Raw genomic sequence first — 52,956 nt, 5'->3', positions numbered from 1 at the left:
CGGGGCCCCGTCGTTTATCGGCCATCCGACCGTGAAGGTCACGGAGAGGTCTCGTCCTGGGTGCTGACTACACCTCATCGATGTGGCTAACATCACCGGGGCGTGCGGCGATGATGCCGCGGCTGATGGAGGTGCGACGTGCTGCCAGAACGGGGACGAGACGGCCGTGTCACCAGGGGTGCCCGCATCCTGGGCACCCGCACCGCGTGGACGCCCGTCGGCGACGGCGAGTTCTTCTGCCCGGGCTGCGGCGGGGACCGCAACTACCAGAGGCTCACCGGCCAGCGCCGCTTCACCGTGCTCGGCGTGCCCGTCCTGCCGCGCGGCGAGACCGGCCCGGTCGTCGAGTGCGCGGCCTGCCGCCGGCACTTCGGCGCAGACGCCCTCGACCACCCCACCACCGTCCGCTTCTCGGCGATGCTCCGCGACGCCGTCCACACCGTCGCCCTCGCGGTGCTGTCCGCGGGCGGCGGCTGCGCCCGACCCGCCCTCGAGACGGCGGCGGGAGCGGTCCGCGCGGCCGGCTTCGCCGACTGCACGGAGGAACAGCTCGCCGCCCTCGTCGACGCGCTGGCCGCCGACACCGGCCGCAGCCACGGCGAGCCGTACACACCCGGGCTCGCCATAGAGCTCCACGAGGCCCTCGACCCGCTCACCCCCCACCTCGCACCGGTCGGCCGCGAATCGATCCTGCTGCAGGGCGCCCGCATCGCCCTCGCGGACGGCCCGTACACCCCGGCCGAACGCGAGGTCCTCGCGACGGTGGGCGCGGCCCTGACGATCTGCGCGGACGACGTGACCCGCCTCCTGGCGGCGGCCCGCACGCCGTCCTGATACTCCCCGGGGAGTAGGGCGGCGGCCCGGCCGCCCCCGGGAGTACCCCCGAAGTCGCCCCCGGGCGCGACGATCGGCCCCTCCTTCGCCGGAAGTCTGGAGAACGCAAGCCGGACAGCCGCGCCGAAAGGAGGTCCCGTTCCATGGGGGCCGGAGATTTCATCAGAGCCGGACGGACCAAGGGAGGGCGCAGGGTCGTCCCCTGGGTGGTGCTCGTGCTGTGGGCGGGCGTGCTCGCGCTCGCCTCGCCGTTCGCCGCCCGGCTCGCCGACGTGGTGGCGGTGTGGGGCGCGGCGCTCGGACTCGGCGGGCTGGTGTTCGGGCCGGTGCTCGGCTTCGAGGGCACGGATCCCGGGCTAGGTCTGCTGTCCTTCGTCTTCCTGGTCGCCCTAGGCGTCGACTACGGCATCTTCCTGATGCACCGGATGCGGGAGGAGTCGCTGCGCGGCGCCGAACCCGACGCGGCGGCGCTGACCGCGCTGCGCAGCACCGGCGGGGTCAGCGCCTCCGCCGGGCTCGTCCTCGCCGCGACCTTCGCCGTCCTGACGAACATGGGACTCGTGCAACTCGTCGAGCTGGGCTTCGTGATCGCGGTGGGCGTGCTCCTGGACACCTTCCTCGTCCGGACCTACCTGGTGACCAGCGCGAGCGTCGCGCTGGGGCGGACGGTGTGGTGGCCGGGCCCGCTGTCCCGGGCGCCGGAACCCGAAGTTGCCGAACGTGAACGGCAGTTCGCCTGACCGCCCGGGCGCCCCTCTTGACCGGAAGGGCGCCCGGGTGCCGCAGGATGGTCCCGTGCAGGCAACCACGACACCGGCGCGCGCCCGGCGGGGCGAGCGGATCATGACGGTGATCAACCGCGATCCCCGCACCGCGCCGCACCGCACCCGAACCGACGCGCTGCTGGCCGCGGCCACCGCCCTGTTCGCCACGGCCATCGCCCTCGGCGGCGCCGACGGCGGCGGGAACAGCGGTCCCCCCGCGCTCGGCTGGACGCTGCTGCTCGCCGGCCACGTGCCCCTCGTATGGCGCCGCCGCTCCCCGCTGACGGCCCTGCTCGCGGTGGTGGCCTGCATCGTGCCGTACCACACCCTCGACTACGACCACGCCGCGCCCATCGCCGGGACCATGGTGGCGCTCTACACGGTCGCGGCGAGCGGCACGGCACGCCGCACGCTGCTCACCGGCGTCGCCGTCCTCGGCGTGACGCTGGTCGCCAACGCCCTCACCAACCCCGACGGCGTGCTGGAGGTGCTGCGGATCTCCGGCTGGGTCATCGCCGTCCTGTTCTGCGGCATGAGCGCCCGCTTCTACCGCCAGTACGTCGCCGCCATCGTGGAGCGCGCCGAGCGAGCGGAGCGCACCCGGGACGAGGAGGCCCGCCGCCGGGTCGCCGAGGAACGCCTGCGCATCGCCCGTGACCTGCACGATCTGCTGGCGCACACCATCACCCTGGTCGGCGTGCAGACCTCCGTCGCCGCCCACGTCCTGACCGCGGACCCCGAGCGCCTCGACCGCGCGGCCGTGGCCAAGGCCCTCGACGACATCGCCGAGACCTGTCGCAGTGCGCGCGCCGAGATCCGTACGACGCTGGAGGTGCTGCGCGAGAACGGCGCCCCCGAGGCGCGCGGACCGCTCCCCGGCCTGCACGGCCTGGCCGACCTCGTGGAGACGGCGCGGGCGGCCGGGGCGGAGGTCGACCTCTCGGTGACGGTGACGACGCCCGGGACGCCGCCGTCGGTCGGCGCGGCCGTCTACCGGATCGTCCAGGAGGCGCTCACCAACGCGGTCCGGCACGGCGGACGGTACGGTGCGCCGGTGGGGGTGCGGGTACGGGTGTACGAGGCAGAGGGCGCGGTGCGTGTCGAGATCACCGACGACGGGGCGGGCGACGCCGGCACGACGGTCGCCGGCACGACGGGAGTCGGTCCAGCGGGCGTCGCTACAGCGGGCGTCGGCGCGGCGGCCGCCGACGTCCGGGGCGCCGCGCCGGGCGCCGGGGGGCGGGCGGTCCCGGGCGGGGACGCGCGCGTCGGCAGGCCCCGGTCCGCGACAGACGCGCCGGGCTTCGGTCTCGTCGGCATGCGCGAACGCGCCCGCAGTGTGGGCGGCACGCTGACCGCGGGGCCGCGGGACGACGGGAGGGGCTTCGCGGTGAGAGCCGTGCTGCCGACGGAGGAGAGCCGATGAGCGCCAGCCGGACGATCCGGGTGCTGCTGGCCGACGACCAGACCCTGGTCCGGGCCGCGTTCGCGATGCTCGTCGAGTCCGCGCCGGACATGGAGGTCGTCGGGCAGGCCGGCACCGGCCGGGAGGCGCTGGCGGCGGCCCGCGGCGAGCGGCCCGACCTCGTCGTCATGGACGTCCGCATGCCCGATCTCGACGGCATCGAGGCGACCCGGCTGATCGCCGCCGACGAGGACCTGACCGGGGTCCGGGTGCTGGTCCTGACCACCTACGACACGGACGCGAACATCGTCGAGGCGCTCCGCGCGGGCGCTTCGGGCTTCCTGGTGAAGGACACCCGGCCCGCCGAACTCCTGGACGCCATCCGCACGGTCGCCGCCGGCGAGGCCCTGCTGTCGCCGGGGCCGACGGCCCGGCTGATCGCCCGGTTCCTGCGCAGCCCCTCCGGGCCGCCAGCGGTCGGCGGCCCGGAGGGCCTCTCCGAACGGGAGCGCGAGGTGCTCGCCCTCGTCGCCCGCGGGCTGACCAACGCCGAGATCGGCGAGACGCTGGGCCTCAGCCCGCTCACCGCCAAGACCCACGTCAGCCGGATCATGGGCAAGCTCGGCGCCCGGGACCGGGCCCAACTGGTCATCGTCGCCTACGAGTCGGGACTGGTGACGCCCGGCAGCCCATGACCGCGCCCGGGCGGAACGCGACCCTAGGGCAGCGTCCGCTGGTACGTGCGGTCCGTGTCGGAGTCGTAGACGAGCTTGCCCGCGCCGTCGTACCCCTTCACGTGCGGGGCCAGCGTGACCTGCCGGTCCAGCATCCCCGCGGCCACGAACCAGCCGTGGTCGAGCGTGGCGGCGACCGGGCCCGCGTCGCCGTAGGAGACGGTCACCTTGGCCACCGACGGCTCGACGACGCCGATGGCGGCCCAGCGGAACGGCAGCTTCCAGTGCCCCTTGTCGAGGAACGACTGCTGGTACAGCACACCGCCGTTGACATCGGGCACGACCACGCCCGCGTCCGGCGAGTTCGCCTCGCTCGAGCTGACGCTGATGCCGGAGGCCACGCCGTCCTCGATGTCGCACACCACCCGGAAGCCGGCCGGCTGCTCCTTCACGCCGACGACGTGGAAACCGTCGCCGGGTGCGTTGGAGTCGCCCGTGCTCTTCGCGGCGAGGATGATCCGGTAGTCCTGGGCCTTGCCCAGCCGGGCCTTCGTGCCGCCCTCGGCCTTCAGGCACGTCGCCAGCCCGTCCGCCGCCTGCGCGAAGGTGATCCCGTCCAGCAGCTGACCGTCCGTGGCCGGCCGCGCGGGCCCGGAGGCGTCGCCGCCGGTCGCCGTGCCCGTCGTCGTGCCCGGGTTCGCGTCCGTGCCGCCCGGGACGCTCGCCGACGGCTGCGGCGCCGCCGTGTCGGAGCGCTGCCCCCCGTGCCCGCCGGCCACGGCGTACGCCCCCGCCGGCACGACGGCCAGCGCCGCCAGCACCGCTCCGGTCAGCGCCACGCGCCGCCGCCGCTCGGTCAGTCCCCGCTGCCGGATCGCCGGATACGGCGCGGGGGAGGGGCTGATGGTGTACGCGTCCTCCGCGAGCAACTCACGCATCCGCGCCTCGAACCCGAAGTCCTCTTGCCCGCCTGTCTCGTTCACTGCTGTCTCCCTGCCCCCGACCGTCCGCCGGCGTGCGGCCCGCGGACAGTCCCGGATACGTTCGCAACTTCGCCAGGCCCTTCGACGCCTGGCTCTTGACCGTGCCGGTCGAGCAGCCGAGCACCTCGGCCACCTCCGCCTCGGAGAGGTCCTCCCAGTACCGGAGCACCACCACCGCCCGCTGCCTGGGCGGCAGTTGGGCGAGTCCCGCGAGCAGCGAGCCGCGCTCCTCCACCCGGCCCGCGCTCTCGTCTAGCCCCGCCCGGTCCGGGGGCGCCGCGGTCAGCGCCTCGGTGACCCGCCGTTTGCGGAACCGGTCGCTGTTGCACGTGACCAGCATCCGCCGCACGTACGCCTCCGGGCTGTCGCTGCGCGATATCCGCCGCCACGACCGGTACGCCTTGGCCAGCGCGGTCTGCGTCAGGTCCTCCGCGTGATGGACGTCCCCGGTGAGCAGATACGCGGTTCGCACGAGCCGGGACCACCGCGCTCTGACGAACTCGTGGAACCGGTCCTCTTGTTCGGCCTGCATCAAGCACCCTCCTCGACCCCCAGACCACCGGTGGGCCGGAATCGGTTGCCCGGTTCCGGCGAACACGTTGGAATGGAGTGATGGACAAGGACGCATGGGCCTGGAGTGAGGACGCCCCCGGAGTGCTCGCGCTGCCCTCCGGCCGGCTGATCCGCGGCCGCGGCCTGCGCCGCCCGCTCGATGAGTCGGCGCCCGTCCCGGCCTACGGCCTCTACCTGCTCGGCCGGCGTCCCGTGGCGCCGCCCTGGGAGTGCCGCTGGCTCCGGTGGCCCGACTTCCGCCTCCCCGCCGACCGAGGGGACGCCCGCGCGGCCCTCGCCGAGGCGTGGCGCCGGGCAGCCGACGAGCGCGTGGAGATCGCCTGCGCCGGCGGCCGCGGCCGCACCGGCACCGCCCTCGCCTGCCTGGCCGTCCTGGACGGCGTCCCCCCGCAGACGGCGGTCGACTTCGTCCGCCGCCACTACGACCGCCACGCGGTGGAGACGCCGTGGCAGAGGGCATATGTGCGACGGTTCGGCGGCTCCGGCGAACCGCAGGTCCGCGGCTAGACTGACAGCTCCTCGGGACCGGGTCTACAAGGTCCGCCGGGGGCCCGTCGAGGAGGCGAGGATGCCGGCACCCGCGGTAGTGATCGGCGCCGGAGTGGTGGGTCTCACCACGGCGGTCAGCCTCGCGGAGGCGGGACGGGACGTGCGGGTGGACGCCGAACTGCTTCCCGGCGACACGACCTCGGCTGCCGCGGGCGCCTCGTGGGATCCGTTCCTGGCCGAACCGGCCGATCTGGTGGAGCGCTGGAGCAAAAAAACCCTGCGCGTTCTGTTGAAACTAGGAGCCGACGACGGCACGGGGGTCCGTCTCGTCGAAGGCACGCATGAGTCCCGCATTCCGCGGGACGTGCCGACCTGGGCCCCCTGGGTCGACGCCGAACCGTGCGATCCGAAGGATCTGCGCCCAGGTTACGTGGAGGGCTGGCGCTACCGTGCTCCCGTCGTCGACATGCCCAGGTACCTGAGCTATCTCGCCGACCGGCTGGCCCAAGCCGGCGGGCGGCTGCGACAGCACCGCTACGCCTCGCTCGAAGAGGCGTCGTCGGAAGCGTCCGTCATCGTGAACTGCACGGGAACAGGCGCGCGAACCCTGGTCATGGACTCGTCCGTGGAGGCGGTGCGCGGCCAGCTCGTCGTGGTTGAGAATCCCGGCATCACGACGTTCTTCTGTGACGACACCCCAGAAGCCGAAGAACTCACGTACCTCTACCCGCAGTCCGACGTGGTGGTCCTGGGCGGTACCTCGGACCGGGGGAACTGGGATCTCCGTCCCGATGCCACCGCCGCGGCGGACATCGTCCGGCGGTGTGCAGCGGTCGAGCCTTCCCTCGCCGCCGCCCGGGTGGTGGGTCACCGAGTCGGTCTCAGGCCGGTCAGACCCCGGGTGCGGCTGGAGACGGAGCGCCGCGACGGCACGTTGATCCTGCACAACTACGGTCACGGAGGCGCCGGGCTGACCCTGTCCTGGGGATGTGCCCGCGAGGCCGCCGATCTGCTGCGCGTCGCCGAGTAGGCGACCGGGGCACTCACTCCCTGACCTGCCACTGACGGCGGCCCGCCGTCCCCGCCTCGGGACCTCGCCGGTAGAGATAAAGCCAGGTCCGGCCGGAGAGGGCACAGGCCAGCGCGGCGGTCCAGGGCCAACTGGTGGCACCCGTCGCGACGACCCCCGCGCCGATGAGGGGCGAGGCCGCCGTGAACGCCATGAGGACCACTTCCACGAAACTCTTGCGGAAGCGGTGGGCGATGGAGAACTCCGACCGCTCGTACCACGCGATACCGATGCTCAGCAGGGCGGCCAGAACCATGGTCGTCCTGGGATCGCCGCTTGCCTGTGCATAGGTGACGGGGAGAGAGATGAGAAACGGCAGCACACCGCCGAACTCGGAGAGCACGTTGCCGTATTTCATGATCCTCCCGAACGTGTTCGAGTGGATCCGCGCGAGTTCCCCCGAGGCGCTGGCGTACACGATCAGGGACAACACGGTGCTGAAGGTGGCGCCTATGAGGAGGAGGCGCACATCGTCCGGGAACCGTGTAGAGGTGAAGGCGAAGCCCAAGAGGAACGTGATGGCCGCGAGTATCGCCCCGGAGAACGCTATGCCCGCCGCTGCCTCGCCGGACTGAAGGGTTGCAGGGTCGTCCTGCTCGAAACGCGTGATCTCCAGCGCGGGTTCACCCCGCAGGGACACCAGCGCGGTCACGGCCTGATCCTGCGACGCGAGGGATTCGATCAGTTGCGTCTGCGCGCTGAGGGGGACCAGATAGCGCGTGTCGGGGTCTATGTACTCGACACGTCTCTTGTGCTGGTAGTGCAGGCAGACTCCGCCGGGATGCCGACTGGTGTGCATCACACGGGTGCCGATGAAGCCGCTCTTCAGCAGGAGCCCCGACAGCGGGACGTTCGCGATCTCGATCACGGCCGACACCAAGGGGGCCGGACCGACGCCGTCGGAGATGTGCCGGGACAACTCGTCCAGGAGACGCAGAGCGATTCCCCGCCGGCGGAGACCGTCATGGACGGCAACCGCCGATAGGCGCACATGTCCGGGAGAAGGCATTTCCGCGGCGACGCATCCGACGACCGCGCCCTCGGACTCGGCGACCCGGACCAGCCTCCCGGCGATCGACTCGGCCAGCAGGGCAGACGACGGCCCCTCGTCGGTGTCGCACGTCGCCGCCAGCAGTCGCGTGAGCTTTGGCAGGTCGTCTGCGCGCGCTTCCCGGGTGGACCATGCGTTCATACCGATCGAGCCCCCTCGGCTGTGTCCGCCGACGCAAGCGGGCCCACCGCCCCTGTGCTTCCCCCGGCCTGCTCCCCAAACCGTTCGATCGTACAGATCTGTTACCGGGCCGTCCCCTCCGAGCCGCCGGGAGCCCGGCCCGCCCCCGGTGCTCGGGCACGGCTTCCGGCGGGCGTAGGCGAGAATGGGGGCATGAGTCTGTTCCGTGATGACGGGATCGTGCTGCGCACCCAGAAGCTGGGTGAGGCGGATCGCATCATCACGCTGCTCACGCGCGGGCACGGGCGGGTGCGGGCGGTGGCCCGGGGGGTGCGGCGGACGAAGTCGAAGTTCGGGGCGAGGCTCGAGCCGTTCTCCCACGTCGACGTGCAGTTCTTCGCTCGGGGCAGCAGCGAGCTGGTCGGACGCGGACTGCCGCTGTGCACGCAGAGCGAGATCATCGCCCCCTACGGCGGCGGCATCGTGACCGACTATGCCCGGTACACCGCCGGGACGGCCATGCTGGAGACCGCCGAGCGGTTCACCGACCACGAGGGCGAGCCGGCCGTGCAGCAGTACCTGCTGCTCGTGGGCGCGCTGCGGACGCTGGCCCGCGGCGAGCACGCCCCGCATCTCGTGCTGGACGCGTTCCTGCTGCGGTCGCTGGCCGTGAACGGGTACGCCCCCAGCTTCGGCGACTGCGCCAGGTGCGGGATGCCGGGGCCCAACCGGTTCTTCTCGGTCGCCGCCGGCGGCTCCGTCTGCGCGGACTGCCGGGTGGCCGGCAGCGTCGTACCCTCGCCGCAGACCCTGGTCCTCCTGGGCGCGCTGCTCACGGGAGACTGGGAGACGGCCGACGCGTGCGAGCCGCGGCACGTCCGGGAGGGCAGCGGGTTGGTGTCCGCCTATCTGCACTGGCACCTGGAGCGCGGACTGCGCTCCCTTCGGTACGTCGAGAAGTAAGCGTCGAGAAGTAAGCGAAGCGAACGTCTAAGGAGACAAGAGGCACATGGTCGTACGCGGGTTCCTGGGGCGGCAGCGTCGGGAGTACAGGACTCCGGAGCCGCACCCGTCCGGCGCTCGGCCGCCGAAGCTCCCCGGTGAGCTGGTCCCCGAGCATGTGGCGATCGTCATGGACGGCAACGGGCGCTGGGCCAAGGAGCGCGGGCTGCCGCGCACCGAGGGGCACAAGGTCGGCGCCGAGCAGGTCCTCGACGTGCTGCAGGGCGCGGTCGAGATGGGTGTGCGCAACATCTCGCTGTACGCCTTCTCCACCGAGAACTGGAAGCGCTCGCCCGACGAGGTCCGCTTCCTGATGAACTTCAACCGCGACTTCATCCGCAAGACCCGCGACACCCTCGACGAGCTCGGCATCCGGGTGCGCTGGGTGGGCCGGATGCCCAAGCTGTGGAAGTCGGTCGCCAAGGAGCTCCAGGTCGCGCAGGAGCAGACCAAGGACAACGACCGGCTCACCCTGTACTTCTGCATGAACTACGGCGGCCGCGCCGAGATCGCCGACGCGGCGCAGGCGCTCGCGGAGGACGTGAAGGCGGGCCGGCTGGACCCGTCCAAGGTCACCGAGAAGACCCTCGCGAAGTACCTGTACTACCCGGACATGCCGGACGTCGACCTGTTCCTGCGGCCGAGCGGCGAGCAGCGCACCTCCAACTACCTGCTCTGGCAGAGCGCGTACGCGGAGCTGGTCTTCCAGGACGTCCTGTGGCCCGACTTCGACCGCCGCGACCTGTGGCGGGCCTGCGTCGAGTTCGCCTCCCGCGACCGCCGTTTCGGCGGCGCCACCCCGAACGAGGTCCTGCTGTCCCTGGAGGGCGAGCAGCAGGGCTAGGGCCCTGGAGCCCTGGGCCAGGTCAGGCCTTCCCCGCGCGTCACCGGAGTCGGGCGCGCGGGGGTCGTGGGGCGTTCGCGGGGCGTCCGGCGTCCACGGCGGCCGTCCCGGCGGAGTCCGACGGGTCAGCCGCCGGAGGCGCCCGCGCAGTCCGCGCAGGTGCCGAAGATCTCCACGGTGTGGGCCACGCTGACATAGCCGTGCTCTGCCGCGATCGCCTCGGCCCACTTCTCGACCGCCGGGCCCTCCACCTCCACGGCTTTGCCGCAGAGGCGGCAGACGAGGTGGTGGTGGTGCTCGCCGGTGGAGCAGCGGCGGTACACCGACTCGCCGTCCGACGTGCGCAGGACGTCGACCTCGCCGGCGTCGGCGAGGGACTGGAGGGTGCGGTACACCGTGGTCAGGCCCACCGAGTCGCCCTTGTGCTTGAGCATGTCGTGCAGTTCCTGAGCGCTGCGGAACTCCTCGACCTCGTCGAGCGCGGCCGCCACCGCGGCACGCTGCCGGGTGGAGCGGCCCCTCACAGGCGGTCCAGCGGTCGTCACCGTCGTCTCCTCACGTCTGCGGCTTGCCGGGCCATTGTGCCAGCCGCGGCTGTGCGCAGTCAGACGCCGACCCCGTCCCCCGCGTCCCTCGTGGCCGGAATCGTGCACTCGGCGGGGTCGCCGGCGGGTCCCTGCGCGGCCAGGGCACGGGCGCGGCGGCGGGCCAGCGGGGCGGCCAGCACGCTCAGCGCGATGAACGCGGCGATGGTCAGCAGGACGATCGTCGCACCGGGCGGAACGTCCTGGTAGTAGGAGGTGACCGTGCCGCCGAGGGTCACCGTCACACCGATCGCGACGGCGATCGCGAAGGTGGCGGCGAAGCTGCGGCTGAGCTGCTGGGCGGCGGCCACGGGGACCACCATCAGCGCGCTGACCAGCAGCAGGCCCACCACCCGCATGGCGACGGTCACGGTCACCGCCGCGGTGACGGCCGTCAGCAGGTTCAGCGCCCGCACGGGCAGGCCCGTCACGCGGGCGAACTCCTCGTCCTGGCTGACGGCGAAGAGCTGGCGGCGCAGGCCCAGGGTGACCGCGACGACGAAGGCAGCCAGCAGGCAGATCGCGGTGACGTCCGACTCGGAGACGGTCGACAGCGACCCGAAGAGGTACGACGTCAGGTTGGCGTTGGAGCCGCCGGGCGCGAGGTTGATGAACATCACGCCGCCGGCCATGCCGCCGTAGAAGAGCATGGCGAGGGCGATGTCGCCGCGGGTCCTGCCGTACCAGCGGATCAGTTCCATCGCCACCGCGCCCAGCACGGAGACAGCGGTCGCCATCCACACCGGGGAGGCGTTGAGGAGGAAGCCGAGGCCGACGCCGGTCATCGCGACGTGGCCGATGCCGTCGCCCATGAGGGCCTGGCGGCGCTGGACGAGGTAGACGCCGACCGCGGGCGCGGTGATGCCGACGAGGACGGCGGCGAGCAGGGCCCGCTGCATGAAGGCGTAGTCGAGGATGTCCATCAGCTCAGCAGTCCCGTGCGGATCGGTTCGACGCCCGCGGGCGCGTGCGGGTGTACGTGGTCGTGGCCGGGGAGGGCGTGCTGCCCGACGGCCGGGGTGGGCGGACCGTCGTGCAGGACGCAGCCGTCGCGCAGGACGACCGCCCGGTCGATGAGGGGCTCCAGCGGGCCCAGCTCGTGCAGCACGAGCAGGACGGTCCTGCCCTGCGCGACCTGCTCCTTCAGGGTGCCGGCCAGGACCTCCTGACTGGCGAGGTCGACGCCGGCCATCGGCTCGTCCATGATCAGCAGCTCCGGTTCGGCGGCGAGCGCGCGGGCGATGAGCACGCGCTGGTGCTGGCCGCCGGAGAGGGCGTCCACGTTGTCCTTGGCGCGGTCGGCCATGCCGACGAGGTCCAGGGCCCGGCGGACGGCCGCGTGGTCGGCCTTGCGGAAGACGCCGAAGCGGGTGCGGGAGAGCCGGCCCGAGGAGACGACCTCCGTCACCGTCGCCGGGACGCCGCCCGCGGCGGTGGTGCGCTGCGGCACGTAACCGATCCGCGACCAGTCACGGAACCGGCGGTGCGCGGTGCCGAACAGCTCGATCTCGCCCGCGTCGATCGCCACCTGGCCGATGACGCTGCGCACGGCCGTCGACTTCCCGGAGCCGTTCGCGCCGAGCAGGGCGACGACCTCACCGCGCCGCACGGTGAGATCGACGCCCCGCAGCACGGGGCGCGAGCCCAGCTGGGCGCGGACTGCGCGCATCGCGATCACGGGCTCGGCCTTCGCGTCCATGACGCCCTCCGTAGAGATCACTTGGTTCCCAGGGCCGTCTGCAGCGCCTTGAGGTTCGCCTGCTGGACCGAGAAGTAGTCCTTGCCGCGGGACTTGTCCGTGATGCCCTCGATCGGGTCGAGGACGTCCGTCTTCAGTCCGGCGTCGCCGGCGATGGTCTTCGCGGTCTTGTCGCTGACGAGCGTCTCGTAGAACACGGTGGTGACGCCGTCGGCCTTGGCCATCTTCTCAAGCTCCTTCACGCGCGCGGCGCTGGGCTCCGACTCGGGGTCGAGGCCGTTGATGGCCTCCTCGGTCAGGCCGTAGCGCTCGGCGAGGTAGCCGAAGGCGGCGTGGGTGGTGACGAACACCTTGGCCTTGGTGTTCGCGAGGCCCGTCCTGAACTCGGCGTCGAGACCGCCGAGCTTCTTCACCAGGGCCGCGGTGTTGGTCCTGTAGTCGGCCGCGTGGTCCGGGTCGGCCTTCTCGAAGGCCTTGCCGACGCCCTCGGCGACCTGGGCGTAGCGCACCGGGTCGAGCCAGATGTGCGGGTCGAGGCCGGCCAGCTCCTCGTTCTCGTGGTCGTCGTGCTCGGCCGCGTGGCCGCCGACCTCGTTGCCGTGCTTCTCCAGCGTGGTGAGGGAGGCGGCGTCGATCTTGGTCTTGACCTCGGACTGGGCCACCGCGTCGTCGACGGAGGGCTGGAGGTTCTTCAGGTAGAGCACCGCGTCGGACTCCTGGAGCGCGGCGGTCTGCTTGGCGCTGATCTCCAGGTCGTGCGGCTCCTGGCCGGGCTGGGTGAGGCTGGTGACGTGGACGTGGTCCCCGCCTATCTGCTCGGCGAGGAAGGCCATCGGATAGAACGACGCGACGACGTCGAACTTGTCCGTGTTGGCCGCGGCCGCGCTGTCGGAGGAGCAGGCGGAGAGGGCGCCGAGGCCGAGGGCCGTTGCCGCCGCGATCGCGGTGCCGGATATGAGTCGTCGTGCGTTCATGACAGTCATTTTCAACAAATATGGAAACCGTTGTCAACAACGCTTCGGGCAAGGGCCCGGTAAGGGCCCGGTAAGCCCCGAAGGGCTGCGATATGGCCGCTGGAGACCGGGTCCCGGCGGGGTACCGATTTGGTCGAGGGGGAGTCCCCGCCGGTACCCTGAAGTCTTCGCTGGAAGCATCTCGCTTCGTCGCCCGTCGTCGTTATGAAGAGAGCACCGTGGCCGCCGACAAGATCGACACCATCGTCAGCCTGAGCAAGCGCCGTGGCTTCGTATTCCCCTGCAGTGAGATCTACGGCGGTCAGCGTGCCGCCTGGGACTACGGACCGCTGGGTGTCGAGCTCAAGGAGAACCTGAAGCGTCAGTGGTGGCGCTACATGGTGACGTCGCGCGAGGACGTGGTCGGCATCGACTCGTCCGTCATCCTGGCCTCCGAGGTCTGGGTGGCCTCCGGTCACGTCGCCACCTTCTCCGACCCGCTCACCGAGTGCACCTCCTGCCACAAGCGGTTCCGCGCGGACCACCTGGAGGAGGCCTACGAGGCCAAGCACAACCGTCTGCCGGAGAACGGCATGGCGGACATCAACTGTCCCAACTGCGGCAACAAGGGCCAGTTCACCGAGCCCAAGCAGTTCTCGGGTCTGCTCTCCACCCACCTCGGCCCGACCCAGGACACCGGCTCCATCGCCTACCTGCGGCCCGAGACCGCCCAGGGCATCTTCACCAACTTCGCCCAGGTGCAGACCACTTCGCGCCGCAAGCCGCCGTTCGGCATCGCGCAGATGGGCAAGTCCTTCCGCAACGAGATCACGCCCGGCAACTTCATCTTCCGCACCCGCGAGTTCGAGCAGATGGAGATGGAGTTCTTCGTCAAGCCGGGCGAGGACGAGAAGTGGCAGGAGTACTGGATGGAGCAGCGCTGGAACTGGTACACCGGCCTGGGCATGCGCGAAGAGAACATGCGGTGGTACGAGCACCCGAAGGAGAAGCTCTCCCACTACTCCAAGCGCACCGCCGACATCGAGTACCGCTTCCAGTTCGGCGGCAACGAGTGGGGTGAGCTGGAGGGCGTCGCCAACCGCACCGACTACGACCTCTCCGCCCACTCCAAGGCCTCCGGCCAGGACCTCTCCTTCTTCGACCAGGAGGCCGGCGAGCGCTGGACGCCGTACGTCATCGAGCCCGCGGCCGGTGTCGGCCGCGCGATGCTGGCGTTCCTGCTCGACGCCTACGTCGAGGACGAGGCCCCCAACGCCAAGGGCAAGCTGGAGAAGCGCACGGTCCTGCGCCTCGACCACCGCCTCGCCCCGGTGAAGGTCGCCGTCCTGCCGCTGTCCCGCAACCCCGAGCTGTCGCCGAAGGCCAAGGGCCTCGCCGCCGCGCTGCGCCAGAACTGGAACATCGAGTTCGACGACGCCGGCGCGATCGGCCGCCGCTACCGCCGCCAGGACGAGATCGGCACGCCGTTCTGTGTGACGGTCGACTTCGACACCCTCGAGGACAACGCGGTCACCGTCCGCGAGCGCGACTCGATGAAGCAGGAGCGCGTCTCCCTCGACCAGATCGAGGGCTACCTCGCCGCCCGCCTGATCGGCGCGTAACCGCCCACGGCGCTCAGCGCACGAGGCCGGCCCCGACGGGACTCCCGTCGGGGCCGGCCTCGCGTCATGCCGTGCAGCCCCGCTCGCGCTGGTGCCCGCGGAGCAGGACGTCGGCGTCGGTCTCCGCGCTGTAGTCGTACACGGCGCGCGCCTCGGCGCGGCGCGTCGCGAGCTCGACGCACACCGGGCAGTCCGGGACCGGCTCGGGCGGACGGCGTAGGCCCAGCATGAACGGGCCGTCCGTCCGCGCCCGCTCGTTCGCCGCGCGCACGCCCGCGTGCAGCCGCTCGCGCTCGGTCGCCGGTCGCAGCGCCGTCGGATCGGCCTGCCACTCCCGGCCGCCGCCGACCGGTCGCAGCATCGCGTAGGGGCCGGAGCGGTCCTGGTACTCGCCGAACCTGTCCGTGGCCGGGTCGTAGAGGAGGGTGCCGGGTTCGTGCTGCATGTCGTCCGCTCCTTATACCCAACTTCCCTACGGAATGTGAGGGTTGGGATACTCTGGGTGGTGGGGGTGTCGTCAGGATGGCCCCCGGGCGGGGCCGACATGCCGTCGACGAGGCCTTCGTGGGCGTTGTGCCGCGCAAATTCCACAAATGCGGGAGGGCTGTGGGATGCCGGCGAGGAGGGTGGTCACGGGGCGCAGCCAGGAGCCCCGGCGACGCTTCGCGGAGGAGCTGCGCCTGCTGCGGGCGGGCAGAGGGGACAGCCTGCGGCAGCTGGAGGAGGTGCTGGGCTGGACCGCGTCCACCTTCGGCAAGATGGAGGGCGGGCAGAGCCTCGGCAGCCCCGAGGTCGTGGAGGCGCTGGACCAGCACTATGGGACGGCGCCGATGCTCCTGACGCTGTGGGAGCTGGCCGTCGCGGACCCGTCGCAGTTCAAGGAGCAGTATCGGCGGTACATGGCCCTGGAGGCGGAGGCGGTCGGGCTGTGGCACTACGGCGTGAGCAGGCCTCCGGGGATGCTTCACACGTCGGCGTACGCACGTGAAGCGCTCGCAGCCGGCGGACTCAACGGCGAGGAGCTGGAACAGCAGGTCGAGGCTCGCGTTGGGCGACGCAAGGTGCTGGAGGGGGTTGATGCACCCCCGTTCCGGATGATTCTGTCCGAGGCGGTGCTGCGTAACTCGCTACGTGAACCGCGAGAATGGCGGGAGCAGTTGGAGTGCTTGCTGGAGGCCGTGGAGCGTCCGAACATCACGCTTCACGTGCTGCCGTTCGGTACGGGGCTCCACTCGTTGGACAGCACCGACATGATGTTCCTGCGCTTGGTGGATGGCCGGACGGTGGCCTATACCGAAAACGATGTGCGAGGTGAACTGGTAGAGGAAACAGGCAGGGTTGAGCGTTTGCACCGCACATATGATGCGGTACGTGACCTGGCGCTGAGTCCCGCCGAGTCGCGGACGTTCATCTTGCGCATCCTGGAGGAAGTGCCGTGCGAGCCATCGACTTGAGCAGCGTGACGTGGCGCAAGAGCAGCTACAGCAACTCGGACGGCGGCCAATGCCTGGAGGTCTCCGACGACCTCCTCAGTCTCGCCGCCTGGCGCAAGAGCAGTTACAGCAACAGCGACGGCGGCAACTGCCTCGAGATCGCCGCAGGCGTCCCCTCCCTCGTCCCGGTTCGGGACAGCAAGGATCCGGACCGGGGTGCGCTCCTCTTCGGCGCGGACGCCTGGGGCTGCTTCGTCCGTGCCTACAGGTCGACGTCCACGTAGAGCGCCGCGTGGTCGGAGGCCGCCGTGCCCTTCGAGGTCACCGTGTCGAAGGACTTGATGTCCTTGGCGAAGATGCCGCGGGTCTCCAGGCCGACGTGCTGGACCTCCGGCCACAGTTCCGGGGAGAGCAGCAGGTAGTCGAGCTTGTTCTCCTCGCTCTTGCAGGTCCCGTGGGTGCCGGGCAGGCCGCTGTAGGCGCGGTGACTCATCACGTCCCGCATGCCGGTGTCCCGCAGGACCGTGGCCGGGGCGCTGTCCGGGTCGTCGTTGAGGTCCCCGGCGACGATGACGTGCGGGGTGCGCTCCAGCGCGGCCCGGTAGATCTCCGCGACCCGCTTCGCCTGGGCCAGGCGCAGATCGGGATTGTCCTGGAACTTGCTCTTCAGGTGGTTGCCGAGGACCACCAGGGGCGTCCCGTTGAGCTGGATCTCGTACTCGGGGCAGTCGCGGCTGAACAGCCGCAGGTCGGGACGCTCGGGCCCGCTGTCGAAGATATGGGTGCGCACGGACGTGATCGGGTGCCGGCTCAGGATGCCGATGTCGATGCCCCGGGGATCGTTGCCGTCGATCAGCAGGACGTAGGGGTAGGGCCGGCGTCCGAGCGCCCCGCCCAGCACCTGGGTGTTGAAGCGCTCCAGGGTGAGCCGGTCCTCGACCTCCACGGTGAGCATGATGTCGGCGTCCACTTCCGAGACCACCCGGCCGGTGTTGCGCACCACGCTCAGCTCGAAGTCGTCCTGTGCCAGTTCGGCCCAACCCGCCCACGCGGAACGGCCCTTGGCGGTGACCTCGACGTGGGTGCTCGCCCCGGAGCCCGTCGTCTTGAAGAGTCCGGAGTCCTTGCCCGGCCGTGACTGGTTCACGTAGATCGGCGGCGGGTTCTTCGGGTCGATGGCGTACGCCCGGTGCTTCTCGATGAGCCCGGCGATCTTGGCTTTGTCGTCGGCCGTGTACACCGGCAGGTCGAGGAGGGCGGCCAGCGCGGCGAAGTCGTCGAGGATCTCCTTGCGCTTCGCCGGGTCCTCGATCCGGAAGGCCGTGGGTCGGCGGAAGAGGTTCTCCATGTTGAACGTGGCGATGCGGATGCTCATGGCATACCTCCACGGCGGCGCAGAAGGGCCGCTCGGCCGGCGGCAGGCGCCGCCGAGGTGACTGCGCACCGACATATTCCATTGTCCTCGCCCTGTGGGACGCGTCGACCGGACGGGCCGGAAGCAGCGACTATGGAATGACAGATATTGAAATCTGTCATCTGTCATGTCAGGCTGGTGTGCATGACGATGCGAACCCGTTCCCTCGGCTCCACCGGCCCCCAGGTCTCCGCCCTCGGCCTCGGCTGCATGGGCATGTCCGCGCTGTACGGCGGCGCGGACCGGGCCGAGGGGATCGCGACGATCCACGCGGCCCTCGAAGCCGGCGTGACCCTGCTGGACACCGGCGACTTCTACGGCATGGGCCACAACGAGCTGCTGATCGGCGAAGCGCTGCGCACCGCACCCGCCGCCCGCCGCGAACAGGCCCTGACCAGCGTGAAGTTCGGCGCCCTGCGCGGCCCCGACGGCTCCTGGGCCGGCTACGACGGGCGGCCCGCCGCGGTGAAGAACTTCGCCGCCTACTCCCTCCGGCGTCTCGGAGTCGACCACATCGACGTCTACCGGATCGCCCGGCTCGACCCCGACGTGCCGATCGAGGAGACGGTCGGCACGATCGCCGAACTGGTCGAGCAGGGGTACGTCCGGCACATCGGCCTCAGCGAGGTCGGCGCCCGGACCATCCGCCGGGCCGCTGCCACCGCGCCGATCGCCGACCTGCAGATCGAGTACGCGCTGATCTCCCGCGGCATCGAGAGGTCGATCCTGCCGGTGACCCGTGAACTGGGGATCTCGATCACCGCGTACGGCGTGCTGTCGCGCGGGCTGATCTCCGGGCACTTCACCGCCGACCGCGAGCTCGCGGCCGATGACTTCCGGGCCCACTCGCCCCGCTTCCAGGGCGACAACCTCCAGCACAACCTGAGCCTGGTGGAGGCCCTGCGGAAGATCGCCGAACACAAGGGCGTCTCCGTCGCGCAGATCGCGATCGCCTGGGTGCTGGCCCAGGGCGAGGACATCGTGCCGCTGATCGGCGCGCGCACCAGGGAGCGGCTCGCGGAGTCGCTGGGCGCGCTGGACGTCGTCCTGGACTCCGACGACCTCGCCGCGATCGAGAGGGCCGTACCCGCCGACTCGGCCGCCGGCGAGCGTTACGCGGCCGCCGCGATGGCCCACCTCGACAGCGAGCGCTGACCTCCGCTCCGGGTACGGTCTGAGCATGCCACCGACCACCGAGACCCTGACCGCCGAGCGCATCCTCGAGGCGACCGAGGAGGTGCTGCGCCGCCACGGCCCGGCCAAGGCCACCGTGGTCGACGTGGCCCGCGCGCTCGGCGTCAGCCACGGCAGCGTCTACCGGCACTTCCGGACGAAGGCGGCGCTGCGGGCGGCGGTCACGAAGCGGTGGCTGGACCGGACGTCGCAGACCCTGTCCGCGATCACCGCCGACGGGACGCGCCCCCCTCGGGACCGGCTGCGCGACTGGCTCACGGCGCTCTTCGAGGCCAAGCGCCGCAAGGCCGGCGACGATCCGGAGCTGTTCGCCACGTACATGGTGCTGACCGGGGAGACCGGCGACGTGGTCGACGAGCACCTCGCCGACCTGACCGGCCAGCTGACCCGGATCATCGAAGAGGGAGTCGAGGCCGGGGCGTTCACCGCCCCCGACCCGGAGACCGCCGCCCGTGCCGTCTTCCACGCCACCGGCCGCTTCCACGACCCGGGCTACCACCGGGTGTGGGAGCGGCCCGGCGTCGAGGGCGACTTCACGGCGCTGGTCGACCTGCTGCTGCGGGGACTGCGGGCCCGGTCCTGAGGCACCCGGCCCCGGAGTCCCGAGGCCCCGGCCGGGCCTTACCGGACCGGACCGGGTCGGACCGGGTCGGGATTGCCGCCGGACGCGGCTACTCGTCCCCCTCGCCCCCCTCGTCCTCTTCGGGAGGCGTCGCCGCCTGGAACCGGTACTCCGTCGGCGACATCCCGTACGCGGTGCGGAAGGCACGGGTGAAGTCGGAGGCGCGGGTGATGCCCCAGCGTGCGGCGATGACGTGCACCGGCGTGGCGAGCAGCGCGGGGTTGGCGAGATCGCGGCGGGCGCCCGCCAGCCGTTGGCCCCGGATCCAGGAGGCGACCGTCTCTCCCGTCCCCTCATCCTGGAAGAGCCGGTGCAGATAGCTGAGGGAGATGTGGTGCGCGGCGGCGACCACGGGCGGCCGCAGCTCCGGGTCGTGCAGGTGATCCCGGATGAACGCCCGGATCCGGGTGACCGTGATCCTGCGATGGGCCTCCGGTGTCAGGTCGGCTTCCGCCTCCAGTTCATGGGCGAGCCACGCCGTCAGCAGGTCGACCACGACCATGCCGAGCCGCGGCGCGTCGGACGGCTGGAGGAAGGCGGACTGCTGGTCCAGGCCGGTGAGGAACCCCGTCAGCAGGGCGCCCGGTCCCTGTCGTCCCGACAGCCGTCTGGCCAGGAGGTGGCGCACCCGGGCGTACGGCAGGGGCAACAGGGACTTGGGAATCTCCAGGCCCACCCCGGTGACCAGAGGGGGCGCCGGGGAGGCCGACGACTGCGCGCCGTGGGGCTCCACGACGTACGGGCGTGAGCTGTCGGACAGCCACAGGTCCTGCGGGCCGTACGTCTCGGACCGCCCCACGTGGTCGAAGCCGAGCCCACCGCCCAGCACCAGCGACAGGTGGTACTCCTCGGGGTCGGACTGCCGCACCAGCCGCGCGTTCCGCCGGTACCGCGTCGGCAGTACCCGGACGGGCCACACCCGCACGGGCCCCAGTTCGAGCAGCCGCTGTTCCGCCCGGAAGTCGGCGGCGTAGTCACTGCTGATGTCGCTGGGCGCGATCGTGCGGTCCATCAGCTGACGCCAGTACTCGAACCTGTCCGCCACCGGCACGTCCGCGGTCCGGAACGCCGTCCCGATCATTGCGTCCTGCTCTCCGCCCGACTCCCGGGGCCTCGCCCCGACCCCGTCCGCGCCCGTTGCGGCGGCTGCCTCTGCTTGCGCGTCCGCGGCCGCCCGGGTGCCTCTGCCTCTGCGGAGGGTACTTCAGCCCGCGGACAGCGGTTCCAGGGCCCCGGAGCAGTCAACTCGCCGCCGCGCAGCGGCAGAAACGGGACAGAGCGCCCATGGGCCGGCCCTCCGGTGCGGACGTCATCGCGGCTCGCCGCCGCCTCCCGAGGGATCCACGGTCGCCTGATGGGCCTGGGCGAGATGCTCCTCCGCCTTCAGCCAGGGCAGGAACTGCGCCCCCGTGCGCCAGCCGCACGTCTCGCAGTCGACGGTGCGCTGCATGCCCGCGCGGCGCACCCGGACGACGTGCCGTCGGCCGTGCTGGTCGAAGCGGCTCACCTTGCTCGTGTTGCTCTCCGGCATGACGTCTCCAGCGTCCGAGGGCCTCGCGGCGGCCCCGCGAGGGCCTCTCGGAGTGTGCAGCACGACCGACGTCGACGGGGCTTCCCGGGGGACGACTTGACCAAGCCGTTCTCCGGCCGCCGCGCGGCGCCCACGCCCTGCCGGCCGTCCTCAGCCCACCTTGCGAGGCAGCCGCAGGCTCAGCAGCCCGGTCACGGCCACCCCGGCCAACTGCACGGCCAGCGTGGTCAGCAGGGCGTCCCGCATGCCCATCCCCGGGACCAGGGAGAGGAACAGGGTGCCGAGGGTGGCCACGCCCAGGGCCAGCGAGGCCTGTTGGGTGGTCACCATCACACCGCTGCCGACGCCCGCCCGGGCCGGCGGCACCTCGGACATCACGATCCGCATCACGACGGGCAGTTGGAGCGCCTGCCCCGCGCCGGCGACCGCAGCGCCCGGCAGCAGCGCGGCGAAGCCGAGGTCCGGCCAGTCGGCGCGCACCGCCAGCACGATCAGGACGACGCCGGCGCCCTGCAGCACCGCGCCCGCCGTCACCACCCGCGCCCCGAACCGTGCCACCAGGCGCGGTCCGGCCAGCGAGGCGAGGAAGAACGTCAGCGCCATCGGCGCGAGCGCGAGACCGGCGCGCACCGGACCGAGTCCCGCCCCGCTCTGCAGGGCGACGGCGATCACGAACATGAACCCGCTGAAGCCGACCGCCAGCGGCGCCATGATCGTCAGCCCGCGCCGCAGAGTGGTCAGCGCGAACAGGCTCGGCGGGACCAGCGGGGTGCGGCCCTGTCGGTCGGCCCGCCGCTCCACGGCGTAGAACGCGCCGGTGACCAGCGGGAACGCGGCCAGCGACAGCCAGGTCCACAGGGGCCAGCCCGCGGCCCGGCCCTCGGTGAGCGGGGCGAGCAGGGTGAGGAGCGCGGCGGCGAGGAGCACCGTGCCGGGTCCGTCCACCGGCTCCGGGCGCTGCGAGCGGGTCTCCGGGACGGTACGGACGGCCAGCAGCAGTCCGACGATCACGAACGGCACGTTGACCAGGAACACGGAGCGCCAGCCGCTGCCGGCGATGTCCGCGGCCACCAGCACCCCGCCCAGGATCTGACCCGCCACCATGGACAGCCCGGCGGTCGCGCCGTACAGGCTCATGGCCCTGGCACGGCGGGGGCCCGCGGTCGCGGACTGGATGGTGGCGAGCACCTGCGGCACCATCGCGGCGGCCGACGCGCCCTGCGCGACCCGGGCCGCGACCAGTGACCACGCGTCGGGAGCGAGCCCGCAGGCCAGCGAGGTCAGACCGAAGGCGGCCATGCCGCCGAGGAAGAGCCGCCGCCGGCCGAACAGGTCGCCGAGCCTGCCGCCGAGCACGAGCAGCACCGCGTACGCGAGCCCGTACCCGGCGACGACGAGTTCCAGGACCGACTCGCTCGCGGCGAGGTCGCGGCCCATCGTGGGCAGGGCGACGTTGACGATGAAGAAGTCGATGAGGGGGAGCGCCGCGCCGAGCAGCACCGTGAACAGCCCGAGGGAGCCGAGGGCGTGGTCCGGCGCCGGGGATCCGGTGCGCCGGGGGACGGGGATCGAGGTTGTCTGGGTCACGCTGCCGAGCCTGCGCCGCCCCTCAGACGGGTACCAGAGTCTCCTTATCCTGGTAGAAGGAGTACCTGGCAACAGGATCCGCGCGGCGGCAGGCTGGAGACATGACGACCATGGCCCAGGAGACGACGAGCACCACGACCGCCGCAGCGGCCGGCGCGGTGGCAACGGCCGGGACGGCGGGATCGGCTCGGACGACGGCGACGGGAGGGACCGTCGCGGCGACGGGCGGCTCGGAGATCCGGCGTCACGAGCTGGCCGCCTTCCTGCGCAGCCGCCGTGAGCGCATCGCGCCCGAGCAGGTGGGCCTCCCGCGCGGAGCGCGCCGCCGCACCCCGGGGCTGCGTCGCGAGGAGGTCGCCCATCTCTCGGCCGTCGGCGTCACCTGGTACACCTGGCTGGAACAGTCCCGGGACATCCACGTCTCGGTCCAGGTGCTGGACGCCCTCGCCCGCACGCTGATGCTCGACCCGAGCGAACGGGCCCACCTGTTCCAGCTCGCCGGCGCGACCGACCCGACGCCCGCCTCGTCCTGCGCCGGCGTCACCGACGCCGTGCGCCGGCTGCTCGACCAGCTCGACCCGCTCCCCGCCTGCGTCCAGAACAGCCGCTACGACATCCTGGCCTACAACCGCACCTACGCCCATCTGCTGTGCGACCTCGACGCGATCCCGCCCGAGGACCGCAACTGCATGGTCCTCATCCACACGCATCCGCAGTGGCGCGAGTCGGTCGTCCACCTCCAGGCGTCCATGCGCCTGATGGCCGCGAAACTCCGCGCCTCGATGGCCGGACACCTCTCCGAGCCCGCGTGGAAGATGCTGGTCGGGCGGCTGCAGGCGGAGTCGCCGGAGTTCCGCGAGAACTGGGAGCGCTACGAGGTGGTGGTGGCCCGCAGCAAGACCAAGCAGTTCCGCAACCCGCACGTCGGCCTGCTCACCCTCACCCACACCGACCTGTGGCTGAGCCCGGACCACGGGGCGCGCATGGTGACGTACACCCCGGTGGACGAGGAGAGCCGGGAACGCCTGGAGAAGCTGCACGCCTACGCCCAGGGCGTGACGCGGTGAGGTTCGTGATGGTGCCGGGCGGCTGGCAAGGCGGTTGGGCGTTCGACGAGGCGGCCGCCGAGCTGCGCCGCGACGGTCACCGCGTCGAGGCGGTGACCCTGGTGGGGCTGGAGCCGGACGGCCCGGTCGACGCGGACCGGCCGCCGAACCTCGACGCCCACATCGACCAGGTGGCGGAGATCGTCGAACGCGGCGACGGCACGCCTGTCGCGCTGTGCGGGCACAGCTACGGCGGGATGGTGATCGCGGGGGTCGCGGACCGGCTCGGCGACCGACTCGACCAGCTCGTCTTCATCGACGCCTACGTCCCGGACGACGGGGATTCCTGCTGGTCCCTGACCAGCGACGCCTTCCGGGAGCTGTTCGTGTCCGGCGTCCGCGCCGACGGCCGATGGGTCGCCGTGCCCGAAGGACTCGACCCGCGCGCGCGACCCCACCCGCTGGCGAGCTTCCTCCAGTCGGTCAGGCTGCGAGGCGACCTCGGCGCGGGCCCGGCGCCCGGCCGGACGTTCATCAGCGGCGGCGCGTGGCCGGGCAGCCCCTTCACGGAGCTGACCGAACGGCTGCGCGACGACCCGGGCTGGCGCGTCCACGAGATCCCCGTCGGCCACAACATCGCCCGCCGCGACCCGCACGCCCTCGCGGCCGTCCTCGGCGCCCTGCCGCATCACTCCGCCTGACCGCCGCCGGCCGCAGCCGTCCGGCGATCCCGAGCCCGTCCGGTCCGGCGCCTCGGCGGGCACGTCCGCGGGTCAGGCGCCGACGCCTGCCGCCTCGCGGACGTCCGGGGCCTCCAGCCGCTCCGCGGTGCGCGCGGCCGTGCGCCGCGCCCACCGGCCGGTCGTCAGCACGCCGAGGACGAGGACGACGGCGCCGCAGCCGGTGAGGATCCACCAGCCGGGCACGGCGGCCCCGGTGAAGTCCGCGCGGTACGAGGAGGCGCTCACGCCCGCCGCCAGGACCGCGCCGATCACCGCGACGCCGAGGGTCTGGCCCAGCTGGCGGCTGGTGGAGGCGACCGCCGCCGCCACCCCCGCCTGACTGCGCGGCATGCCCGACACCGCCGTGTTGGTGATGGGCGCGTTCACGAACCCGAAGCCCACCCCGAACAGCACGTATCCGAGGAACAGCGTCGTGTCGGACGTCTCCGCGTCGAACAGGGCGAACAGCAGCCCGCTGAGCGTCATCGCCGTCCCCGCGACGACCAGCGGCAGCCGTGGGCCGCGGGCGCCCACCAGCCGGCCAGACAGCGGCGCGCACAGGAACGTCGGCGCCGCCATGGGGAGCATCCACAGTCCCGCGTGCAGGGCGTCGAGGCCCCGCACGTTCTGCAGGTACAGCGTCGACAGGAACAGGAACCCGCCCAGCGCGGCGAACGCGCTGATCGCGACGACGGTGGCCCCGCTGAACGGCGCCGAGCGGAAGAACCGCAGGTCGATGAGTGGTTCGGCGCGGCGCGGCTCGTACCACAGCAGCCCCGCCAGTGCGGCGGCCGCGACGGCGGCGAAGGGACCGCTGGTCGCCGCGCCCGCCCCGGGGGCCTCGATGATCGCGTACGTGAGGCAGCCGAAGAGGACGATGATCAGCAGCTGGCCGACCGGATCGGGGCGACGGGCCTTCGGCGCACGCGACTCGGGGACGTACCGCAGGGTCGCCAGCAGGGCCGCCAGGCCGACCGGCAGGTTGATCCAGAAGATGGAGCGCCAGCCCACCGACTCCACGAGCAGCCCGCCCAGCAGGGGACCGGCGGCCATCGAGATGCCCACGACCGCGCCCCACACGCCGATCGCGCGGGCGCGCTCACGCGGGTCGGTGAAGGTGTTGGTGATGATCGACATGGCGACCGGGTTCAGCATCGAGCCGCCCACCGCCTGCACCATCCGCGCCGCGACCAGCAGCTCCAGGTCCGGGGCGAGCGAGCACAGCAGGGAGCCGACGGCGAACACGACCAGACCGGCCATGAACACCTTCTTGCGGCCGACGCGGTCGGCGGTCGACCCGGCCAGCATCAGCAGCGCCGCCAGGACCAGGGTGTAGGCGTCGATCGTCCACTGGAGGCCGGCGGTCGTCGCGTGCAGGTCGCGCTGCATGGCGGGCAGGGCGACGTTCAGGACGGTGACGTCCAGGCTCACGATCAGCAGGCTCATACAGCAGATCGCGAGGACCAGCAGGCGTCGGCGAGGGCTGAGCTCGGGCATGCGTTCCATCGTACGCCGACATCGATAGTGCGTCTAACTAATGAGTGGTCCACGGATCACTGGGGATCGGGAAGCCGGGTACCCCTTCGGGTACGCGACAATGGAGCAATGTCCACGCCCGCATCCCCCCTGCAGATCGGCCCGCACACCGTCCGGCCGCCCGTCGTCCTGGCCCCCATGGCCGGGATCACGAACGCGCCCTTCCGCACCCTGTGCAGGCACTTCGCCGAAGGCGAAGCCTTCGCCGGAGGTGAAGCGAAGGATGGAGCCAGCGGCGGCAAGGGCCTGTTCGTCAGCGAGATGATCACGACCCGGGCGCTGGTCGAACGCAACGAGAAGACCATGCAGCTGATCCACTTCGACGCGACCGAGAAGCCGCGCTCGATCCAGCTGTACGGCGTCGACCCGGCCACCGTCGGCAAGGCCGTCCGCATGATCGCGGAGGAGGACCTCGCCGACCACATCGACCTCAACTTCGGCTGCCCCGTCCCCAAGGTGACCCGCAAGGGCGGCGGTTCCGCGCTCCCGTACAAGCGCCACCTGCTGCGCGCGATCCTGCGCGAGGCCGTCAGCGGCGCCGGCGACCTGCCCGTCACCATGAAGATGCGCAAGGGCATCGACGACGACCACATCACCTACCTCGACGCGGGCCGCATCGCCGTCGAGGAGGGCGTGACGTCCATCGCCCTGCACGGCCGCACGGCCGCCCAGCACTACGGCGGCACGGCGGACTGGGAGGCGATCGCCCGCCTCAAGGAGCACGTCCCCGAGATCCCCGTCCTCGGCAACGGCGACATCTGGTCGGCGCAGGACGCGCTGCGGATGGTGCGCGAGACCGGGTGCGACGGAGTCGTCGTCGGACGCGGCTGCCTGGGCCGGCCCTGGCTGTTCGCCGACCTCGTGGCCGCCTTCGAGGGCCGCACGGACGACATCGCCGAGCCGTCGCTGCGCGAGGTCGCCGACGTCATGGTCCGCCATGCGACCCTCCTCGGCGAGTGGATCGGCGACGAGTCCAAGGGCGTCGTCGACTTCCGCAAGCACGTCGCCTGGTACCTCAAGGGCTTCGCGGTCGGCAGCGAGATGCGCAAGCGCCTCGCGATCACGTCCTCCCTCGCCGAACTGCGCGCCGGACTCGACGAGCTGGACCTCGACCAGCCCTGGCCCGCCGGCGCCGACGGGCCCCGCGGTCGCACCTCCGGCAACAACAGGGTCGTCCTCCCCGACGGCTGGCTGAAGGACCCTTACGACTGCGCGGGCATCAGCGAGGACGCGGAACTCGACACCTCGGGCGGCTGAGCCCCGGGAGTGCGCCTCGCGCCGCCCGGCCCCCCGACCGGGCGGCGGCGCGGCCGCCGTCCCCGCCGGTCAGCCCGTCGGGTGGGGGGTCGAGCCGTAGGCGGTGAGGAACTTGTCGCGGAAGGCGCTCATCTTCCACACCGGGGCGTTGTGCGCAGGCTTGAGGCCGTCCGTCCAGTTCCAGCCGGCGATCTTGTCGAGGACCTTCGGATCCTTGGCGACGAGGGAGATCGGCACGTCCCGGCTGGCGTTGTCGCCGCTGACCCGCGCGATCGGCTGGTGGTCGCCGAGGACGACCAGGACCGTGTCGTCGGTCCCGTAACGCTCCAGCCACTCCGTGAGCGCGGTCACCGAGTACTGGATCGACTTGCCGTACTCCTCCTTGGACGCGGCGCCGTCGGCGATGACGTCCGACGCTTTCCTGCCGGCCTTCTCGATGCCCTCGAACACCGAGCCGTCACCGAGGGAGTCCCAGTCCACCATCTTCGGGATCGGCGCCCACGGCTGATGGCTGGAGGTCAGGATGATCTCCGACATCAGCGGCTTGTCGCGGTCGGTGCGGCCGTGCTCCAGCCGCTGGAACGCCTCCAGGGCGTACTGGTCGGGCATCGTCGACCAGCTGAACTTCGGTCCCTGGTAGCCCATCTCGAAGGCGTTGTAGACCTTGTCCAGCCCGTAGTACTTGGCCTCCGGCCAGCCCTTCTGGATGCCCGGCATCACGCCGACCGTGTCCCAGGCGCCGGTCTTCTTGAACGCCTTCGTCAGGGACAGGTGGTCGCTGGCCATGACCGAGCGGTAGCGCTGCTGGTTGTCGACCCACAGGCCGGACAACGTGCTGGAGTGGCCGAGCCAGCTGCTCCCGCCGTACGTGGCCGACGTCAGCCAGCCGCTCTTCGCGTGGAAGCCGGCCTTCGCCAGGGCCTGCGTGCTCGTGCCCAACGTCTTGTCGACGCCCGGCGCCATGACCGGGTCCTCGATGGCGCTGCGGCCGTAGCTCTCGATGAACGTGAAGATCATGTCCTTGCCGCGCAGGTCCGGCACGAGCTGGTCGGCCGGGGTGGCCCCGAACGTGTCGTGACGGACCTCCTTGCCGAACGTGGCCTCGTCCTTGATGGTCTGCCGCACCTGCCGGGCCTTCTTCACGAGCGTGTCCGCGCTGCGGTGCGAGGCGACGGGCATGCCGGCTATCTGCAGGCCCACGACGGAGCAGGTGACCCACGCCGTGGCGGCGATCAGCGTCGCCCGGGTCGCCCGCCGGGTGTCGCGCGCCATCAGGTTGCTGATCCGGACCGTCGCCAGCGCCATGAGCGCGGACAGCAGCACGACGAGCAGGACGAGGCCGATCGCCGCCCCCACCGCGGTGGCCCGGCCCATCGAGTCCGCCACATAGGACTGGGCGTCGTCCAGCAGACCCCAGTCCAGGACGAGGTCGAAGTCACGGCCCAGATACTCCGTGAACTCCATGTCGAGCACGTTCAGCACGGTCAGCGCGCCGAGGAGCACCCCGCCCAGCACCGCGACCACCGTCCGCGGCCGCCGGGGCAGCGCCAGCAGCAGGGCCGCCCCGATGATCGCCTCCACGGGCAGCCGCGTGAACCTGTTGACCTCGAGTCCGGAGATCCGGTTGGGCAGCAGCAGCGCCCCGAGCACGAGCCCGAACGCGAGGACGGTCACCGTCCACCACACGGCCCGGGCGGCCCGGGGATGCCGTCCCCGCCAGCGCCACCAGCGAGCCTCCGCGACACCCCCCGCGTCCCCCGCCCCGCCCGCGGCCTCCTCTGCTTCCGCCGCCCCGCCCGCGGTCTCCGCCGGGTCGGCGTCGACCGTCTCCGCGGGTTCCGCCACCGCCTCAGTGTCCTGCGCCGGGTCCGCCGGGGCGGTCGTGGCCGCCGGCGTCTCCTCGGGGTCCGTCGAGTCGGGCAGCGGGGATGAGGGGGTGGAGGCGGAGGTGGAGACAGGCACCCGAGGGTCCTTCCGTACGAAGCCTGGCGAGCGGCGGATCCGAGGCGGGCCGGATCCGCCACAGTTTCGTACGGCCTGCCCCGCGCCCGCGTTCAGCCCCCTCGGCCAGCGCTCGGCAAACACCGCGCAAACGCCACGCCAAACACCCCCGCCGCCGCGCACGCCCGGCCGCCGCGCACCCCCGGTCGTCGCCCCGCCGCGCGCCCGGCCGCCGCATTGCCGCTGCGCGCGCCCGGCCTGTGGCCCCCTGGCTGTGCGCGGTCGGCCTCGTCGAGCCGTCGCTGCGCGCGGCCGACTGTCGCCATGGCCGCTGTGCGCGATGGCTGCTGCGCGCGCGGCCGACCCCGCCGCCCGGTCGTGGTGCGCGGGTCGACCGTCGCCACTGCCGCCGTGCGCGGACGACGGCGTCGCGCCCCGCCGCCGCGCGCGACCTGCCGCCGCCGCGTCGCCGTGCGCGGCCGGGCTGCGCCGTCGCCGCGGTGTGGCGCCGCTACGCGCCGCCGACTGCTGTCAGCAGGGCCAGTGGGGCCGCGGCCGATCGGGACTCCCGGGCGCACGCGTGCGGGTACGGCACCGGCTCGGCGTGGGTGTCACGGCCGTAGCCGGCGAGGACCTCGGGGAGCCGGTGGCCCGTCGCGGCCGCCGCGTCGACCAGCGCGTGCGCGACCGTCCGGGCCTCGTCGTGCAGGCCGTAGCGGGCGAGGCCCAGCGCGATCAGCGCGTTGTCGTGCGGCCAGACCGAGCCGCGGTGGTACGAGAGCGGGTGGTACGCCGGCTGCCCGGCCGCCAGCGTGCGCACGCCCCAGCCGGAGAAGAAGTCCGGCTCGAGGAGGCGCCGGCCGACCACTTCCCCGTACTCCTTGTCCAGCAGCCCGGACCACAGCAGATGCCCGGCGTCCGAGGCGAGCGCGTCCACCTGGCGGCCCGCGCCGTCCAGGGCGAGCGCCGGGAAGGAGCGGTCCGGCATCCAGAAGTCCCGCTGGAAACGGTCCCGGAGGTCGGCGGCCGCCTGTTCCAGCAGGGCCGCGTACGACGCGTCGCCCCACACCGTGCGCGCCGTCCACGCCGTGCGGCGCAGCGCGTCGTAGGCGTACCCCTGGGCTCCGGCCGCCGTCACGGCTCCCGTGGCGCGGACGCCGTCGGCGGAGCAGATGGAGCCGGGGGAGTCCTTCCAGTTCTGGTTGGCCAGCCCGCCCTGATCGGCCCGGTAGACCAGATAGCCGCGGGTGGTGAGCCCGCCGTGGTCCAGCATCCAGCCGACCGCCGCCCGGGCGTGCGGCTCCAGCCGCCGGGCCAGCGCGGTGTCCGCGGTCCGCTCGACGTACGCGCCGAGCAGCACGAGGAACAGCGGGGTGGCGTCGACCGATCCGTAATAGCGGCCGAACGGCACCTGCCCGAAGTGCGCGAGCTCGCCGTGCCGTACCTCGTGCACGATCTTGCCGGGCTGGGACACCGTCCGCGGCGACGCCTCGGTGGCCTGGGCCGCGGCCAGCGCCAGCAGCGTGGCGGCGGCCGTGCGGGGGCGGTAGGGAAGCGTGAAGAGGGAGGTGAGGAGGGCGTCGCGGCCCAGCAGCGTCAGGAACCAGGGAGCGCCCGCCGCGGGCACGCGCAGCTCCTCGCCGTCCGGACCGTTCGCGAGGACCTGGAGGGCGGCCAGGTCCCCGAGACCGCGCGCGCAGGCGGCCGCCAGCGCGGGCCAGCCGGTGGGGAACGCCACCCCCTCGGTGAACTCGTCCTCCAGCGCCTTCAGTTGACCGGCCACCGCGGCCGGCGAGCGCGGCACGCGTAAGGCCCGTCGCTCACCGTGCGGCCGGGCCATCACCCGCAGGACCAGCTCGGCCGTGCCGTGCGGCTCCAGCTCCAGTCTCCACACCAGACGGCGCGCACCGGCGCCGGTCTCCTCCACGGCGTCCGGCGCGGGCTCGGCCGTCACCGTCGTACAGGACGCCCACGTGCCGCGCCGGTAGCCGAACTCCACCCCGTCGTCGAGGACCTGGCGGCGGCGGACGGCCCCGGACTTCGCGTAGGTGCGGTGGTCGGCGCGCAGCTCGAACTGGTCGGCGAAGTCGGCGTCGGCGGTGACCGCGAGACGCACCGTCGTCGCCACCGGACGGTTGCTGACCACCCGCAGCGACTCCACGAACGAGCTGTCCCCGACGGCCTGTTCGCGAAAGACCGTGCAGGACGGCGGTTCGTCCCGCCCGCCGCGCGGGACGAGCACACACCGCGTGGCCTCGGCGTCCGTCACCGGCGAGAGCGTCTCCGGCACGGCGCCGTCGACGGTCAGCTGCCACCGGCTGAGGTGCCGGGCGTCCCGGACGAACAGTCCCTCCGGGGACCCGGCGGCCGTGCCGGTCCCCCTCACTCCGCTGATGTCCCCGCGGTCGTCCACGGCGGCGAACGTCCCGCCGTACACGAGCAGATGATGCCGGTCCGTCATGCCAGGTCCCCTCCCTTGGTACCGATGCCCGGCCCGTCCCGGTGGACGAGGTCGAGCGTGAGCGCGGCCGTCCAGCTGAACCCGGTCGTGCCGCAGGCCTCGCCGGTGTACGGGTCCACGTACTCGGCGAAGTCCGAGGAGCCCGCGAGGTCGAGCACCGCCCGGCGCAGTGCCTCGGCCCCGGCGTGCTCGCCGTGCACGGCGAGACCCCGCTGCAGCAGCCAGCTGGTGTTGAACCACGCGGGTCCGCGCCAGTAGCGGTGCGGGTCGAAGGCCTCGCCGAGCAGGTCGTAGCTGGGCACGAGGCGGGTGGCCGAGCCCAGCCCGAAGTGCGGTCCGCGCAGGGTCCGTACGAGGGCGGCGGCGACCTCGCGCGGCAGGCCGGGCAGCAGGAGCGGCACGAGGCCGGAGACGCCGCGCTCCGGCACGAGGCCCCCGCCGTTGACGTCCCGGCAGAAGAACATGCCCTCCGCCGGATCCCACAGCCGTTCGACGAGCGCCGCCGTCAGCCGCTCCGCGCGCGCGTGGCGGGCCGCGCCGGGGGCCCCCAGCTCGTCCGCGATGTGGGCGAGGGCGTGCTCGGAGGCGATGAGCAGCGCGTTGAACGACGGGTCCTCGACGGCGAAGCCGTCGACCCGACCCGAGCCGCCGGCATGTCCCGGGCCGACGTGGCCCGCGTCCCGGTATCCCGCGCCCCGGCGGCCTGCGTCCCGGTATCCCGCGTCCCGGTGGCCCGCGTCCCGGTATCCCGCGTCCCGGTAGTCCGTGGCCAGCCGGACGTACCGTCCGTAGTCCAGGTCGGTCGGACGGTCCTCGGCCGCGCCGTGGTCGAGGTCGGCGCGACGGAAGGAGCGGGCGGGGGCGGGCGTGATCCGGGCGAGCGGGGCGTCCCAGCTCGGGGAGTTGTCCATGCCCTGCTCCCACGGGTGGACGACCGAGGCCAGCCCGCCGCCCCCCAGGTCGCGCCGGTGCACCAGATAGCGGTGCCAGGCGGCCAGCCTCGGGTACACCCGGGCGAGGAAGCCGCGGGCCCGCGAGAGCCCCGGATCGGCGCGATGCACCAGCCAGGCCGCGAGCGCGTGCACCGGTGGCTGCACGATGCCGGAGGTCTGTACGGTGCGCGGGGCGCCCGCAGCGCGCCCCGCGGTCGAGGAGCGCCAGAAGTCGGGGCTCGGGAAGTACGCGTCGAGCGGCACGGAGGGGTTGAAGACGATGTGCGGGATGCGCCCGTCGCCCCACTGGGCGTTCAGCAGCGTCTCCAGCTCGGTCTGCGCCCGGCGCGGCGAGACGTGCCGCAGTCCGATGGCGACGAACGCCGAGTCCCAGGACCACTGGTGCGGATACAGACCGCGCGAGGGAACCGTCGACGTGCCCGTCCAGTTGGCGTCCAGCACCGCCGCCGCTGCGCTGTGCAGCGCACGGAGGGAGGCGGAGCCGCCGGGCGGCGCGGGCGCGGTGACACCCATGACATCTGTGGCACCCGTGGCACCTGTGACGCTCCTGGCATCTGTGAGGCCTGTGGCACCCGGGGCGTCCGGGGCATCCGTGAGGTGTGCGACGGCGGGCTCGGCCGCGCGGCCGACGAGCTGGGCGGTGCGATCCAACGCGGGGCTCCCCGAAGACGACGAGACCACCGCGCGCGGCGGGCCGCGCGGCAGAGGCTCGGCAGTGGCTACCGTAGGGTTACGTCTATTTAACACGCAGAACTCAATATGTAATGCAGGCTTGATGAACACAAGGGGGTGCGCATGACGGGACGGGGCCAGGGCAGCGCCGGAGATCTGCTCGAGTTGGTGCGCACGGGCCGGGCGACGACCCGCGGGGCCCTCCAGCAGGCCACCGGACTCTCCCGCGCCACCGTGGGCCAACGCCTGGACCGGCTGTTCCGTGCGGGCTGGCTGCGCGAGGGCGCCGGCGGCCCGGTGGACTCGCCGCTGGGGGGCCGCCCCTCGATCACCCTCGAGTTCGACGACGACCACGCGGTCGTCCTCGCGGCGGACCTGGACACCCGGCACGCGCGCGCCGCCCTGCTGACGCTGACCGGGGAGATCCTGGCGGAGTGCGGCGGCACGCTGGTCGTCGAGGACGGCCCGGACGTCGTGCTCGGCGCGCTCGGCGGCTGGTTCGCCGACCTGCTGGAGAAGGCGGGCCACGGGCCGCAGGAGGTCTGCGGCATCGGACTCGGCGTCCCCGGCCCGGTCGACTCCGACACGGGGCGGGTCGTCCAGCCGCCGATCATGCCGGGCTGGGACGGCTACGACATAAGGGGCCGCCTGTCCCGCGCCTTCACGGAACGGACCGGCGCGCCCGCCGCGGTCCCGGTCCTCGTCGACAACGACGCCAACCTGATGGCGTACGGCGAACAGCGCACCGGTCACCCCGACTGCTCGGCGTTCGTGCTGGTCAAGGTGTCGACCGGCATCGGCGCCGGAGTCGTGGTCGACGGCGCGATCTTCCGCGGCGTGGACGGCGGGGCCGGCGACATCGGGCACATCCGGGTGGGCGCGGACGCGCTGTGCCGCTGCGGGTCGCACGGCTGCCTCGCGGCCGTCGCCAGCGGCGGCGCCGTGGCCCGCCGGCTGGCGGAGGCGGGCGTGCCCGCGGCGTCCGGCTCGGATGTGCGCGACCTGCTCGCCGCCGGGCACCCCGAGGCGGCCGCGCTGGCCCGTGAGGCGGGCCGCAGCGTCGGGGACGTGCTCGCGACGGTCGTGACGCTGCTCAACCCCGGGGTGCTGATGATCGCCGGGGATCTGGCCGGAACCGCGTTCCTCACCGGCGTGCGCGAGCTGCTCTACCAGCGCGCGCTGCCCCGCTCCACCGCCCGACTGGACGTCGTGACTTCTCGGCTGGGGGAGCGGGCGGGCCTGGTCGGGGCGGGTGCGCTGGTCGTGGAGCACCTGTACGCGCCCGAGCGGGCCGAGGAGCGGTTGCTGGCCCTGGGGGTCTGAGGCACGCTCGTGTGACGGGCGGGTTTCCGCCGCCCCGCCGCGCCCGCGGAGCGTCCGCATCGTGACATCGGGAGGCCTGGGGAAGCGTGATTCTCGCCACCCCTGAGGGGGGTAGTGCTCAGATGAGCGAATCAAGAGCGACTGCACTTCTCCAAGGGGTGGCACTGAGTGCCACCCCTTGATCGTTCATCGATCGAAAACAATCGCGCCACTAGACGCTCATCTGAGCGCAATGGAAGTCGGATGGGAGGTGCTTGCGTTCAAGAGGTGAAAACATCGAGTGCTCAGCGCTTGCCAAGCCTTGACTTTCGATCCGCTGGCGGAGGGCTGGTTACGCGCACATGACGCGCAAGTGGACGTACCCAGAAGCCTTTGATCTGGGTATGTTCCTGCCCGTCAGGGCAGCCACCGCGTCCTCGAGGAGTCGAGACCCGTGTCGGAAAACAAAGATCTTCATGGTGCCGAGCAGGCCGCGAGCGTTGAGGGCGTGAAGTTCGTCTACGACTTCACCGAGGGCAACAAGGAACTCAAGGACCTCCTCGGCGGCAAGGGCGCGAACCTCGCCGAGATGACCAACCTGGGCCTCCCCGTCCCTCCCGGCTTCACCATCACCACCGAGGCCTGCAAGGTCTACCTCGACAGCGGCGAAGAGCCGGCGGCACTGCGTGACGAGGTGAGTGCACACCTCGTCGCCCTCGAGGACCGGATGGGCAAGAAGCTCGGCCAGGCCGACGACCCGCTGCTGGTGTCCGTACGCTCCGGCGCGAAGTTCTCCATGCCGGGAATGATGGACACCGTCCTGAACATCGGCCTCTCCGACCGGTCGGTCCAGGGCCTGGCCGAGCAGGCCGGCGACGCCCGCTTCGCCTGGGACTCCTACCGCCGACTGATCCAGATGTTCGGCAAGACGGTCCTCGGCGTGGACGGCGAGCTCTTCGAGGACGCGCTGGAGGCGGCGAAGAAGGCCAAGAAGGTCGCCGTCGACACCGAACTGGAGGCGGCCGACCTGAAGAAGCTGGTCACCCGCTTCAAGAAGATCGTCAAGACCGAGGCCGGCCGGGACTTCCCGCAGGACCCGCGCGAGCAGATGGACCTCGCCGTCAAGGCCGTCTTCGAGTCCTGGAACGGCGACCGGGCCAAGCTCTACCGCCGCCAGGAGCGCATCCCCGGCGACCTCGGCACCGCGGTCAACATCTGCTCGATGGTCTTCGGCAACCTCGGCCCCGACTCGGGCACCGGCGTCGCCTTCACCCGCGACCCCGCCTCCGGCCACCAGGGCGTCTACGGCGACTACCTCCAGAACGCCCAGGGCGAGGACGTCGTCGCCGGCATCCGCAACACCGTCCCGCTCGCCGAACTGGAACAGATCGACAAGAAGGCCTACGACCAGCTGCTCGGCATCATGGAGACGCTGGAGAACCACTACAAGGACCTCTGCGACATCGAGTTCACCATCGAGCGCGGCCACCTGTGGATGCTCCAGACGCGCGTGGGCAAGCGCACCGCCGGCGCCGCGTTCCGCATCGCCACCCAGCTCGTCGACCAGGGCCTCATCGACGAGACGGAGGCGCTGCAGCGCGTCACCGGAGCCCAGCTCGCCCAGCTGATGTTCCCCCGTTTCGACGAGGACGCGAAGGTCGAGAAAGTCGGCCGGGGCATCGCCGCCTCGCCCGGCGCGGCCGTCGGCAAGGCGGTCTTCGACTCCTACACGGCCGTCAAGTGGTCCCGCTCGGGTGAGAAGGTCATCCTCGTCCGCCGCGAGACCAACCCCGACGACCTCGACGGCATGATCGCCGCCGAGGGCATCCTGACCAGCCGCGGCGGCAAGACCTCCCACGCGGCGGTCGTCGCCCGCGGCATGGGCAAGACCTGCGTCTGCGGCGCGGAGGAGCTCGAGGTCGACACCAAGCGCCGCCGGATGACCGTGCCGGGCGGCCACGTGGTGGAGGAGGGCGACGTCATCTCCATCGACGGCTCGTCCGGCAAGGTCTACCTCGGCGAGGTCCCGGTCGTCCCCTCCCCGGTCGTCGAGTACTTCGAGGGCCGGATGCACGCGGGCGCCGACGACGCCGACGAGCTCGTCGAAGCCGTCCACCGCATCATGGCCTTCGCCGACCGCAAGCGCCGGCTGCGGGTGCGCGCCAACGCCGACAACGCCGAGGACGCGCTGCGCGCACGCCGCTTCGGAGCCCAGGGCATCGGCCTGTGCCGCACCGAGCACATGTTCCTCGGCGACCGCCGCGAACAGGTGGAGCGTCTGATCCTGGCGGACACGCAGGAGGAACGCGAGGAGTCGCTGAAGCAGCTGCTCCCGCTCCAGAAGAAGGACTTCGTCGAGCTCTTCGAGGCCATGGACGGCCTCCCGGTGACGGTCCGTCTCCTGGACCCGCCGCTGCACGAGTTCCTGCCCGACATCACCGAGCTGTCCGTACGCGTGGCGCTGGCCGAGTCCCGCCAGGAGTCCCACGAGAACGACCTGCGGCTGCTGCAGGCGGTGCACCGGCTGCACGAGCAGAACCCGATGCTGGGCCTGCGCGGCGTGCGCCTGGGCCTGGTCATCCCCGGCCTGTTCACCATGCAGGTCCGCGCCATCGCCGAGGCGGCCGCGGAGCGCCGCAACGCCAAGGGCGACCCGCGCGCCGAGATCATGATCCCGCTGGTCGGCACGGTCCAGGAGCTGGAGATCGTCCGCGAGGAGGCCGACCAGGTCATCGCGGAGGTCGAGGCGGCGACGGGCGTCGAACTGAAACTGGCGATCGGCACCATGATCGAGCTGCCGCGGGCGGCCCTCACCGCCGGCCAGATCGCCGAGGCCGCCGAGTTCTTCTCCTTCGGCACGAACGACCTCACCCAGACGGTGTGGGGCTTCAGCCGCGACGACGTGGAGGCCTCGTTCTTCACGGCCTACCTGGAGAAGGGCATCTTCGGCGTCAGCCCCTTCGAGACCATCGACCGGGACGGCGTCGGCTCGCTGGTCAAGTCCGCGGCGGAGGCCGGCCGCGCCACCCGCCCCGACCTGAAGCTCGGCGTCTGCGGCGAGCACGGCGGCGACCCGGAGTCCGTGCACTTCTTCCACGAGGTCGGCCTGGACTACGTCTCCTGCTCCCCGTTCCGCATCCCGGTCGCCCGCCTGGAGGCGGGCCGCGCGGCGACGCAGTCCACGGGCAGCGACCACCGCTGAGCCCGCCCTCCGGGCGACCCTGACCCCGGAGCCGCCGCCGGTCCCCGACCCTCACCGATCGCCGACGGCCCCGCCCCAAGAAAGACGGCACCCTGTGCGGGGGTGCCGTCTTCTTTTTGCATGCCCGGTGGCTGGAAGTCGATCACCTGATGTGGTGGTTACGCGGTGATAGATCGTTTCTGTCAACATACGCACCGCTACAGTCCGTTACTCAAGGCGATGACTGCGTCGCTGGTGGTGATGGAGGTATGCGTGAAGAGGGCAGTGCTCGGCGTGGCTTCAGTGGGCCTGGTGCTCAGCGCGGCGGTGGCGGCGTTTGCGTCGCCGGTGAGAGGTGAGATCCCGGTGCTCGAGCCGCAAGGTGTCGCGTTCACTGAGGGGCACTACTTGTTCAACCGGCCCGGTGTCAATCATGGAGCATTCGAATGGTGGGGCCAGCTTGAAGACGCCATTGCGGCGGACCGGCACAACGTCTACGTAGAGGTGAAGGTCCACGGGCACGAGTGGGTGCGCTACTACGGCAAGCAACGGCGCTCGGTCCGGCTGCATCACTCGAATTGGGATGGCGCGCAGCGGTACACCGGAAAAGTGAAGCTCAGGGTGTGTCGCGATCGAGGATCGCTTCGCCCGGACAACTGCGCACCGGTGCAATCCTTTTCGCACAACTGGGACCGAGGCTGAGCCTGTTGTGAAACTCCGAGCCCAGGTGGACAAGCCTGGGCTCGGCCTCTTGATAGGGGAAAGACATCAACACGTCAGAAGTTCTTTCTGCCAACGGCGTTGAGCTCTCGTACGGGGAGACGCCCGCTGTCAGGGCTGCTGCGATTAGCCTATGTCGGGGTGAGATTGCGGCTATCACTGGACAGAGCGGTTCCGGTAAATCGTCCCTCCTGTACTGTCTTGCTGGGGTCCTGCCCGTTGCGCACGGTGAGGTTCGCTTCGAGGGGCGCGTACTTGGTGAACTCGATGATGAGGAACTCAGTGGCTTGCGTCGCGAGCGCTTCGGGTTTGTGTTCCAGTACGGCGAACTGCTCCCGGAGTTGACGGTAGAGGAAAACACGGCTTTGCCTCTGAGGCTAGCCGGCCAACGTAAAGCTCCGGCACTTGCGGCCGCTGGCGAAGTCCTGGAGCGACTCGGGGTGGCGAATTTGCGGACGCGTAGGCCTTCGCAGGTCTCAGGAGGGCAAAGTCAACGTGTCGCGGTAGCTCGTGCTCTGGTGCATAAACCGGCAGTGGTTTTCGCAGATGAGCCCACTGGATCACTTGACAGCGCCAACGCCACAGCTGTGCTGGGGGAGTTTCTGGCTCTTGCCCGCTCTCAAGGGACAGCAGTTCTACTGGTGACGCATGACGACCAAGTGGCAGCTCAGGCAGACAGTCGTTACATCATGCGCGACGGCATGCTCGAAGCTCAGGGGACGTCATGAAGGAACTCCTCCTGGGGCTTCGGCTGTTGCTGGGCAGCGGACGTGGTAATCGACTGCGCTTCCTGCTCATGGCCGCAGGTAGCGCTGTCGGGGTGTGTTGTCTCGCGGTTGTTCTCGCGATTCCCGGCATTCTGGCCGCGCAGGACGCTCGCAAGGCGGCGCGTGAGCCGGATTGCGCAAATGGGCGAGGCTCCTGTCTCTCGACTACGGGCGGCGGTCTGGCGCTCACGCGCCTGGACCCTTATGGTTCAGAATCGCTCACCCGAATTTTCATCGCCCTGGGGAATGGTCGCATCGATCCACCGCCAGGCCTGCCTGGTCTCCCCGGTCCTGGCGAGTTTTTTGTTTCCCCGCGGGTTCAGGAACTTCTCAATCGTGATCCCGGCCTCGCTAAGCTCCTGCCTGGGAAAGAGGTAGGCCTCATCTCCGCCGCAGGACTTGCTCACCCTGACGAGCTCTACGCGTACGTCGGCGTCAGCCGCAACGAAGTCAAGGGTGGCGGGCGTTTGTCAGGTTTTGGAGACCTGGAGGCGCGATATCCCACCGTCGAACCCTCGACGCTTGACATCCTCCGTTTCACTCTCGCCGGAGTCGTCCTGCTTCCGCTGGCGGTGTTCCTGTCCGTCTGCGCTCGACTGTCGGCTGCCTCTCGAATGAGGCGGCTGGCCGCGTTGCGTCTGCTCGGTCTGAGCAGAAAGGGCACGCAGCGCGTCAACGCCGCGGAGACTGTCGCCGCAGCCCTGCTGGGCGCCGTTCTCGGTCTGGGCGCGTACTGGGTCGTCAACCAGTTGGTGTCACGAGTGGGGCTGCCTGGATTCAAGTGGTACCCGAGTGACGGTGCGCTGCCTGGGAGCACGTTGCTGGTCTGCCTGGTGGGGTGCCCGGTGCTTGCCTGGTTCGTGGGCAGGGCGGGTGCGAAGAAGGCTGCCGCCAACCCACTGGCTGTGAGGCGCAGTGCGGTGGAGAAGCCGCCTCGCCTGTGGGGGCTGCTGCCGCTCGTTCCGGGCATGGGCATCGTCATCGGGTATTGCGTAGCTGGAGCGACAGGGCATGCCCCCAGTGAGACCTCGCTCTCGGCGATCCTGATGCCTCTCGCCGTCGTGCTGGTCGGTGCGGGTCTCGTGTTGACGCTTCCGATTCTCTCGCGTGCTCTTGCCCGCAGGGTGGCCCGAGTGACGAGTTCACTGTCCCTCGGCCTGGCCATGCGTCGCAACGAGATGGAACCGGGCGGAGCTTTGCGCGTGGCGACGGGGCTGGTGCTTCTGGTGTACGCCGCGTCCCTTACTCAGGGAGTGCTCATCGAACTGGACCAAGTGTCGAAGAACACCGCACGGGTTCAGCTCTACACGATGCCGCTCAACGGCTTGAGCCCTCGTGCGGAGCAGGCCATGAAACGGGTGTCAGGAGTGCAAGGGCACGCCGTTCTGGCGAGCTCATGGACCGACCCCAACAGTGAGAAGTGGCCGAGCAGTATCAGTGCGGTGATCGCCACCTGCGACCAGTTGCGCGGAATGGCCTCTGTGGTCGAGAACTGTGTGGAAGGGCGTTCTGCGCGGCTCATGATTTCGGACCACTCCGACAATGAGTTCAGCAAGGTAGGGAGCCGCTTCCCCTTCCACCTGCAGAACGCGGAGGGCAAGCGCCGCTTTGTGACGGTTCAAGTGCCGTCCCGGACGATCCAGTATCACGACGACACTGCGACGCAGTTGGCCGGCAGCGGCTCGGTCTTGATCCCGCCCTCCGCCTTTCCCGAGGGCTTTCGTCCGCAGACCAGGGCCACGCTGGCCCTCATCAGCAGCTCCGATCACGACACTGTGCGCTCTGTACTTGAGGGCATCGCAGGAGTCGACCCCACGATCGAGGTTGAGTTGGACGGCGTCGACGTCGCAGCTCTTCAGCAGATCGCCGTGATCAAGACGCTCCTGGCCGTGGGCATGATCCTCGGGCTGATCATCGGTGTGGCCGCCTACCTCGTGGCTGCCACCGACAGGGCCGTGGAGCGGCGCCCGCAGGTCACCGCACTGACGTTGCTGGGGGTGAAGCCTCGAACTCTGCAGGCCGTTCAAGTGGCCCAAGTCGTACTGCCGTTGACGGTCGGGCTCGTGCTTGCCGTAGTGACCGGGAAGATGGCTGAGTCCAGTTATCTGGTCACCGGTGGGGGCGAGATCTTCTGGGACGGGGATGGGGTGCCGTTGTTGTTGGCGGCGGCGGTTGGGGTCGTCGTCGTTGCTGCTCTGGGGTCCTTGCCGTTGGTGGGGCGGCGGATTGATCCGGAGTTGATTCGACGGGATTGATGACGGGGGTGGGGGAGGGGCGGTGCCCGGTCGGGTACCGCCCCTTTCTTTTTGCGCCGCAGGGGAGCCCGGGTGTGTACCAGGGTTGGATCGGGGTCGGCTCAGGGGACTCCCTGATGGGCTGGGGCGCCGGTGCGGATGAGACTGGTGGTGGGCCGGACGCTTGCCGGTCCCACCGCCAACGTCACCCTCATGGAGCGCCCCACAGTGAACAGCTCTGCGCGTCGAACCGGTTGGATCACCCTGGCCGCCTGCGGAAGCCTGCTGGCCACGGCGTTGGCCGCGCCCGCCTCCGCCGCCACTCCGGGCCCGACCCGCGCTGCCGTCGCCGCGCCGCTGCCCGGCCTCGATCCGGTCGCGCTCCAGGCCGCCATCAGCGGCTTGCCGAACAGTGACGTCACCGGAGCGCTGTTACGGATCACCGGTCGTGCGGGCCACTGGTCGGGCACCTCGGGTGTGGGCGACCTGAAGACCGGTCAGGGCGTGCCATCCGACGCGCACATCCGGATCGGCAGTATCTCCAAGGTGTTCACCGCCACGATCGTCCTCCAGCTCGCCGCCGAGCACCGGATCGATCTGAAGGAGCCCGTCCAGCGGTATCTGCCGGGCGTCGTGCCTGCCGACCTGCCGCCCGTCACCGTCGGTCAGCTGCTCAACCACACCAGCGGCCTTCCGCGCGGCGCGGACGACCCCGACTTCGGGGACCACAGTCCCGAGTGGTTCGCCGCCAACCGCTTCAAGAGCTTCACACCGCAGCAGGTGATCGACCTGATGGCCGGTCAGCCCATGCAGTTCGCGCCGGGTACCGCGCAGCAGTACAGCGGGTTGAACTACTACGTCGCCGGCATGCTGGTCGAGAAGGTCACCGGACACAGCTTCGCCGAGGAGGTGCGGTCCCGCATCGCCCGGCCGTTGGCCCTGCACGACACGTATGTCCCCGACGCCCACGATCCGCGGCTGCCGAGCCCGCACTCCCACGCCTATCTGACGGTCAAGTCCTCTGACGGCACTGCACATCCGGTGGACGTCACGGAGCAGAGTCCCTGGCCCTGGGCCGAGGGCGGCATGATCTCCACCCCCGCCGACCTCGACCGTTTCATATCCGCGCTCTTCCGCGGCCGCTTCCTTCCGCCGGCGCAGCAGGCCGAGCTCTTCGCGGTCCCGGACGTCCCCAGTTTCCGTAGCAGCCAGTGCCGGGCGGAGGCCGACGCAGGGCGGGCCTGTATGACCATGGGCCTGATGCGGGTCAAGGCGTCCAACGGCGCCGTGGTCTGGGGCAAGACCGGCTCCCGTCCCGGCTACACCAGCGGTGTGTTCGCCACCCGGGACCTCGCCCGCAAGTTCGTCTACTCGCTCAATCCCACCGGTCTGGACGGCGCCGAGGCCCGCTACATCCAGAAGATAGCCGCCGCCTCCTTCGGCACCGTGGTCCCGGCCACGAGCTGACCCCCGACCACGAGCTGACCCCCGGCCACGAGCTGACCCCGGGCGAGACCGTCCGGGCTGTGGGTGATCAGGTCCGGATCACCGGGGCCTGCAACTCGGTCACCCACTCGTCGCGGTTCTCGGGGCACTCCAGGTTGATCTCCCGGGCGTATCCGACCGGCCGGTAGCCGTTGGCGTCGATCCAGCGGGCCAGAGCCTGGGCGGTGGGGAGCACGGTGTCCATCGAGCCGCGGTGCACGATCGTCGCCGCCTCCTCAAGGGACGGCAGGTCGACGACACGGAGGACGTCGTCCTGCAAGGGGGCGGATACCTGGACGGCGGCGTGGACGCTGATTCCGCCGCCGCCCTCCGGGGCGTCCTCGTAGTACGCGACGCCGGGGCCCGTGGGGGTGATGCCCGCCGAGTCCAGGCGTCGGAACAGCTCCTCGTAGAGCGGCCCGATGACCGGGCCGATGTCCTCCGGCCCGTAACTCGCCGCGGTCGCGGTCAGCTCCGCGACCCTGAGGGAAGGGACGCTCTTGATGACGACGTCGTTCGTGGGCATGTGCCCCTCGCTCTCGATGGCTCGGAGCCTCGCCTCGACCTGGACCAGCCGTGCTCCCGCGGCGGCCACCGCCGTCTCCAGCTCGGCCCGTCGCAGCCGCAGCATGCCGCGCAGTTCCTCGACGTCGACCCTGTCGTCGACGATGTCCCGGACCTGCTGGAGGGTGAACCCGAGGTCCTTGAGAGCGATGATCCGGTTGAGGCGGGCGAGCTGGGCAGCGGTGTAGTGGCGATAGCCGCTGGCGGGGTCGACATGGGCCGGACGCAGCAGTCCCACCGCGTCGTAGTGACGCAGCATGCGGACCGAGACACGGCCGTGCCGGGCGAAGTCTCCGATGGTGAACATGATGTCTCCGAGCTGACCGCCTCACACCGTGTGAGGGTCAAGACGCTACTCGGCGGCAAGGGAGGAGGCGGACGGCGAGAACGCCGGGCCGGAGGGCTTCCGTCGGCGCTGTCGCGCCGGGCGCCCGCCCGGGCGTGGTCCAGGCGGCGGAGGGGGAGGTGTGGGGGTATGGGATACGAAGAGCTGGTGACCGGGGCGGTCGCGGAGCGGGTGGCGGCGGAGTCCGACAGGTTGCTGAGGGCGGCGCTGTCCACGGAGCGATGCGACCGGGTGGCGGCGGAGGCGGCGGTCGCCGAGGCGTACCGGGCCCACGGCATGGCCGTCCCGCGGACCGCGGTGTGGATGGAGTCACCGCTCGGCGGCGCGCTGGCGTCCTGGGTGGTGCGCCACGGGCGGGAGGACCGGCTCGACGGGACGTTGCTCGGCGACGCCGTCGCCGGGCCGCCGATATCGGCGCCGCCGGAGTTCGCGCGGCGGGCTGAGGCACTTCTTCGCCGACAGGCGCCGGCGGCCGGGAAGGAGAGACGGGCGGTGGGTCACGCGTTCGTCGACTTCGCCGACGCGCAGGCGCGACTGGTGGATGCCCTGGGCTTTCCGATGTACGACCAGCTCGACTTCTACTGGGACCAGGACGTGCACGGCGCGTACGAGCTGGAGCAGGAGATGACGAAGAGGTTCGGCTCGTCGCCGCACCCGCCCCTGACCCGCTTGGCCCTCTCGGTCCATCACGACCTGCTGGGGAGGGTCCGCGGTCCCGTTCCGGAGCGCGTCGTGCGGCCTGAGCAGGACGGGGACGTCATCACGCCGCCACCGCCGCCGAGCAGGGAGGAGATCTACTTCTACGAGGAGTTCGGCGGCGGTCTGGACTGCTGGGGTTCGGCGTGGGAGCTGATCCGGTGGCGTTGCATGCTGGCCGCGGCGGGACTGCCCGCCTCGCCGGCGCTGGAGACCGCGCAGGAGGTCCTGTACCGGGTCGGCAGGTGGTGGCCCCTGGAGGACGTCGTCGTCCTCTGCGAGCGTCCGGTCGAGCTGCGGTTCGAGAACACGCTGATCGGTTACGCCGACGGGTACCGGGTGGTCGGCGGCTGAGGCCCTCGCGCGGGCCCCGGCCAGGGCCGCCGTACGCTGTGCCTGCGATCGGCGCGGGGAGTGCGGAGGGAAGACGGCCATGGCTGCCTGGAGTGTGCGCGACATGCCTGACCAGGGCGGTCGTACCGCCGTGGTCACCGGGGCCAACAGCGGACTCGGGTACGTCACCGCGAGGGAGCTCGCGCGGCGGGGTGCACGCGTGGTGCTCGCCTGCCGCAGTGAGGCGCGGGGGAGGGACGCCGTCGAGCGGTTGCGTGCGGAAGTTCCGCAGGCCGAGGTGGAGCTGGGCTCGCTCGACCTCGGGGATCTCGCCTCCGTGCGGGCGTTCGCCGCGTCGCTGCCGTACGAGCGGCTCGATCTGCTCGTCAACAACGCCGGTGTGATGGCGATGCCGTACGGCGTCACCGCCGACGGCTTCGAGACGCAGTTCGGGGTGAACCACCTCGGGCACTTCGCCCTCACCGGGCTTCTGCTGCCGACGCTGCTCGCCGCGCGGGACCGGGCCCCGAGGCCTCGGATCGTCACCGTGTCCAGCATGGCGCACCTGCTCGGCGCCGTCGACCCGGGGGATCTCAACTCCGAGAAGAAGTACCGCCGTTGGGTCGCCTACGGGCGGTCCAAGACCGCCAACCTGCTCTTCACGCACGAGCTGGCGTGCAGGCTCGCGGCGAACGGCGCCGACGTCGTGGCGGCGGCCGCGCACCCCGGATACGCGTCGACCAACCTCCAGACGGCCGGTCCGCGCGCGGAGGGCCGCCGGGCCGCCGAGCGGATGATGGCGCTCGGCAACCGGGTGCTCGCGCAGACCGCCGAGGCCGGTGCGCTGCCCGTCCTGTACGCGGCGACCGCGCCCGGCGTCCGTCCGGACTCGTTCACCGGCCCGTCCCTCGCGATGTGGCGCGGCGCTCCCGCACCGTCGTGGCGCGCGCCTTGGACCCTCGACGACCGGGTGGCGGCCCGGCTGTGGACCGCCTCGGAGGAGCTGACCGGGGTGTCGTACGAGGCCTTGAAGACCTGAAGACCTGAAGACCTGAAGGCTTGGAGGCCCGACGCCCCGACGGCGGCCGGGCTGGCCGCACCCCTCGAGCCCTCTGGTCGCCAGACCGCCCGACCGTCAGACCACCAGGCCGCCAGACCACCCCGTGGTCGGACCACCCGGCGGTGAGGCGATCAGGCCGTCAGGCCGCCCGACCGTCAGGCCGTGCGGACCTCGTACGTGCGGATGCGTACCGTCTCGTCGTCCAGGCACTCGCCGCTGGTCAGGTCGAACCGCTGCTTGAGCAGGGGGGAGGCGACGAAGGGGCGGCCCCGGTCGGTGCCGGTGAGGCCGCGGGAGAGGACGGCCGCGCCGCTGAAGGGGTCGCGGTTGTCGACGGCGTACAGCTCGCCGGCGCGGTCGCGGAAGAGGGCGACCTGGCGGGCGTCCGGCAGCAGGGCGGCCACGCCCCGGCCGGGGACGAGCAGGCTCAGGTCGCAGACCGTGAACCACTCCTCCTCGTCCTGTGCCAGTCGGAGCTGAACCTTCAGGTCGGTGGTCTCGGGCGCCAGGGTCATCGCTGGGCACTCCCTTCCAGGGGTCGGTGGCCGATGGTCAGCAGCGGCAGGTCGGGCTTGATCTGGTCGCGCTCGGGGACGAAGCCGACGACCGGGTCCGGGGTGTCCGGCGCGTTCACGAAGGACACGAACCGGGCCAGCTTCTCGGGGTCGTTGATGGTGGTCGCCCACTCGTCGGCGTAGTGCGCCACGTGCGCCGTCATCAGGGACTCCAGCTCCTCGCAGATGCCGAGCGAGTCCTCCACCACCACGTCCCGCACGTGGTCCAGGCCGCCGGGGATGCGCTCCAGCCAGGTCGAGGTGCGCTCCAGGCGGTCGGCGGTGCGGATGTAGAACATCAGGAACCGGTCGATCAGGCGGATCAGTTCGGCGTCGGACAGGTCCTGGGCGAGCAGGTCGGCGTGGCGCGGGGTGGCGCCGCCGTTGCCGCCGACGTACAGGTTCCAGCCGTTGGAGGTGGCGATGACGCCGAAGTCCTTCGACTGGGCCTCGGCGCACTCGCGGGCGCAGCCCGACACCGCCGACTTGAGCTTGTGCGGCGACCTGAGGCCCCGGTAGCGCAGCTCGAGGTCGATCGCCATGCGGACGGAGTCCTGGACGCCATAGCGGCACCAGGTCTGGCCGACGCAGGACTTCACGGTGCGCAGGGACTTGCCGTAGGCGTGGCCGGACTCGAAACCGGCGTCCACCAACCGGGTCCAGATGAGGGGGAGTTGCTCGACGCGGGCGCCGAACATGTCGATCCGCTGACCGCCGGTGATCTTCGTGTAGAGGCCGAAGTCGCGGGCGATCTCACCGATCACGATCAGGCCCTCGGGGGTGATCTCACCGCCGGGGATGCGCGGGACGACCGAGTAGGAGCCGTTCTTCTGCAGGTTGGCCAGGAAGTGGTCGTTGGTCTCCTGCAGCGCCGCCTGCTCGCCGTCCAGGACGTAGCCGCTCGCGCCGATGGTCGGGGCGAGGGACGCGATGATGGAGCCGATCGCGGGCTTGCAGACGTCGCAGCCGTCGCCGCCCCGGGCGTCGTCGCGGCCGTAGCGGTCCAGGAGGCCCTGGTAGGTGTTGATGCGCAGGGCGAGGACGATCTCGTACAGCTCCTCGCGGGTCTGCGAGAAGCAGCCGCACAGGCCCTTGTCGACCTCGACGCCGCTCGCCTCCAGCTCGGCGGTGACCAGCTGGCCGAGCACCTTCACGCAGCTGCCGCAGCCGGTGCCGGCCTTGGTGCACTTCTTGACCTCGGGCACGGTCGTGCAGGAGTGCTCCGTCACCGCGCCGCGGATGGCGCCCTTGGACACGTTGTGGCAGGAGCAGACGATCGCCTCGTCGGGCAGCGCGGACGGGCCGAGCTGGACGGACTCGCCGGAACCGGCCGGCAGGACCAGCGACTCGGGGGAGACCGGCGGCACGGACCCGGTGAACGCCCGCAGGGTGCCGTAGGCGTCGGCGTCGCCGACGAGGATGCCGCCGAGCAGGGTGCCGTCACGGCCGATGACCAGCTTCTTGTACAGGCCCGAGCGGGAGTCGGAGTAGACGACGTCCAGGCAGTCCTCGGCGGCGCCGTGCGCGTCGCCGAAGGACGCCACGTCCACGCCGAGCAGCTTCAGCTTGGTCGACAGGTCGGCGCCGGTGAAGCTGGCCTCGTCGGCCGCGATCGTCGCCGCCGCCGTCTCGGCCTGCTCGTAGCCGGGCGCGACCAGGCCGTACACCCGGCCGTCGGCAGCCAGCGCGCACTCGCCGATCGCGAAGACATGCGGGTCGGCGACGGTCCGGCACTGCTCGTCGACGGTGATGCCGCCGCGCTCGCCGACCGTCAGTCCGCAGTCGCGGGCGAGCTGGTCGCGGGGGCGCACACCGGCGCTGAACACCACCATGTCGGCGGCGAGTTCGGAGCCGTCGGAGAGCTTCATCCCGGTGACCGCGCCGTCCTCGCCGACGACGATCTCCTGGGTGCCGACGCCCGTGTGCACGGACAGGCCCATGTCCTCGATGGTGCGCAGCAGGGCCGCGCCGCCGCCCGCGTCGACCTGGACAGGCATCAGCCGGGGCGCGAACTCCACGATGTGCGAGGTGAGTCCGAGGCCCTTGAGGGCGCCCGCCGCCTCCAGGCCGAGGAGCCCGCCGCCGACGACGGCGCCGGTCGTGGCGCGCGTCCTCGCGTACTCCTCGATGGCGAGGAGGTCGTCGATGGTGCGGTAGACGAAGCAGCCCTCGGCGTCCTTGCCCGGGACCGGCGGGACGAACGGGTAGGAGCCGGTCGCCAGCACGAGGACGTCGTAGTCGACGACCAGTCCGGAGCGGGCGGTGACCCGGCGGGCCTCGCGGTCGACGGTCTCCGCGGGGTCGCCGACGTGCAGCTCGATGCCGTGCGCGGCGATGAACTCCAGGTCGGTGAGCGACAGGTCCTCGGGCGTCTTCCCCGAGAAGTACGAGGTGAGGGCGACCCGGTCGTAGGCCGGACGCGGCTCCTCGCAGAGCACGACCACGCGATGGGTGGCGGTCAGGCCGCGCTCGGCGAGCGCCTCGAGGAAGCGCTGGCCGACCATGCCGTGGCCGACGAGCACGATCGTGGGGGTGGCCTCCGTGGCCTCCGGGGCGGCGGTGGTCATCAGGAGCCTCCATCGTTGGTGAGCAGGTGGAGCAGGGGGCCGCCGTCGGAGGGCAGCGGCTCTGCTCCCTCCCAGGCGCGGGCGAGCGCGCCGACGGTGCCGAGTTCGCCGACGAGGACCCCGCCGACCAGGCGGTCGTCGCGGACGACGACCTTGCGGTAGGTGCCCCGGGTGGCGTCGGCGAGCTGCACGACGTCGTCGCCGGGGAGCGGCTCGGTCTCGCCGAACGCGGCGAGGTCGAAGGCGCTGTTCCCGGCGAGGGTGAGCCGGGTGAGGACGCGGGTGCCGGTGTAGCGGGTCGCCCGCCCGGCGAGCGACTCGGCCAGCGCGTCCGCCTGTTCGAGGGCGGGGGCGGCCAGGCCGTACACGGTCCCGTCGTGCTGCGCGCAGTCGCCGATCGCGCGGATGTGCGGGTCGGAGGTGCGCAGTTCGTCGTCGACGAGGACGCCCTTGTGGACGGCGAGCCCGGCGTCCTTGGCGAGACCGGCGCGCGGCGAGACGCCGCAGGCCAGCACGACCAGGTCGGCGTCGAGGGCGTAGCCGTCGGCCATCTCCACCGAGCGGACGGCGCCGCCCAGGCAGCGGACGTCGCGCACCCGGCACTCGGTGTGGACCTCGACGCCGAGGTCCTTCAGGTGCCGCAGGACCAGCCGGGAGGCGTTGGGGTCGAGCTGGCGCTCCATGAGGCGCTCGGCCTGCTGGGCGAGGACGACCTGGGCGCCGCGCACGGCGAGCGCGCGGGCCGCCGAGACGCCGAGCAGCCCGCCGCCGATGACGACCGCCCGGACGCCCGGCCGCACCGCCTTGGACAGCCCGAGGCAGTCGTCCATGGTCCGGAAGGCGTGGACGCCCTCCGGCAGGACGTGGTCGGGGGTGAACAGGCCGCGCAGCGGCGGCAGCACCGGGTTGGAGCCGGTCGCGAGGACGAGCGTGCCGTACGCGATCTCGGAGCCGTCCGCGCAGGAGACGGTCCGCCGGTCGCGGTCGATGCCGGTGACCCGGGCCCGGACCAGTCCGGAGGGCGCGGGCAGCGAGATCACCTCGGGGGCGTACCGGCCGGCCAGCACCTCGGCGAGCAGGACCCGGTTGTAGGGCCGGTGCTCCTCCTCGCCGACGAGCAGTGCGGGCGTGCCCAGCTCGCCGAGCCGGCGGGCGAGTCGGGCGCCCGCGAGGCCGGCTCCGATCACCACCACACGCGAATTCGAGGTCATGTCCAGGAGCGTGCGTTGCCGACGTTACCCGGCCGCATCACGGTTGTTTCCCGCGAGGAACGCTGCCCTCAGCGGACGCCGGGCGGGAGTGTGAGGGTTTCTGCGGGGCGGCGGACGCCAGGGTGAGCGGCGGCGGACAGCGGAGGGCGGACGGCGGAGGGCGGACGGCGGATGCGCGACGCCGGGGCGGGGCGGTCAGCCGCGGGCGGAGGTCAGGTGGGCGAACACCACCACGTTGCCCTGGTAGCCGGTCGCCTTCGAGTATCCGCCGCCGCAGGTGATCACCCGCAGCTCGGGCCTGCTCGCCGCCCCGTACACCTTCTCGTCGGGGAAGTCGCGGGCCGGGTAGACCTCGACGGCGTCCACGGTGAACACGGCGACGCGGCCGTCGCGCCGGTCCACTTCGACGGCGCTGCCCTTGCGCAGTGCGCCGAGGTCGTAGAAGACGGCGGGACCGTCGGCGTTGTCGACATGGCCGGCGACGATCGCGGTGCCGGTCTCGCCGGGGGTGACGCCCGCCTCGTACCAGCCGGCGAGGTTCTCCCTCTCGGCGGGTGGGACGCCGAGGCTGCCGGACGAGGTGAGGGCGAGGCCCGTCAGCGGGGCGTCCACATGGATCGCGGGGATGCGGACGCGGTCGGGCGGGGAGGGCGGCAGCGCCGGGGCGGATCCGCCGCCGACGCCGGTGCTGTCGGCGCCGGCGGGGTCGGCCGCGCGGGCCTCGGCGGCGGACGGCTGCGGCGGGGCGTGCGTCTCGGCGCCGTTGCGCAGCAGCCACGCGCCGCTGCACAGGGCGGCCGCGGTGACGGCGGCTATGGCGGTGTTGCCGACCCTGCGCATCGGGAGCCCCCGTTTCTGTGACGTCAGGCGTGTCCCGTGTCCCCCTCCGGGCCGCGAGGGGCGTCGGACCCGGAGGGGGAGGGGACATGCGGTACCGGCGGACGGACAGCGGAGGGTGTCCGTCAGATCCCGTCGCCTCTCGCCCGGCGATGCAGGAGCCAGGTACCGCCCGCGGCGGCGACGGCGAGAGCCGCCACGCCGGCCGCGGTCTGTACGGGGTCGGGGCCCAGTGCGCCGCCGACCCCCGTCTTCACACTTCCTCGCGGCAGCGTCTGCCGCCGGTCCGAGGCCAGCACGACCACCAGGTCCCCGGTGATCCGCCGGCCGTCCGCGGCGCATTCCGCGACGATCTCGTACGTGCCGGGCTGCGCGCTCGGCGGCACCCCGAACCGTCCGGCCGCCTCGCCCTCGTGGCCGTCGGGCGCGAGCGGGAAGCGGCCTGCGCCCACGGCTCCGGCGTCGCCGGCCGCCGCGCCGGCCCCGCAGTCCTCGGTGTTCACCGAGACCTGCCCGCCCGGCACCGCGGTGGCCGGGTACACCTCCAGGCGCCCGGCGTCGGACGTGGCGCCGCCGCGTGCGGCGACGGCGTGCGCGGGCGCGGCGAAGGCGGCCGCGGCGGTGACGGCGAGCGCGGCACCGGTCAGCAGACGGGCGGTCAGCAGACGGACGGTCCGTCGTCGCATCGATGCTCCTTCGAGCTCGCTCCTCGAGATTCCCTGCCCTTCGAAGGAAAGTCGCAGCGGGACGGACGCGCTTGTTGACGGTGTGTCAGGAATGGGATGAACGGGTGTCGGACGTCCCGCGGCCGCAGGGGTCCGCCTGTGCGTTTCACCAGGTCACCCGGGTATGGACGGAGTCGCGCGGAAAACCCTCCGGACGGGAGTGTGAACGGGTGACCGGTCAGCGCCGGGTGAGCCAGTCGCCGCCCGCGATCGGCTTCCCGTGCACCCGCAGACCGGCGGCGACGGCGGGCGCGGCCACGTACACCCAGGCGCGGACGGGAGCGGCGCCGGCCGTCCTCGTCACCTCGCGCGCGACGCGCTCGTAGAGGTTGCGCGGGTCGCCGGGCGCGTACTCCTCCAGCCGGTCGAGGTCGGCGAGCAGGTGCGCGTACGCCTCGGGGCGGGCCGTCACGAGGTCCCCGGTGACGCTCGGGCCCGCGTCGCCCGGCTCCTCGACCGCGTACGGATAGCCGGGCCCGTCGTACAGCACCGCGCCCGGCAGCCGGGCCGGTTCCTCGCGCACGGTGCGGCCGTGCAGGAAGAGGTCGTGGTTGACCTGGCCGGGGCGCAGGGTGCCGTAGACGAAGAAGGGGAGTGCGGGGGCGGTCACGGAAACGATTCTCTCTCCTCACCGCCCCTGCACCGGTCCCTCGCGCCAATGCTATGGACATGACATGTCGAGGCCTCTTAAATGCCAGGACGACGTCAGCGCCATCCCCACGCGCGCCCCCACGGCGCCTTCCTGAGGAGACCGAAGAGACTGATGAGTCGGATACGGCAGCACGTCCGAGGTTCCCGTCTCGCCACCACCGGCATCGCCGTCACCACGGCCGCACTGCTTGCGGCCGCGCTCTCCCCGGCCGCGGGTGCGGCCGACAGACCGACCCGCGCCACCGCCCTCGACAACGCGGCGGCGGTCCTCGTCGACCGGGCCGCGGCCCTGGGCCTCACCTCCGGGCAGGCCACGTCCGTGCGTGACGTGGTCGTCGACAAGGACGGCGCCCAGCACGTCCGCTACGACCGCACCTACCGTCAACTTCCCGTGCTCGGCGGGGACTTCGTGGTCCATCTGGCCCCCGACGGCTCGTACCGCAGCGCGAACCGCGCGACCGGGGCGGCGATCTCGCTGCCCGACGTCACCCCGAAGGTGTCCGCGCCCAAGGCCGCCGACGTCGCCGTGAACGCGCTGCGCGCGGCCAACCTCGGCGAGCGCCTGAACCAGGTGAAGGCCAAGCCGCAGCTGGTCGTCGACGCCCTGCACGGCGCCCCGAGACTGGCCTGGCGCACGAACGCCGTCGGGCTGGACACGCTCGGCAACCCGGTCGCCCGCACCGTGCTG

The 52,956-nt window shown here is 71.8% G+C and carries 46 protein-coding genes and 3 pseudogenes; 25 read left to right on the top strand and 24 right to left on the bottom strand.

Going from position 1 to position 52,956, the window contains the following annotated elements; genetic code table 11:
- Positions 1 to 138: 138 nt before the first annotated feature.
- The 4 genes and pseudogenes from ABT300_RS13805 (at position 139) to ABT300_RS13790 (ending at position 3,698) form a co-directional block, all read left to right on the top strand.
- Positions 139 to 834 (top strand): TerB family tellurite resistance protein, encoded by a 696-nt coding sequence (locus ABT300_RS13805; RefSeq protein WP_351674684.1) that lies wholly within the window; start codon positions 139 to 141, stop codon positions 832 to 834.
- 266 nt (positions 835 to 1,100) lie between these two features.
- Positions 1,101 to 1,574: pseudogene (locus tag ABT300_RS13800) on the top strand (MMPL family transporter); the annotation flags it as partial.
- Positions 1,575 to 1,677: 103 nt separating this feature from the next.
- The gene (locus tag ABT300_RS13795; protein WP_502977933.1) at positions 1,678 to 3,024 is read left to right on the top strand and encodes a sensor histidine kinase; all 1,347 of its coding nucleotides are present in this window, start codon (positions 1,678 to 1,680) and stop codon (positions 3,022 to 3,024) included.
- Positions 3,021 to 3,698 carry a response regulator gene (locus tag ABT300_RS13790; protein ID WP_351674680.1) on the top strand — a complete coding sequence of 226 codons (678 nt, stop codon included), beginning with the start codon at positions 3,021 to 3,023 and terminating at the stop codon, positions 3,696 to 3,698. The genes ABT300_RS13795 and ABT300_RS13790 overlap by 4 nt, the downstream gene beginning before the upstream one ends.
- Positions 3,699 to 3,721: 23 nt before the next feature.
- On the opposite strand, the gene ABT300_RS13785 is transcribed toward ABT300_RS13790, so the two are convergent.
- Both ABT300_RS13785 and ABT300_RS13780 read right to left on the bottom strand, forming a co-directional pair.
- Positions 3,722 to 4,660 (bottom strand): hypothetical protein, encoded by a 939-nt coding sequence (locus ABT300_RS13785; protein ID WP_351674679.1) that lies wholly within the window; start codon positions 4,658 to 4,660, stop codon positions 3,722 to 3,724.
- Positions 4,608 to 5,192 carry a SigE family RNA polymerase sigma factor gene (locus ABT300_RS13780; RefSeq protein ID WP_319277382.1) on the bottom strand — a complete coding sequence of 195 codons (585 nt, stop codon included), beginning with the start codon at positions 5,190 to 5,192 and terminating at the stop codon, positions 4,608 to 4,610. The genes ABT300_RS13785 and ABT300_RS13780 overlap by 53 nt, the downstream gene beginning before the upstream one ends.
- An 80-nt stretch (positions 5,193 to 5,272) precedes the next feature.
- Between ABT300_RS13780 and ABT300_RS13775 the strand changes: the two genes are divergently transcribed.
- Positions 5,273 to 5,740 carry a protein-tyrosine phosphatase family protein gene (locus tag ABT300_RS13775; protein WP_351674678.1) on the top strand — a complete coding sequence of 156 codons (468 nt, stop codon included), beginning with the start codon at positions 5,273 to 5,275 and terminating at the stop codon, positions 5,738 to 5,740.
- Between the two features lie 61 nt (positions 5,741 to 5,801).
- Positions 5,802 to 6,752, top strand: coding sequence for an FAD-dependent oxidoreductase (locus tag ABT300_RS13770; protein ID WP_351674677.1), 951 nt, complete (start codon positions 5,802 to 5,804; stop codon positions 6,750 to 6,752).
- 13 nt (positions 6,753 to 6,765) lie between these two features.
- On the opposite strand, the gene ABT300_RS13765 is transcribed toward ABT300_RS13770, so the two are convergent.
- The gene (locus ABT300_RS13765; RefSeq protein ID WP_351674690.1) at positions 6,766 to 7,659 is read right to left on the bottom strand and encodes an N-acetyltransferase; all 894 of its coding nucleotides are present in this window, start codon (positions 7,657 to 7,659) and stop codon (positions 6,766 to 6,768) included.
- Between the two features lie 51 nt (positions 7,660 to 7,710).
- Positions 7,711 to 7,983: pseudogene (locus tag ABT300_RS13760) on the bottom strand (GNAT family N-acetyltransferase); the annotation flags it as partial.
- 192 nt (positions 7,984 to 8,175) lie between these two features.
- Between ABT300_RS13760 and recO the strand changes: the two are divergent.
- The gene (gene recO / locus ABT300_RS13755; protein WP_057574747.1) at positions 8,176 to 8,925 is read left to right on the top strand and encodes a DNA repair protein RecO; all 750 of its coding nucleotides are present in this window, start codon (positions 8,176 to 8,178) and stop codon (positions 8,923 to 8,925) included.
- A 46-nt stretch (positions 8,926 to 8,971) separates the two neighbouring features.
- Positions 8,972 to 9,808: an isoprenyl transferase gene (locus ABT300_RS13750; RefSeq protein ID WP_319277366.1), complete on the top strand. Its 837-nt coding sequence runs from the start codon at positions 8,972 to 8,974 to the stop codon at positions 9,806 to 9,808.
- A gap of 125 nt (positions 9,809 to 9,933) precedes the next feature.
- Here the strand turns inward: ABT300_RS13750 and ABT300_RS13745 are convergent, their stop codons facing one another.
- The 4 genes from ABT300_RS13745 to ABT300_RS13730 are packed head-to-tail and all read right to left on the bottom strand — an operon-like array spanning position 9,934 to position 13,065.
- On the bottom strand, positions 9,934 to 10,353 hold the full coding sequence (locus ABT300_RS13745) for a Fur family transcriptional regulator (protein ID WP_351674676.1): 420 nt from the start codon (positions 10,351 to 10,353) through the stop codon (positions 9,934 to 9,936).
- Between the two features lie 59 nt (positions 10,354 to 10,412).
- Positions 10,413 to 11,315, bottom strand: coding sequence for a metal ABC transporter permease (locus tag ABT300_RS13740; RefSeq protein WP_351674675.1), 903 nt, complete (start codon positions 11,313 to 11,315; stop codon positions 10,413 to 10,415).
- Positions 11,315 to 12,091, bottom strand: coding sequence for a metal ABC transporter ATP-binding protein (locus ABT300_RS13735; protein WP_319277361.1), 777 nt, complete (start codon positions 12,089 to 12,091; stop codon positions 11,315 to 11,317). Before ABT300_RS13735 ends, ABT300_RS13740 begins: the two co-directional genes overlap by 1 nt.
- A gap of 17 nt (positions 12,092 to 12,108) precedes the next feature.
- On the bottom strand, positions 12,109 to 13,065 hold the full coding sequence (locus ABT300_RS13730) for a metal ABC transporter substrate-binding protein (protein WP_351674674.1): 957 nt from the start codon (positions 13,063 to 13,065) through the stop codon (positions 12,109 to 12,111).
- A 218-nt stretch (positions 13,066 to 13,283) separates the two neighbouring features.
- Here ABT300_RS13730 and ABT300_RS13725 point away from each other — a divergent pair, with 218 nt between their 5' ends.
- Positions 13,284 to 14,666 carry a glycine--tRNA ligase gene (locus tag ABT300_RS13725; protein ID WP_319277357.1) on the top strand — a complete coding sequence of 461 codons (1,383 nt, stop codon included), beginning with the start codon at positions 13,284 to 13,286 and terminating at the stop codon, positions 14,664 to 14,666.
- Between the two features lie 64 nt (positions 14,667 to 14,730).
- Here the strand turns inward: ABT300_RS13725 and ABT300_RS13720 are convergent, their stop codons facing one another.
- On the bottom strand, positions 14,731 to 15,111 hold the full coding sequence (locus ABT300_RS13720) for a hypothetical protein (RefSeq protein WP_351674673.1): 381 nt from the start codon (positions 15,109 to 15,111) through the stop codon (positions 14,731 to 14,733).
- 166 nt (positions 15,112 to 15,277) lie between these two features.
- Here ABT300_RS13720 and ABT300_RS13715 point away from each other — a divergent pair, with 166 nt between their 5' ends.
- Positions 15,278 to 16,120, top strand: a complete 843-nt coding sequence (locus ABT300_RS13715; RefSeq protein ID WP_351674672.1) for a helix-turn-helix domain-containing protein — start codon at positions 15,278 to 15,280, stop codon at positions 16,118 to 16,120.
- Positions 16,102 to 16,383, top strand: a complete 282-nt coding sequence (locus ABT300_RS13710; protein WP_351674671.1) for a DUF397 domain-containing protein — start codon at positions 16,102 to 16,104, stop codon at positions 16,381 to 16,383. The genes ABT300_RS13715 and ABT300_RS13710 overlap by 19 nt, the downstream gene beginning before the upstream one ends.
- Here ABT300_RS13710 and ABT300_RS13705 read toward each other — a convergent pair.
- Positions 16,362 to 17,474, bottom strand: coding sequence for an endonuclease/exonuclease/phosphatase family protein (locus ABT300_RS13705; RefSeq protein ID WP_351674670.1), 1,113 nt, complete (start codon positions 17,472 to 17,474; stop codon positions 16,362 to 16,364). The genes ABT300_RS13710 and ABT300_RS13705 overlap by 22 nt on opposite strands.
- 183 nt (positions 17,475 to 17,657) lie before the next feature.
- On the opposite strand from ABT300_RS13705, the gene ABT300_RS13700 reads away from it, so the two are divergent.
- Both ABT300_RS13700 and ABT300_RS13695 read left to right on the top strand, forming a co-directional pair.
- Positions 17,658 to 18,668 carry an aldo/keto reductase gene (locus ABT300_RS13700; protein WP_351674669.1) on the top strand — a complete coding sequence of 337 codons (1,011 nt, stop codon included), beginning with the start codon at positions 17,658 to 17,660 and terminating at the stop codon, positions 18,666 to 18,668.
- Between the two features lie 25 nt (positions 18,669 to 18,693).
- Entirely contained in the window at positions 18,694 to 19,290 is a 597-nt protein-coding gene (locus ABT300_RS13695) for a TetR/AcrR family transcriptional regulator (RefSeq protein WP_351674668.1), read from the top strand.
- A gap of 88 nt (positions 19,291 to 19,378) precedes the next feature.
- Here ABT300_RS13695 and ABT300_RS13690 read toward each other — a convergent pair whose 3' ends face one another.
- From ABT300_RS13690 to ABT300_RS13680, 3 genes are all read right to left on the bottom strand, one after another.
- Positions 19,379 to 20,410: an AraC family transcriptional regulator gene (locus tag ABT300_RS13690; RefSeq protein ID WP_351674667.1), complete on the bottom strand. Its 1,032-nt coding sequence runs from the start codon at positions 20,408 to 20,410 to the stop codon at positions 19,379 to 19,381.
- Between the two features lie 228 nt (positions 20,411 to 20,638).
- Entirely contained in the window at positions 20,639 to 20,860 is a 222-nt protein-coding gene (locus tag ABT300_RS13685) for a hypothetical protein (RefSeq protein WP_351674666.1), read from the bottom strand.
- Positions 20,861 to 21,010: 150 nt separating this feature from the next.
- Positions 21,011 to 22,447 carry an MFS transporter gene (locus ABT300_RS13680; protein WP_351674665.1) on the bottom strand — a complete coding sequence of 479 codons (1,437 nt, stop codon included), beginning with the start codon at positions 22,445 to 22,447 and terminating at the stop codon, positions 21,011 to 21,013.
- A gap of 101 nt (positions 22,448 to 22,548) precedes the next feature.
- Between ABT300_RS13680 and ABT300_RS13675 the strand changes: the two genes are divergently transcribed.
- A complete protein-coding gene (locus ABT300_RS13675) occupies positions 22,549 to 23,514 on the top strand; it encodes a helix-turn-helix transcriptional regulator (protein ID WP_351674664.1) in 966 nt (321 codons plus the stop codon).
- Entirely contained in the window at positions 23,511 to 24,194 is a 684-nt protein-coding gene (locus tag ABT300_RS13670) for an alpha/beta fold hydrolase (RefSeq protein WP_351674663.1), read from the top strand. The genes ABT300_RS13675 and ABT300_RS13670 overlap by 4 nt, the downstream gene beginning before the upstream one ends.
- A 72-nt stretch (positions 24,195 to 24,266) precedes the next feature.
- On the opposite strand, the gene ABT300_RS13665 is transcribed toward ABT300_RS13670, so the two are convergent.
- Positions 24,267 to 25,712, bottom strand: a complete 1,446-nt coding sequence (locus tag ABT300_RS13665) for an MFS transporter (RefSeq protein ID WP_351674662.1) — start codon at positions 25,710 to 25,712, stop codon at positions 24,267 to 24,269.
- A gap of 108 nt (positions 25,713 to 25,820) precedes the next feature.
- On the opposite strand from ABT300_RS13665, the gene dusB reads away from it, so the two are divergent.
- Positions 25,821 to 27,008 (top strand): tRNA dihydrouridine synthase DusB, encoded by a 1,188-nt coding sequence (gene dusB, locus ABT300_RS13660; RefSeq protein WP_351674661.1) that lies wholly within the window; start codon positions 25,821 to 25,823, stop codon positions 27,006 to 27,008.
- Positions 27,009 to 27,077: 69 nt separating this feature from the next.
- Here the strand turns inward: dusB and ABT300_RS13655 are convergent, their stop codons facing one another.
- The 3 genes from ABT300_RS13655 to ABT300_RS44445 form a co-directional block, all read right to left on the bottom strand.
- Positions 27,078 to 28,970 (bottom strand): alkaline phosphatase family protein, encoded by a 1,893-nt coding sequence (locus ABT300_RS13655; RefSeq protein ID WP_351674660.1) that lies wholly within the window; start codon positions 28,968 to 28,970, stop codon positions 27,078 to 27,080.
- 490 nt (positions 28,971 to 29,460) lie between these two features.
- On the bottom strand, positions 29,461 to 31,410 hold the full coding sequence (locus ABT300_RS44450) for an amylo-alpha-1,6-glucosidase (RefSeq protein ID WP_502977932.1): 1,950 nt from the start codon (positions 31,408 to 31,410) through the stop codon (positions 29,461 to 29,463).
- A complete protein-coding gene (locus ABT300_RS44445; protein WP_502977931.1) occupies positions 31,407 to 33,014 on the bottom strand; it encodes an MGH1-like glycoside hydrolase domain-containing protein in 1,608 nt (535 codons plus the stop codon). Before ABT300_RS44445 ends, ABT300_RS44450 begins: the two co-directional genes overlap by 4 nt.
- Positions 33,015 to 33,158: 144 nt before the next feature.
- Between ABT300_RS44445 and ABT300_RS13645 the strand changes: the two genes are divergently transcribed.
- The 6 genes from ABT300_RS13645 to ABT300_RS13620 all read left to right on the top strand — a co-directional run bounded on the left by ABT300_RS13645 (position 33,159) and on the right by ABT300_RS13620 (position 42,706).
- Positions 33,159 to 34,358, top strand: a complete 1,200-nt coding sequence (locus ABT300_RS13645; RefSeq protein ID WP_351674659.1) for an ROK family protein — start codon at positions 33,159 to 33,161, stop codon at positions 34,356 to 34,358.
- A gap of 433 nt (positions 34,359 to 34,791) precedes the next feature.
- Positions 34,792 to 37,539, top strand: coding sequence for a pyruvate, phosphate dikinase (gene ppdK / locus ABT300_RS13640; RefSeq protein WP_452988745.1), 2,748 nt, complete (start codon positions 34,792 to 34,794; stop codon positions 37,537 to 37,539).
- A gap of 219 nt (positions 37,540 to 37,758) precedes the next feature.
- Positions 37,759 to 38,220, top strand: a complete 462-nt coding sequence (locus tag ABT300_RS13635; protein WP_351674658.1) for a hypothetical protein — start codon at positions 37,759 to 37,761, stop codon at positions 38,218 to 38,220.
- A 65-nt stretch (positions 38,221 to 38,285) separates the two neighbouring features.
- Positions 38,286 to 38,966 carry an ABC transporter ATP-binding protein gene (locus ABT300_RS13630; protein WP_351674686.1) on the top strand — a complete coding sequence of 227 codons (681 nt, stop codon included), beginning with the start codon at positions 38,286 to 38,288 and terminating at the stop codon, positions 38,964 to 38,966.
- Positions 38,963 to 41,260, top strand: a complete 2,298-nt coding sequence (locus tag ABT300_RS13625; RefSeq protein WP_351674657.1) for an FtsX-like permease family protein — start codon at positions 38,963 to 38,965, stop codon at positions 41,258 to 41,260. Before ABT300_RS13630 ends, ABT300_RS13625 begins: the two co-directional genes overlap by 4 nt.
- Before the next feature lie 192 nt (positions 41,261 to 41,452).
- Positions 41,453 to 42,706: a serine hydrolase domain-containing protein gene (locus tag ABT300_RS13620; RefSeq protein WP_351674656.1), complete on the top strand. Its 1,254-nt coding sequence runs from the start codon at positions 41,453 to 41,455 to the stop codon at positions 42,704 to 42,706.
- 67 nt (positions 42,707 to 42,773) lie between these two features.
- Here ABT300_RS13620 and ABT300_RS13615 read toward each other — a convergent pair whose 3' ends face one another.
- Positions 42,774 to 43,595, bottom strand: a complete 822-nt coding sequence (locus tag ABT300_RS13615; protein ID WP_351674655.1) for a MerR family transcriptional regulator — start codon at positions 43,593 to 43,595, stop codon at positions 42,774 to 42,776.
- A 168-nt stretch (positions 43,596 to 43,763) separates the two neighbouring features.
- Between ABT300_RS13615 and ABT300_RS13610 the strand changes: the two genes are divergently transcribed.
- A complete protein-coding gene (locus ABT300_RS13610; protein WP_351674654.1) occupies positions 43,764 to 44,684 on the top strand; it encodes a DUF6745 domain-containing protein in 921 nt (306 codons plus the stop codon).
- A gap of 79 nt (positions 44,685 to 44,763) precedes the next feature.
- Positions 44,764 to 45,702 (top strand): oxidoreductase, encoded by a 939-nt coding sequence (locus ABT300_RS13605; protein WP_351674653.1) that lies wholly within the window; start codon positions 44,764 to 44,766, stop codon positions 45,700 to 45,702.
- 176 nt (positions 45,703 to 45,878) lie between these two features.
- Here ABT300_RS13605 and nirD read toward each other — a convergent pair whose 3' ends face one another.
- From nirD to ABT300_RS13575, 6 genes are all read right to left on the bottom strand, one after another.
- A complete protein-coding gene (nirD, locus tag ABT300_RS13600) occupies positions 45,879 to 46,238 on the bottom strand; it encodes a nitrite reductase small subunit NirD (RefSeq protein WP_351674652.1) in 360 nt (119 codons plus the stop codon).
- Positions 46,235 to 48,844 carry a nitrite reductase large subunit NirB gene (gene nirB / locus ABT300_RS13595; RefSeq protein WP_351674651.1) on the bottom strand — a complete coding sequence of 870 codons (2,610 nt, stop codon included), beginning with the start codon at positions 48,842 to 48,844 and terminating at the stop codon, positions 46,235 to 46,237. Before nirB ends, nirD begins: the two co-directional genes overlap by 4 nt.
- On the bottom strand, positions 48,844 to 50,055 hold the full coding sequence (locus ABT300_RS13590) for an NAD(P)/FAD-dependent oxidoreductase (RefSeq protein WP_351674650.1): 1,212 nt from the start codon (positions 50,053 to 50,055) through the stop codon (positions 48,844 to 48,846). The genes nirB and ABT300_RS13590 overlap by 1 nt, the downstream gene beginning before the upstream one ends.
- Before the next feature lie 195 nt (positions 50,056 to 50,250).
- Positions 50,251 to 50,895: a class F sortase gene (locus ABT300_RS13585; RefSeq protein ID WP_351674649.1), complete on the bottom strand. Its 645-nt coding sequence runs from the start codon at positions 50,893 to 50,895 to the stop codon at positions 50,251 to 50,253.
- Between the two features lie 122 nt (positions 50,896 to 51,017).
- Positions 51,018 to 51,578 carry a GVDTG sorting domain-containing protein gene (locus tag ABT300_RS13580; protein WP_351674648.1) on the bottom strand — a complete coding sequence of 187 codons (561 nt, stop codon included), beginning with the start codon at positions 51,576 to 51,578 and terminating at the stop codon, positions 51,018 to 51,020.
- A gap of 217 nt (positions 51,579 to 51,795) precedes the next feature.
- Entirely contained in the window at positions 51,796 to 52,227 is a 432-nt protein-coding gene (locus tag ABT300_RS13575; protein ID WP_351674647.1) for a gamma-glutamylcyclotransferase family protein, read from the bottom strand.
- Between the two features lie 153 nt (positions 52,228 to 52,380).
- Here ABT300_RS13575 and ABT300_RS13570 point away from each other — a divergent pair.
- Positions 52,381 to 52,956: pseudogene (locus ABT300_RS13570) on the top strand (M4 family metallopeptidase); the annotation flags it as partial.

This window comes from Streptomyces sp. NPDC001027, assembly GCF_040299045.1.
Classification (GTDB): domain Bacteria; phylum Actinomycetota; class Actinomycetes; order Streptomycetales; family Streptomycetaceae; genus Streptomyces.
The sequence above is the reverse complement of the archived record's forward strand: the minus strand, read 5'-3'. Positions and strand labels throughout refer to the sequence as shown.

Bases quoted from the DNA above. Each gene is read 5' to 3' on its own strand.
- ABT300_RS13795 (WP_502977933.1), top strand. From the start codon at position 1,678: ATGACGGTGATCAACCGCGATCCCCGCACCGCGCCGCACCGCACCCGA.
- ABT300_RS13790 (WP_351674680.1), top strand. From the start codon at position 3,021: ATGAGCGCCAGCCGGACGATCCGGGTGCTGCTGGCCGACGACCAGACC.
- ABT300_RS13780 (WP_319277382.1), bottom strand. From the start codon at position 5,192: ATGCAGGCCGAACAAGAGGACCGGTTCCACGAGTTCGTCAGAGCGCGG.
- ABT300_RS13775 (WP_351674678.1), top strand. From the start codon at position 5,273: ATGGACAAGGACGCATGGGCCTGGAGTGAGGACGCCCCCGGAGTGCTC.
- ABT300_RS13770 (WP_351674677.1), top strand. From the start codon at position 5,802: ATGCCGGCACCCGCGGTAGTGATCGGCGCCGGAGTGGTGGGTCTCACC.
- recO (WP_057574747.1), top strand. From the start codon at position 8,176: ATGAGTCTGTTCCGTGATGACGGGATCGTGCTGCGCACCCAGAAGCTG.
- ABT300_RS13750 (WP_319277366.1), top strand. From the start codon at position 8,972: ATGGTCGTACGCGGGTTCCTGGGGCGGCAGCGTCGGGAGTACAGGACT.
- ABT300_RS13740 (WP_351674675.1), bottom strand. From the start codon at position 11,315: ATGGACATCCTCGACTACGCCTTCATGCAGCGGGCCCTGCTCGCCGCC.
- ABT300_RS13735 (WP_319277361.1), bottom strand. From the start codon at position 12,091: ATGGACGCGAAGGCCGAGCCCGTGATCGCGATGCGCGCAGTCCGCGCC.
- ABT300_RS13730 (WP_351674674.1), bottom strand. From the start codon at position 13,065: ATGAACGCACGACGACTCATATCCGGCACCGCGATCGCGGCGGCAACG.
- ABT300_RS13720 (WP_351674673.1), bottom strand. From the start codon at position 15,111: ATGCAGCACGAACCCGGCACCCTCCTCTACGACCCGGCCACGGACAGG.
- ABT300_RS13715 (WP_351674672.1), top strand. From the start codon at position 15,278: ATGCCGGCGAGGAGGGTGGTCACGGGGCGCAGCCAGGAGCCCCGGCGA.
- ABT300_RS13705 (WP_351674670.1), bottom strand. From the start codon at position 17,474: ATGAGCATCCGCATCGCCACGTTCAACATGGAGAACCTCTTCCGCCGA.
- ABT300_RS13700 (WP_351674669.1), top strand. From the start codon at position 17,658: ATGACGATGCGAACCCGTTCCCTCGGCTCCACCGGCCCCCAGGTCTCC.
- ABT300_RS13695 (WP_351674668.1), top strand. From the start codon at position 18,694: ATGCCACCGACCACCGAGACCCTGACCGCCGAGCGCATCCTCGAGGCG.
- ABT300_RS13690 (WP_351674667.1), bottom strand. From the start codon at position 20,410: ATGATCGGGACGGCGTTCCGGACCGCGGACGTGCCGGTGGCGGACAGG.
- ABT300_RS13685 (WP_351674666.1), bottom strand. From the start codon at position 20,860: ATGCCGGAGAGCAACACGAGCAAGGTGAGCCGCTTCGACCAGCACGGC.
- ABT300_RS13675 (WP_351674664.1), top strand. From the start codon at position 22,549: ATGACGACCATGGCCCAGGAGACGACGAGCACCACGACCGCCGCAGCG.
- ABT300_RS13665 (WP_351674662.1), bottom strand. From the start codon at position 25,712: ATGCCCGAGCTCAGCCCTCGCCGACGCCTGCTGGTCCTCGCGATCTGC.
- dusB (WP_351674661.1), top strand. From the start codon at position 25,821: ATGTCCACGCCCGCATCCCCCCTGCAGATCGGCCCGCACACCGTCCGG.
- ABT300_RS44450 (WP_502977932.1), bottom strand. From the start codon at position 31,410: ATGACGGACCGGCATCATCTGCTCGTGTACGGCGGGACGTTCGCCGCC.
- ABT300_RS13645 (WP_351674659.1), top strand. From the start codon at position 33,159: ATGACGGGACGGGGCCAGGGCAGCGCCGGAGATCTGCTCGAGTTGGTG.
- ABT300_RS13635 (WP_351674658.1), top strand. From the start codon at position 37,759: ATGACTGCGTCGCTGGTGGTGATGGAGGTATGCGTGAAGAGGGCAGTG.
- ABT300_RS13625 (WP_351674657.1), top strand. From the start codon at position 38,963: ATGAAGGAACTCCTCCTGGGGCTTCGGCTGTTGCTGGGCAGCGGACGT.
- ABT300_RS13620 (WP_351674656.1), top strand. From the start codon at position 41,453: ATGGAGCGCCCCACAGTGAACAGCTCTGCGCGTCGAACCGGTTGGATC.
- ABT300_RS13615 (WP_351674655.1), bottom strand. From the start codon at position 43,595: ATGTTCACCATCGGAGACTTCGCCCGGCACGGCCGTGTCTCGGTCCGC.
- ABT300_RS13610 (WP_351674654.1), top strand. From the start codon at position 43,764: ATGGGATACGAAGAGCTGGTGACCGGGGCGGTCGCGGAGCGGGTGGCG.
- ABT300_RS13605 (WP_351674653.1), top strand. From the start codon at position 44,764: ATGGCTGCCTGGAGTGTGCGCGACATGCCTGACCAGGGCGGTCGTACC.
- nirD (WP_351674652.1), bottom strand. From the start codon at position 46,238: ATGACCCTGGCGCCCGAGACCACCGACCTGAAGGTTCAGCTCCGACTG.
- nirB (WP_351674651.1), bottom strand. From the start codon at position 48,844: ATGACCACCGCCGCCCCGGAGGCCACGGAGGCCACCCCCACGATCGTG.
- ABT300_RS13590 (WP_351674650.1), bottom strand. From the start codon at position 50,055: ATGACCTCGAATTCGCGTGTGGTGGTGATCGGAGCCGGCCTCGCGGGC.
- ABT300_RS13585 (WP_351674649.1), bottom strand. From the start codon at position 50,895: ATGCGCAGGGTCGGCAACACCGCCATAGCCGCCGTCACCGCGGCCGCC.
- ABT300_RS13580 (WP_351674648.1), bottom strand. From the start codon at position 51,578: ATGCGACGACGGACCGTCCGTCTGCTGACCGCCCGTCTGCTGACCGGT.